Below are 54,976 nucleotides of genomic sequence, written 5' to 3'. Positions count from 1 at the left end.
CGCGTCTACGAGGCGTGCCATCCCCTGGCGACGCAGCGACTGCGCATCGAGGCCGCGACGACGGGAGCGGATGCGATCCTGCACGGCGCCGCCCGCCTCGCGCTCGAGGGCATGGACGTGGCGGCGGGCTGATCCGCCGCCACTCCCCGCCTCACGCCGAGAGTGTCAGCTCGATCACCGGCAGCAGCACGTCGGGGCGCCTGACGGGCAGATGGACGGTGAGCGTCCCCTCGGCCTCTCCTGCCGGGGTCATCAGGTCAGCCTGCTGCTCAGGGTCGGATGCGCTCGTCTTGAGCCACGACCCGTCATGCAGCAGCCGCGCATACGTCACTCGTCCGGCGAGATCCGGCAGGTGGACGAATCCCATCGGCCAGGAGAACAGGCTCAGGTACAGACGATCGCCCTTGCGGGTGTACACGCCTTCACGAGGAGGCGTGAACTCGGCGTGCCCCGCCCCGATCACCGCGCCTCCGTGCAGCCGCATCCATTCGCCGATCTCACCGAGAGTCGCAGCGTCCCGCGGAGCGATGGCCCCGCGCCCGTCCGGACCGATGTTGAGAAGCATGTTGCCGCCCATCGAGACCGAATCGACCAGCATCTGCGTCAACAGCGTCGACGACTTCTGGTCGGTGTTGTCCCTGTCATATCCCCACGACCCGTTGAGCGTCTGGCACGCCTCCCACGTCAGGGCGACACCGTCTCGGACGATCGGCGCGGTGGGCTGATACTGCTCGGGGGTCACGAAGTCGGCGGGGATCCCGAGGCGGTCGTTCACCAGCATGTTCGGCTGGAGCTCGCGGCACAGTGCGAGCAGACCGGTGGCATCCCAGTCGTCGGGGCCCTTGCCGGACCAGCCGTCCTTGGCCTCGGGGTAGGTGAAGTCGAAGAACAGGTAGTCGATCTCGCCGTAGGCGGTCAGCAGTTCACGCACCTGAGCATGCAGGTACTCCCTGTAGATCGACATGTCCCTGCCCACGTTCAGTTCATGCGCGTCGGCATCGTCTCGACGAGGGTGGTTCCAGTCGACCGTGAAGTGGCGATGATGCCAGTCGATCACCGAGTGGTAGAGCCCCACCTTGAGACCCTCGGCGCGGAGTGCGTCGACGTACTCCCGCACCAGATCCCGCCCTGTCGCCGCGACGGAGGTGAAGTCGGTGCGCTGGGAGTCCCACAGGCAGAATCCGTCGTGGTGCTTGGTGGTCAGCACGACATAGCCCATCCCCGTGTCCTTCGCGGTGCGCGCGAGGGCGCGAGCATCGAACAGATCCGGATCGAAGTGCTCGAAGTAGGGGCGGTAGTCCTCGTCGGTCAGGCGTTCGTAGTTCTGCACCCACTCATGCCGGGCGGCGCCGCTGTAGAGGCCGAAGTGCACGAACATGCCGAAGCGGGCGTGATCAAACCATTCCTGTCGCATACCTCCATCCTGGCACAGACATCCGATGTCTAGCGTGATGAACGGTGCGGACGCAGAAGAACGGGCACCCCCTAAGGGATGCCCGTTCTTTCGATGATCGAATCAGTCAGCGCGCAGCGCTGCCGTCGACGTAGTCCTCGTCCTGCTGCTTCCATGCGAAGAGCGAGCGCAGCTCCTTGCCGGTGGCCTCGATGGGGTGCGTCTCCTCTTTGGCCCGCAGCGCGAGGAACTCCTCGCCGCCGTTGTCCTGGTCGTCGATGAAGCGCTTCGCGAACGCACCGCTCTGGATGTCGGCGAGGATCGCCTTCATCGACTCCTTGACCTCGGGGGTCACGACGCGGGGGCCCGACACGTAGTCGCCGTATTCAGCGGTGTCGGAGACCGACCAGCGCTGCTTGGCGATGCCGCCCTCCCACATCAGGTCGACGATGAGCTTCAGCTCGTGCAGCACCTCGAAATAAGCGATCTGCGGCTGGTAGCCAGCCTCGGTGAGCGTCTCGAAGCCGGCCTGGACGAGGTGGCTGACGCCACCGCACAGCACGGCCTGCTCACCGAACAGGTCGGTCTCGGTCTCCTCGGTGAAGGTCGTCTTGATGACGCCGGCACGGGTGCCGCCGATGGCCTTGGCGTACGACAGCGCGGTCGCCCAGGCGTTGCCCGATGCGTCGCGCTCGACGGCGATGATGTCGGGGATACCGCGACCGGCGACGAACTCGCGACGCACGGTGTGGCCCGGTGCCTTCGGTGCGACGAGGATGACGTCGACGCCCTCGGGAGCGTCGATGTAGCCGAAGCGGATGTTGAAGCCGTGCGCGAAGGCGAGCGTCTTGCCCTCGGTGAGGTTCGGGGCGATCGACTCGCTGTAGATCGTGCGCTGGTGCTGGTCCGGCGCCAGGATCATGATGAGGTCGGCCCACTGAGTCGCCTCAGCGACGGTCTTGACCGCGAATCCGGCTTCCTCCGCCTTCGGCGCCGACTTCGAGCCCTCCTTGAGCGCGATCGCGACCTCGACACCGGAGTCGCGAAGGTTCTGCGCGTGCGCGTGACCCTGCGAGCCGTAGCCGACGATGGCGACCTTCTTGCCCTGGATGATCGACAGATCGGCGTCTGCGTCGTAGAAGATCTCGGTGCTCACTGGTTTTCTCCTTGATTGGTGTTCGTGTACGTGTATGAAATCTGGTCAGCCGCGCAGGACGCGCTCGGTGATGCTCTTGCCGCCGCGGCCGATGGCGAGGAGACCCGACTGCGCGATCTCCTTGATGCCGAACGGCTCGAGGGCACGGAGCATGGCGTCGACCTTGCCCCGATCACCGGTGACCTCGATCACCAGCGCGTCGGACGCATAGTCCACGACCGAGGCGCGGAACAGGTTGGCGACCTCGATGACGTTCGACCGGTTCGCGTTGTCGGTGCGGACCTTGACGAGCATGTGCTCGCGCTGCACCGAGGTCGGGAAGTCGAGCTCCACGATCTTGATGACGTTGATCAGCTTGTTGAGCTGCTTGGTGACCTGTTCGAGAGGCAGGTCCTCGAGATCGACGACGACGGTGATGCGCGAGATGCCCGGCACCTCGGTCACGCCGACCGCGAGCGAATCGATGTTGAAACCGCGGCGCGCGAACAGACCCGCGACGCGGGTCAGCAGACCGGGGGTGTTCTCCACAAGGAGGCTCAGCACGTGAGTCGACATGGTCAGTCCTCCTCGTCGAATGCGGGCGCGTGCTCGCGGGCGTACTGGACGTAGCTGTTGCTCACGCCCTGGGGAACCATCGGCCACACCATGGAGTCGGCGCTGACGACGAAGTCGATGACGACGGGGCGGTCGTTGGTCTCGAGAGCGAGCTTGATCGCCGCGTCCACCTCCTCCTCCTTCTCGACACGGATCGCGAGGCAGCCGTACGCCTCGGCGAGCTTCACGAAGTCAGGGATGCGCACGGTGCCGTGGCCGGTGTTCAGGTCGGTGTTCGAGTGGCGGCCGTCGTAGAACAGCGTCTGCCACTGGCGGACCATGCCCAGCGACGAGTTGTTGATGATCGCGACCTTGATCGGGATGTTGTTGATCGTGCAGGTCGCAAGCTCCTGATTGGTCATCTGGAAGCATCCGTCGCCGTCGATCGCCCACACGACACGGTCGGGCTCGGCGACCTTTGCACCCATGGCGGCGGGGACGGAGTAGCCCATCGTTCCCGCTCCCCCGGAGTTCAGCCAGGCGTTGGGTCGCTCGTACTTGATGAACTGCGCAGCCCACATCTGGTGCTGTCCGACGCCGGCGGCGTAGATGCCCTCTGGGCCGGTCAGCTCGCCGATCCGTTGGATCACGTACTGCGGTGCGAGGAGCCCGTCGGTCGTCGGCGCGTATCCGAGGGGGAACTCGGTACGCAGCCCGTCGAGGTACGACCACCACTCCTCCGTGTCGGGAGTCGTCGTGTTGACGGCCGAGCGGAACGCGGATTCGAGATCGACCAGCACGTCGCGAACGTCACCGACGATCGGCACATCGGCCGTGCGGATCTTTGAGATCTCCGCCGGGTCGATGTCGACGTGCACGACCTTGGCGTTCGGCGCGAAGAGCGCAGCCTTGCCGGTCACGCGGTCGTCGAACCTCGCGCCGAGCGACACGATCAGGTCTGCCTCCTGCAGCGCGAGCACCGCAGGGACGGTGCCGTGCATGCCCGGCATGCCCAGGTGCTGCTGATGCGAGTCGGGGAACGCGCCGCGAGCCATGAGCGTCGTCACGACCGGTGCGTTCGTCGTCTCGGCCAGGGTGAGCAGCTCGGCCGACGCACGACCGCGGATCACACCGCCGCCGACGTAGAGCACCGGCTTCTTGGCCTCGGCCAGAAGGGCGGCTGCCGCATGGATCTGCTTGCCGTGGGCCTTCGTCACGGGGCGATACCCCGGCAGGTCGTACTTGGGCGGCCAGACGAACGGCGCCATGGCCTGCTGGGCGTCCTTGGTGATGTCGACGAGCACCGGACCGGGTCGGCCCGTCGATGCGATCTCGTACGCCGCCGCGATGGCACCGGGGATCTCGGATGCATCCTTCACGAGGAACGAGTGCTTCGTCACCGGCATCGTGATTCCCACGATGTCGGCCTCCTGGAACGCGTCGGTGCCCATGAGCGTCGAGAACACCTGGCCGGTGATCGCGAGCAGCGGCACCGAGTCCATGTAGGCGTCAGCGATCGCGGTCACGAGGTTGGTCGCACCGGGGCCAGAGGTCGCGATGCAGACACCGACCTTGCCCGACGACGATGCGTAGCCCTCGGCGGCGTGGCCCGCTCCCTGCTCGTGCCGCACCAGGATGTGCCGAAGGTCGGCCGCATCCATGAGCGGGTCGTAGACGGGGAGGATCGCGCCGCCGGGGAGGCCGAAGACGTCCCTGACGCCGAGGAGCTCGAGCGTGCGGACGACAGCCTCTGCTCCGGAGATCTCCGGTGCGGCGGATTTGGGTGCGGGCGGCCTCGGCACAGCCGAGACGGTGTCAGCAGTCATGACACTCCTTCTGATGGTCTGTAGGCGACGTCGGAGGCTGGATGCCGGATTCGACGCGGATCAGCCGGTCGTCGCGCCCTCGGCGGCTGACCGCACGAGACGCGAGTACTTGGCAAGAACGCCACGGGTATAGCGCGGGGGTAGCGGCTCCCAGCCAGAGCGGCGGGAGGCGAGCTCCGCCTCGTCGACGAGTAGGTCGAGAGAGCGAGCTGCGATATCGACCCGTATCAGATCACCATCGCGCACGAAGGCGATGGGACCTGCGTCCACCGCTTCGGGTGCTATGTGGCCGATGCACAGGCCGGTTGTGCCGCCTGAGAATCGTCCGTCAGTCAAGAGTAGTACATCTTTTCCGAGCCCCGCGCCCTTGATGGCCGCGGTGATGGCCAGCATCTCGCGCATACCCGGTCCGCCCTTCGGACCCTCGTAGCGGATCACGATGACGGTGCCCGCCTCGATCTCGCCGTTGGCCACGGCGTCCATGGCCGCACGCTCGCGCTCGAACACGCGGGCGGGGCCCTCGAACACGGCGGCGTCGAAGCCGGCCGTCTTCACGACCGCACCCTCGGGCGCGAGCGAGCCGTGCAGGATCGTCAGGCCGCCGGTCGCGTGGATCGGGTTGTCGAACGTGTGGATGACCTCGCCGTCGATCGGCTGCGGGTCGAGATCTGCGAGGTTCTCGGCGAGCGTCTTGCCCGTCACGGTGAGCGCGTCGCCGTGCAGCAGCCCCTCGTCGAGCATCGCCTTCATGATCACGGGGATGCCGCCGTGGCGGTCGACATCGTTCATGACGTACTTGCCGAACGGCTTCATGTCCGCCACGTGCGGCACCTTGTCGCCGATGCGGTTGAAGTCGTGCAGGCTCAGCTCGACATCGGCCTCTCGCGCGATGGCGAGCAGGTGCAGCACGACGTTGGTCGAACCGCCGAGGGCCATCGCGAGCGCGATGGCATTCTCGAACGCCTCCTTGGTGAGGATGTCACGGGTCGTGATGCCCTGACGGAGCAGGTTCACGACGGCCTCGCCGGAGCGGTGCGCGAAGTAGTCGCGGCGGCGATCCGCGGCGGGCGGGGCAGCCGAACCGGGAAGGCTCAGGCCGAGAGCCTCGGCCACCGACGCCATGGTGTTGGCCGTGTACATGCCTCCACAGGCACCTTCACCCGGGGCGATCGCGCATTCGATGCGCTTGAGGTCCTCTTCGCTCATGAGACCTGCCCTGCACGCGCCGACGGCCTCGAACGAGTCGATGATCGTGACGTCCTTCTCGGTGCCGTCGGAGAGCTTGACCCATCCGGGGGCGATCGAGCCGGCGTAGAGGAAGACGCTGGAGAGGTCGAGTCGGGCGCTGGCCATGAGCATGCCGGGGATCGACTTGTCGCAGCCGGCGAGCAGCACCGAGCCGTCGAGCCGCTCGGCCATCATCACGGTCTCAACCGAGTCGGCGATGACCTCGCGGGACACCAGCGAGAAGTGCATGCCCTCGTGGCCCATCGAGATGCCGTCGGACACCGAGATCGTGCCGAACTGCAGCGGGTAGCCACCACCCGAATGCACACCCTCTTTCGCCCCCTGCGCGAGACGGTCGAGGCTCAGGTTGCAGGGCGTGATCTCGTTCCAGCTGGACGCGATGCCGATCTGGGGCTTGTCCCAGTCGGCGTCGCCCATGCCGACGGCACGGAGCATGCCTCGGGAGGTCGTCGCCTCGATGCCGTCTGTGACGACGCGGCTGCGGGGCTTGATGTCGATGGGCGCGCTGGTGGAGGGATCATGCGAGGACATGACGGAAGTCTATTCCCGCCGAGAGGTGCGCTCGTCCGCGAGCGCCTCCAGAAGCAGCGCGATCTGTTGTGGGTTCTCCACACGAAGCTCGGCGGCGCTCTCCCCCGGGCCCACACGCACGCCCAGATCATCGCCGGTGAGCACCCGCATCGCGTCCTCGTCCGTGACGTCATCACCGGCGAAGAGGATCGCGGTCGCATCGAAATGCTCGCGAAGGGCGGCCATCGCGGCGTCCTTCCCCTCGTTCCGAGAGGAGAACTCCAGGACTCGGTGTCCTGCGCGTCGCCGCCAGTGGGGGAAGCGCTCCGCCACCAGCGCGTCGATCTCGGCGAACACGGCCTTCTCGACCTCGGGAGTGGCAGTGCGCGTGTGCACGCCCATCCCGAAGGTCTTCGGTTCGAGCTCGGCACCCTCGTAGCGATCGATGATCGGTCGTGCCGCCTCCCACAGCTCCTCACGGGAGCCCTCGGCGGACTCGGCATCGTCGGTCGCGGCATCGCCGACACCCGGGTACCAGTACTGGGCACCGTGCGAACCGGCCAGAGCGATCAGCGAATCATCCGTGTGCTCGGTGATGACTCTCAGGTCATGCATGCTGCGCCCCGACACGTAGGCGACCACCGTGTCCGGCAGAGCTGCGAGCCGCGTGACCTGCGTCGCGACCTCGGGCAGCGCCCTGGCCGCCATCGGGTCGGGGATGAGCGGAGACGCCGTGCCGTCGAAGTCCAGTGCGACGACCAGCCTGGGCGTCGCGGCGATGGCGCTCAGCGCCGGGTCTGCTTCTCCGGGGGTCCAGCTACGGGTCACAGGGTCTCCAATCGAGGCGGTGTCCTCCCAGTATGACCCGGCGGATCAGCGTCGGCGGACCTCCGCGAGTGCGCGGAGGAACGACGACGACCAGGCGTTCACATCGTTCTCCAGCACACGGCGCCGCAACGACCGCATCCGCTTGCCCTGCTCGGCCGGCGTCATGGAGACCGCTGTCATGATCGCGTCCTTCAACCCGGCGATGTCGTGCGGGTTGACCCGCACCGCCTGTCGCAGCTCATCGGCGGCTCCCGTGAACTCGCTGAGCACGAGCACACCGCGGTTGTCGGCTCGGGTCGCCACGTACTCCTTCGCCACAAGGTTCATGCCGTCGCGCAGGGCGGTCACGAGCATGACGTCGGCGGCGAGGTACAGCGCGACCATCTCCTCGCGCGGATAGCCCTGGTGCAGATACCGGATCGCCGTGTGACCCATCGTGTCGTGGTCGCCGTTGATGCGCCCGACCGCGAGCTCGATCTCGTCCCGCAGGTGCACGTAGGCATCGACGCGCTCGCGACTCGGACTCGCGACCTGCACGAAGGTGACGTCGTCGACGCTCAGCTGGCCGTCTTCGAGCAGCTCGCCATACGCCTTGATGCGGTGTCTGATGCCCTTGGTGTAATCGAGCCGGTCGACGCCGAGAAGGATCTTCTTGGGATTGCCGAGGCTCGCTCTGATCTCGGCCGCCCGTGCCCGCACCTCGGGGCGGGCAGCGAGCTCGAGATACGGAGCCGTGTCGATGGAGATCGGGAACGCCCGGGCGACCGCAGTGCGGGTGCGTCCGTCGTCCGTCGGGATCGCCACTGCTGATCCTTTGACCTCGTAGCGCAGGCGACGGCGCACCGCCGTCAGGAAGTACGTGGCGTCCTGCGCGCGCTGGAATCCGATGACATCGGCGCCGAGCAGACCCTTAAGCACCTGATCACGCCAGGGCAGCTGGGCGTAGAGACCGTGCGCCGGGAACGGGATGTGATGGAAATAGCCGATCGTGACGTCGGGCCTCAGCTCCCGGATCATCTGCGGCACCAGCTGCAGCTGGTAGTCGTGCACCCAGACCGTGCCGTCGGGCGCGACGACATCGGCAGCGGCCTCTGCGAACCGGCGGTTGACCTTGACGTACGCCTCCCACCACTCGCGGTGATACTGCGGCGGCGCGATCACGTCGTGGTACAGCGGCCAGATCGTGTCGTTGGCGAAGCCCTCGTAGTAGTCGGCGACCTCTTCGGCACTGAGCGGCACGGGAATCAGGTCGATGCCGTTGATCTCGAATCGGTCCAGCTCGAGGTCGGGCTGTCCCGGCCACCCGACCCAGGCCCCCCGCGCGCTGCGCATCATCGGCTCGAGAGCGGCGACCAGACCGCCCGGGGAGGTCCGCCACTCCTCGTCTCCGTCAGGACCCACGACCCGGTCGACGGGAAGTCGGTTGGCGACGACGACGAAATCTGCGACTGACATGTGTGGATGCTCCTGACGATGCAGTGGGGGTGCTCCTCAGGCTACAGAAGCTCAGACCGAGGCTACGCGAGGTCGAGTGGCACTGAGGGGCCAATTGACAAGGGCGGCCGTGAACGCTACGCCGGCGGCGATGATCGGCAGGACGAGGGCGCTTCCGGTGCCCACGTTCTCGGCGAGCTCCCCTGCCACCGCCGCGCCGAGGGACTGACCGACGACGATGCCCGATCCGAGCATCGTCATCACCGTGGCCGAGCGTCCGAGCGGGCTGCGCGCGGCGCCGAAGCTGTACTGGGTCACCAGCGTCGGTCCGATTCCGATTCCCATGATCGCCAGCGCGACCATCATCATCGCTGGCGAGTCGACGAGCAGCAGCAGCAGGCTGCCTCCGAGCAGGATGCCCGAGAACAGCAGCCAGCGCGCCCGCAGCGAGAACCGCACCGGAAGCCACGCGACACCGAGGGCGAGGATCGCCGAGCCGACGCCCATGACGCCGTAGAGGAGTCCCGCCTGTTCGGGGGCGCCTCGATCGGCCATGAAAGACGTGAGCGCCGTGAGCATCGTGCCGAAGAACATCCCCACACCGAGGATTCCGACGACGACGATCAACAGATGCGGGCTGAAGAGCTCCGACACCTTGGACGGGGCCCTACCGTCTTCATCTCGGTGGACAGACACGGCGCGCGCACTCGGATGCAGGGCGAATGCGCCGACGAACACCACCGTGAGCACGGCCGCTCCGACCAGCGGTGCCCAGGGAGCGAGCGCCGACGCGAGGATGCCCACGATGAAGGGGCCGAACACGAACACGGTCTCATCGGCGGCGGACTCGTACGCCATGGTGCCCGAGACGGTGCGGGTGCGGAGCGCCTCCGGCATCCGGTCGGCGATCATCGTGACGAGCCTGGATCGAGACATGGGGGCGACCTGCGGGGCTGTCGCACCGATGCCGAAGGCGGCGATCAGCACCAGAGCATCCGCTCCGCCGGCGTAGACGACGAGGGTGAAGATCACCAGCATCGCGCCGTTGGCCATCGCCAGGATGAGCAGCACCGTGCGCTGGCCGAAGCGATCAGCCGCGGCGCCCAGCAGAGGCCCGAAGCACGCCGTGCCCAGGCCGACCGCTGCGGAGGTGAGTCCGCCGAGCGAGAGCGAGCCGCGCGCCGAGACGACGACGGTGAGGACTCCGACGACCATCATCGCGAACGGCAGTCGGGCGATGAACGCGATGATGAAGTACGGTAGGCCCGCGATGCGGAGCAGTCCTGGTGCCTCCGGCGTGGGTGTGGGGGCGTGGTGCCGAGGCGTGGGTGTTGCGTGTGTCATGGGCTCTCGCGCGTCCGCAGACGCGGGGTCGGGTGCCGCCGCTGTCCGTCGGAAAGCCGACGGCCGGTAGATACACGGATTGCGGCCGCGGGCGAGCCGCGACTCCCCCATTGTACCGCGCGGGTCAGAACCGTCTCTGGATGCCCTCGGTCGACGAGTCTTCGTACTGACAGAATTCGCGCCGGATTGTCAAGGCTGAGCGCCGTGAGGCGGTCGGAAGGTAGCGTGAAGGCATGAACTACCTCTCGGGAACCGGACTCCTTGGCGCGATCATGACGGGAACCACCCTGCTCCGCGGCTCCCGCGACACGCAGCTCACGTGGCGATCTGCGCTCGCGTGGGTGAGCTGGGGCATCAGCCTGGCCCTCGCGATCGGCGCGGTCGTCGACACCCGGCGGGCGAAGCAGGGACGCCCCGTCTCGCCGGACTCGCCCGTCTACGCGAAGCAGCAGCGGGAGCACGAGAAGCAGGCCAAGAAGGAGTCGAAGGGCATCAAGCCCCTCAAGCGCTGACTTCTCAGCGTGTGAGGATCAGCGCCTCACCCTGACCACCGCCGCCGCACAGCCCGACGGCAGCGGTGCCCGAACCGCGGCGCGCGAGCTCATGAGCGACGTGGACGACGAGCCGCGTGCCGGATGCTCCGATCGGATGGCCGATCGCGATGCCGCCGCCGTGGATGTTGACGACGTCGCTGCTCAGACCGAGTTCGACCTGCGATCGTGCGACCACGGCTCCGAACGCCTCGTTGATCTCGACGACATCCAGATCCGCCGGTGCGATCCCCTGCTTCTCGCAGGCCCGCTCGATCGCTCGGGCGGGCTGGGCCTGCAAGGAGTTGTCCGGGCCGGCGGTCTGACCACTCGCTCCGACGGTGACGAGCACCGGCCATCCCTTGGCCTCCGCGGTGCCGCGAGTGGTGACGACGACCGCAGAGGCCCCGTCGGAGATCTGAGACGAGTTGCCCGCCGTGATCGAGCCGCCGTCGGCGAACGCCGCCCGGAGACCTGCGAGCGACTCGACGGTGGTGTCGGGTCTGATCCCCTCGTCGGCGGTGACGAGCACCGGCTCTCCGCGGCGCTGTGGCACCGCCACCGGCACGATCTCGTCGTCGAACACCGCGGCCGCCTGCGCCGCCGCGGCGCGCTGATGCGACAGTGCGGCAACCTGGTCCTGCGCGTCCCTGGTCAGGTCGTAGCGGGCGTTGTGGCGTTCCGTCGACGCGCCCATGCTCTCTTTGTCGTAGGCGTCTGTGAGGCCGTCGTAAGCCATATGGTCGAGCACCTCGACGCTGCCGTACGTCCATCCGTCGCGCGAACCCATGAGCAGGTGCGGAGCTCTGGTCATCGATTCCATCCCGGCCGCGACGACGACCTCCGCGTCGCCCGTGCGGATCATCCGAGACGCGTCGATGATCGCGGTGAGGCCGGACAGGCACACCTTGTTCACGGAGTGAGCCGGAACCTCCCAGCCGATGCCGGCGCCGATCGCCGCCTGTCGAGCGGCGTTCTGGCCGGACCCGGCCGCCAGGACCTGACCCACGATCACGGCGTCGACGTCCGAGGGATCCATGGATCCCTGTTCGAGCGCGCCTCTGATCGCGAACGCACCGAGCTGCGGGGCGGTGAAGCTCGCCAGCTGGCCTTTGAGCCGCCCCTGCGGGGTGCGCGCGGCGGCGACGATGACGACGTCCTGGTCTTTCGGGTGGTCGTGGGCGCTCATCTCAGCCCCTCCGTTCTCTGGGTTCATCGGTCGAGCATCTCTGCGGGAATGGCGAGCGGCGGCTCGGTCGAGTCGACGACCTGTTCCACTGTCACGCCCGGTGCGAGCTCGACCAGGGCGAGACCATCGGGTGTGACGTCGATGACCGCAAGGTCGGTGATGATCCTGTCGACCACGCCGCGTCCGGTGAGGGGAAGCGAGCAGTCGTGCACGATCTTCGCCGATCCGTCTCTCGCGACATGCTCCATCAGGACGATCACGCGCGCGGCGCCATGCACGAGGTCCATCGCGCCACCCGGGCCCTTCACCATCTTTCCAGGGATCATCCAGTTCGCGAGGTCTCCCGTCGCGGACACCTGCATGGCGCCGAGGATCGCGGCGTCGATCTTTCCGCCTCGGATCATGCCGAAGCTCGTCGCCGAATCGAAGAACGCCGCGCCGGCGAGCACCGTGACCGTCTCCTTGCCCGCATTGATCAGATCAGGGTCCACCGCACCCTCGGACGGGTACGGCCCGACCCCGAGGATGCCGTTCTCGGACTGCAGCACGACAGTCACGCCGTCCGGCACGTGATTGGGCACGAGCGTCGGCAGCCCGATCCCGAGGTTGACGTACGACCCGTCCCGCAGCTCGGCGGCAGCGCGTGCTGCCATCTCATCGCGCGTGAGCGCCATGTCAGACTCCTTCCGCAGCGACGGTGCGTCGCTCGATGCGCTTCGGGATGTCTGTGCCGACCTCGACGACGCGATGCACGAAGACACCGGGCAGATGGATGCGGTCCGGGTCCAGCTCGCCCGGTTCCACGAGCTGCTCGACCTGCGCGATGCAGACTCGTCCGGCCATCGCCGCGAGCGGATTGAAGTTACGGGCCGCCTTGTTGAAGATCAGATTGCCGTGCCTGTCCCCCGCCAGCGCGTGCACCAGTGCGAAGTCGGTTGTGATGGCCTCCTCGAGCACATGGTCACGTGGCCCTGTCGGCGTGTCGAAGGTGCGCACATCCTTGGGCGGGGACCCCACCGCAACGCTGCCGTCGGGGTTGTAGCGCCGAGGAAGCCCGCCCTCGGCGACCTGCGTGCCGACACCGGTCTGCGTGAAGAACGCTGCGATCCCCGATCCTCCCGCACGAAGCTTCTCGGCCAGCGTTCCCTGCGGCGTCAGCTCGAGTTCGAGCTCGCCCGAGAGGAACTGCCGCTCGAACTCCTTGTTCTCGCCGACGTACGAGGACGTCATCTTGCGGATTCGTCCGGCAGCGAGCAGGATGCCGAGACCCCAGTCGTCGACTCCGCAGTTGTTGCTGACGACACTGAGTCCGGCCGTGCCCTGGGCGAGCAGCGCCTCGATCAGTGAGATCGGGTTGCCGCAGAGTCCGAACCCTCCGACGGCGAGGGAAGCACCGTCTCCGATGTCTGCGACCGCCTCCGCGGCATTCGCCCACTGCTTGTCGATCACGCATTCTCCTTCGAAAGACGTACCTGTTCAGCATCCGCTTCTCGGGCCCCGGAAGATAGGCGGCTCTTGCGATGTGGACGCATCAGGGCTTAGCGTCCACATTATGGAATCCGTCGTCGTCGTTCCGGGAACGCAAGCGATCGCCCGCGCCGCGAAGCTCCTCCGACTGGTCACCTCCAGCGGGCACGACGGCGCGACGCTGCAAGATCTCGCACGAGCCGCTGAGCTGTCTCGCTCCACCGCCCATCGGCTCCTGTCCGCGCTGCGCTCGGAAGGCCTGGTCGACCGTGATGAGTCCACCGCTCGCTGGATGCCGGGCCCGGAGCTGTTCCTCATGGGATCGGTCGCGGCCGCACGCTACGACGTGACTGCCCTCGCTCGGGACATCGTTCGATCACTCGCGGTCAAGACGGAGGAGAGCGCCTTCCTCTCCGTGCGCAGGGCAGACGAGACGGTATGCCTGCTCCGCGAGGAAGGGTCCTTCCCGATCCGGTCGTTCGTGTTGAGCGAGGGCGTCCGATTCCCTCTCGGCGTGGCAAGCGCCGGCCTCGCCATCCTGGCCTTCCTGCCTGACCACGATGTGGACGCCTATCTCGAACGGCATCCCGACCTGGAGACCGCGTGGGGCCGCTCACACGGCGCTCGCCCCCTGCGTACACGCCTCGCGGAGACGAAGGAGCGGGGCTACGCGGTGAACCCCGGGCTCATCGTCGAGGGAAGCTGGGGCATCGGCGCAGCGGTCTTCGATCGGTCGGGGCGGCCTGAGTGGGCCCTCAGCCTGACCGGCGTCGGGTTCCGCTTCGGACCCGATCGGATCGGCGACCTCGGCAGGACGCTCCTCGCCCACGCGCACCAGCTCTCCGCGCGGATCGCCGGGGCACGGCGCTGACCTGACCCGATCTCAGTACATACCAACCGGTATATACTCGGTGGTATGAATCGTCAGGATGTCATTCCCTCACTCGTGCTCTCGGGGTACGCGCTCGGCCGCATCGCCGCGCAGGACGCCGGCAACGACGCACCTGCCGCACAGTGGCGGGTGCTGAGCCTGCTCGAGCAGGCCGGGCCGAAGAGGGTCGGAGAGCTCGCGGCCGCGGCGCGCACGACCCAACCCGGTATGACCCGGCTGATAGGGAATCTGGAGCGCGACGGACTCGTGCTCCGCTCCCCCGACGCCGAGGACTCGCGCGCGATCGCCGTCGCCATCACCGGGGCAGGGTCACGTGCGCTGCAGGCATGGCGCGAAGAGTTCCGCGACACTCTCGCTCCGCGCTTCGCCGACCTCAAGGCCGACGAATGGGGCGTCCTGACCCGCGCTGCCGAGATCCTTGCAGCGCACACCACCACAGAGTCGACAGGAGCTACAGAGTGAACACCCCCGCCACCTCAGTGTGGAAGCAGCCAGCCCAGGTGTGGGCCGTCGCATTCGCGTGCGTCGTCGCCTTCATGGGCATCGGACTGGTCGATCCGATCCTCCCCGCGATCGCAGAATCGCTCCAGGCGAGCCCGTTCCAGACCGAGCTGCTGTTCACGAGCTACCTCGCGGTGACCGGACTGGCCATGCTCGTCACCAGCTGGATCTCGAGCCGCATCGGCGCGAAGAAGACACTGCTGATCGGACTGGCGCTGATCGTCGTGTTCGCCCTCTTCTGCGCGCTCAGCGGCAGTGTCGACGCGATCATCGGCTTCCGCGCGGGGTGGGGTCTCGGCAACGCCCTGTTCATCTCCACCGCGCTGGCGACGATCGTCGGATCAGCGACCGGAGGCAGCTCCGCGGCCATCATCCTGTATGAGGCGGCTCTCGGCCTCGGCATCGCGATCGGCCCGCTCCTGGGCGGCCTCCTCGGCGAGCAGAGCTGGCGCGCACCGTTCTTCGGCGTCGTGGTGCTGATGGCGATCGCGTTCCTCGCGGTCCTCGTCCTTCTGCGCGGCCCCGCTGAGAAGCGCACGCCGGTGCCGTTCTCGGCGCCTTTCAAGGCCCTCGGCAAGCCTGCCCTCGCCGTGCTCGCCACGGCGGCGTTCTTCTACAACATCGGGTTCTTCATCCTGCTCGCCTTCTCGCCGTTCCCCCTCGGCTTCGGAGCGATGGGGATCGGCTTCACCTTCTTCGGCTGGGGCATCGCGCTCGCGGTCACGAGCGTGTGGGTCGCGCCGCTGCTCATGCGCCGGATGTCCCGCACCCGTGTGATCCTCACGGTTCTCCCGCTTCTCGCCGTCGATCTGATCGTCGCCGGGTTCCTGGTGGAGTCGTCCACGTCACTCGTCGTCTGCATCGTCGTCGGCGGACTGCTGCTCGGAGTGATGAACACCGTGCTCACCGAGGCTGTCATGGAGGCGACGGACCTGCCCCGATCGGTGGCCTCCTCGGCGTACTCCTCGGTACGATTCCTCGGCGGAGCGATCGCTCCGCCGCTCGCGGCAGCCCTGTGGCACGCGCTCGACGCGACGGTCCCCTATCTCGTCGCAGCCGCCGCAGTGCTGGTCGCCGCGCTGACGATCTTCCTCGGACGCAGGATCCTCGCGCACATCGACGACGAGCCGGATGACGCCGCCGTCGAAGACGCCGAAGCGATCCTGCTGGGCGACGCCGCGTGAGACTCGAGCCTGCTGCGTTCGATACCTTGGGGTCATGAACGACCTCCCCGAGCGCAGCAGGCTCGTGCAGCAGCAGCTCGTCGATGCCGGTGTCCCGGCAGAGATCCGCATCCTGCCGGATTCCGCGCGGACTGCCCCCGAGGCTGCCGCCGCGATCGGATGCGATGTGTCCGCGATCGCGAACAGTCTCGTATTCGTCGCCGACGGGACGCCGGTTCTCGTGATGACGAGCGGCGGTCACCGGGTCGACCTCGACGTCCTGGCGCGCAGCACCGGCGCCGCCACTATCGCGATGGCACCGGCATCCGTCGTGCGCGAGGCCACCGGCCAGGCGATCGGCGGAGTCGCACCGGTCGGGCATCCGACGCGGCTGCGCACCTACATCGACGAGGATCTTCGCGAGCACGGAGAGATCTGGGCCGCAGCCGGGCACCCGCATACGGTGATGCCGCTGACCTTCGAGACCCTTCAGCACCTCACCGACGGAGACGTCATAGCGGTCGACTGAGCGACCACTACTTCACGGTCACCGTGATCTCGGCGGTCTGCTGATCGTCTGCGTCTTCGGGAACCGCCCCGCGGAACTCGTATTCGAACTGAATCACCGTCGTGCCGTCACCGACCGGCGCGAACCGATACGAGACCTCGCTCGGAGCACCGGTCTCCCCGTCCTGGCCGAGGTAGCGGGATCGCTCATCGCCAGGTCCGAGCACGGCCGGGTCTGGCTCGCGAGTGATCACCCACGCATCGCCGACTGTCGGATTGATCTCACCGAATTCGACCACGAGGGCTTCTCCGGGCGCGAGTGTGACCGACGAGGTCGTGTAGGCGACCGTCTTCTCGGCCGCAGAACAGCCCGTCAGTCCCAGACCGAGAGATGTTGCGACCGCCACGACGGCGCAGGCCTTCACCAGTCTGCCCATGGCCATCCCCCTAGCGTTTGCATCACGCTAGCGCACCGAGTGCATGATTCCCGGCATCTCCGTGGGTGCAGAAAAGCCCCGATGACTGGCGAGAGTCATCGAGGCTGATCCGTGCACCCCCTCGGACTTGAACCGAGAACCCACTGATTAAGAGTCAGTTGCTCTGCCGATTGAGCTAGAGGTGCGTGGCCCGGGAATTCCCCGGCCGAGGAATTACATTACCAGCGGATCGCCGCCGGACGAAATCGAGCCGGGTCGTCCGCGTCAGCCGCGCGTGTCGCCCCATGTCAAGCCCTCTCAGACTCCCTTGTTCAGGCGGTTATCCTGGATTCGTGACCGCCTCCCCCCGCGTCGACGACTTCTCTCGCGACCTCGCACTCGCCCTCCGACTCGCCGATGCCGCCGACGCGCAATCCCTCCCCCGGTTCGACAGTCCCGACCTCGAGGTCTCGACCAAGGCCGACAACTCGCATGTCACAGACGCCGACCTCGCGACCGAGCGGGCGATCCGCTCGCTCCTGGCGACCGAGCGGCCGGACGACGGCATCTTCGGCGAGGAGTTCGGCGCCGAGGGCAGCACCCACCGGCAGTGGATCATCGACCCGATCGACGGCACCGCCAACTTCCTCCGCGGAGTGCCGCTGTGGGGCACCATGATCGCCCTCGCGGTCGACGGAATCCCGCAGGTCGGCGTCGTCAGCATGCCTGCCATCGGACGCCGCTGGTGGGCCGCCGCAGGTTCGGGAGCGTGGACCGCCACGGACGCCGAGCCGCGCCGCATCCGAGCGTCCGCCGTGTCGTCTCTCGACGACGCCAGCGTCAGCTTCCAGAGCATCGCCCAGTGGGCTGAGTCCGGGCACATCGACCAGTTGCTGACGCTCGCCGATCGCGTGTGGCGCGATCGTGCGTACGGTGACATCTACGCATACATGCTCCTTGCCGAGGGGCGAATCGACATGGTCGCAGAGTTCGGCGTCAAGGAGTACGACGTCGCCGCCGCTGTGCCGATCGTGCGGGAAGCCGGCGGTCGGATGACCGGGTTCGACGGTGCGGAGACGATCTCGGATCTCTCCACACTCGCCACCAACGGCATCCTCCACGAGGCCTTCCTCGATCTCCTGCACGACTGACCCCCGGATGAAGGCTCGCGCGATGAACCGCTTCACCTCCGCCGCACTGGGCGCTCTGCTGCTCGCTGTCGCGCTCACCTCCTGTGCCGGGACGCCGGACGGATCCGCCTCGCCCACTCCGGACGCGCCGAAACCCTCCCCCTCGGCCACAGCCGAGCCCGTGGCGTCTCCGACCCCCACATCCGCGGCGGAGCCCACCTGCGACACGATCGTGTCGGCCGGCACGGTGAAGGTGCTCACCGATCAGGGGTGGACGTTCGAGGAGAAGGAATTCGTGGTCGGCGGCGTGACGCTCGCCGATGGCCTCCTCTGCTTCTGGGCCGACTACAGCGTCGCCTCCGACCATGGCCAGCTCTACGGATGGTCGACGATCAGCGCAGAGGATGCCGCCTCCGCGCAGTCCTCCCTGCTGGCAGAAGGCTGGACCCGAGAAGACGGCCCCGACGGCATCTACATCACCGAGAACCCGCAGTTCGCCATGGGCACCGACGAAGACGGATACGGCATGACCTACCTGTTCGGCGACGGATGGGTCAAGTTCGCGGATACCCGCCAGGGTCTGATCCTGATCGAATGGGCCGGCTGACGGCACTCCAGTCCGCCCGTTTCGGTGCGCTCATCGCACCGGCGCGTCGATCACCTCGTCCACCAGGAGAATGCCGCCGGTGGAGTTCACCGACTGCATGAGATCGTCGATCCAGCGTGGGTTCAGCTGCGGCTGCTCCGGCTCGTCGAAGGTGAAGCGCAGCGGGATCGACGGGTGGATCCAGATGGTGGACCGCCCGCCCGGCTCTCCCTCGGGGTGGCGCCACGACAGCGTGAAGCTCTCCTGTCGGCGGAGCTTGGTCGCGATGACGATCTTCAGATGCGCGAGTGCTCGATCCTCGATGTGGATCGGAACGTCGGACGCGCCATAGAACAGCGTTGCCATGCAAACCAGAATACTGATCGGACGGCGATTGGTGCGCACGCGCCGCGGCCCCGAAGAGCCGATCATGAGCGGTGTATCGTCGCTCGCATGGATTCGGAGCTCGCTGACATCGCGGTGACGCTCTACACAGGTTCGCCGACCGAGTTCATCACCGCACGAAACGCCCACGCCGCCGGCACCGAGGACCCCGCTCTCGCGGCCCGAATCCGGGCCTTGAAGAAGCCGTCGGTCGCGGCCTGGGTGGTGAACGTCTTCGCGCACGAACGCAGCTCGCAACTCGGAGAGGCGTTGCTACTCGCCGAAGAACTGCGCGAAGCGCAGGCGGATCTGGACGCTCGCGCTCTCGCACAGCTCGGACGCGACCGGCGCGCCCTCACCAACAGGCTCGCCGCGGACGCCGCCGAACTCGCCGAAGCGCGCGGACAGCGCATCACGGCTTCGACGAGAGAGGCGGTGCAGCAGACCATCAGCGCCGCCTTCTTCGATCCGACCGCTGCGGCCGCCGTCGCGTCCGCTCGGTTGGTGCGGGAATTGGAACCGGCCGGCACGTTCGCAGACATCGCCGACAGCATCGTCGGCGGGGGCGCTCCTGCCGCCCCCGCGGTCGCCGCCAAGCCTCTCGATGAGGTCAAGGCTCGCCGAGAGCGGCGGGATGCGGAACGGGCCGTCCGAGAGGCGGAGAGGACGCACGATCGCGTGGTCCGCGAGGCGGCCACAACGGACCGGGCGCTCAGGGATGCATCCGTGCGCGTCGACGAGCTCACACATCGCGAGCAGGAACTCGAGGCAGAACTGGCGAAGGTGCGGCGCGATGCGAAACGTGCACGAGGTCAGGCCGAGAAGGCGGAGACCGAGCAGGAAGCACTCGCGCAGCGCGTACGAGACGCGGAGGACGATCTCCGCGCCGCGCAGAGTGCCCTCGCCCGACTCGCCGGCGATTGAAAAAGGCCCGCCTCCCTGGTTGATCACCAGGGAGGCGGGCCTTCTTGCTTGTGACAGCGACGTGGTGGAGCTGGGGGGAATCGAACCCCCGTCCAACGCTGAGTCTCCACGCCTTCTCCGGGCGCAGTCTGTGAAGACGTTCTGCTCGGCTCCGACCTTTGTCACAGACACCTAAGTCGACGAGCCCAGCCTGGGAAGAGTCCCACGTGACGTCCAGACGCCATCACGCAGCAAGATTCCTAGATGACGCCAGGATCCGTATCGGAATCACATACGGCCTGACGGACTATCGGGCTCGCTTATGCAGCGAGGGCGAAGTCGTTGCGCTTGGTTTCGGCAACTATTGTTTTGCAGAGAGCGTTTACGAGATAACTCTGCATCCTCGGCCCGCTTCTCGTGGATTCACAGGCGCTGTCGAAACCGATCAGCCCCGTGGTCCTTCTCTCGAAGGAGCCGCTGTCACACTGTTGATTTTTCACCTCGGGAACGCGAGTCCCCGAGCGTCATAGACTACAACGTTCGCGGCGGCTGCGCCATTCCTGGGCTCCTCAGTGCGCTGGCGTAGAGTCGCGACATGAGCGAAGTCACCGTCACCGTCCGGGGCGAGCATGAGGCGCGGATCGCGCCCGAGCGCGCCACCATCCGCGTCAGCGTCCGCGCCGAAGGCGCCGAGCGAGCAGCAGTCGTCGACCGCGTCATGCGTCTCACCGAGCCTGTGCGCGAGAGCATCGTCGCACGATATGACACCGGTGTCGTCGTCGACTGGTCGAGCAAGCGACTGTCCGTGCGCGCCGAACGTCCGTGGAACAACGAAGGCAAGCGTCTCGCCCCCGTGCACTACGCCAGCATCGATCTGACTGCGACCTTCGCCGAGGCGTCCGAGCTCTCGCTCTGGGTATCGGACGTCTCGCCGTGGGACGGAGTCGAGGTCGGATGGGTCGACTGGCATCTCACGACCGAGACGCGCTCGCGGATCGAGCGCGAGGTCGCGGCGGCGGCAGTCGGAGTGGCTGTCACACGCGCGCAGGCGTACGCGACGGCGCTCGGACTCGGCACCGTCGTGCCTGTGGAGATCGCCGATGTCGGGCTGATCGCGCCGACACCCGTCCAGCCGTTCTCCGGCATGGCGAAGGTGCGCGGCGCCATGATGCAGGAATCCGACACAGGCGGTGCGTCGATGGAGTACGAGCCTGACGAGATCGTCATCTCGGCCACCGTGGAGGCGCGCTTCCTCGCTCGCTGATCCGGGCCGTCAGGCGCTCACGGCGAAGGGTGCGAGATCGGCCGCGAGCCGCTCCGACACACGCGCATGCACGACCGTGCCCTGCTCGCTGTGATCCACCGACAGGAGCATCCCCGTCTCGTGGATCGCCGCGACCAGATCGCCGCGGTCATACGGAACCACCGCGTGAACCTCGACGGCGGGCTTCGGAAGCGCCTCTTCGATGGCTGCTCGAAGCTCCTCGATGCCCTCACCCGAACGCGACGAGACGAAATGCGCTTTGGGCTCGAGGCCCTGCAGCACGAGACGCTCATCGTCGGCGATGAGATCCGCCTTGTTGAAGACGACGATCTCCGGCATGTCACGCACGCCGACGTCGCCCATCACGTCACGCACGGTCTGCAGCTGACCGGCGGGATCGGGGTGCGATCCGTCGACCACGTGCAGCACGACATCCGCCTCGCCGACCTCTTCGAGCGTCGAACGGAACGCCTCCACGAGCTGGTGCGGAAGGTTGCGAACGAACCCGACCGTGTCGGTCAGCGTGTACACACGTCCGTCTGAGGTCTCCGACCGGCGCACCGTCGCGTCCAGCGTCGCGAACAGCGCGTTCTCCACGAGCACCCCGGCGCTCGTCAGGGCGTTGAGCAGGCTCGACTTGCCGGCGTTGGTGTAGCCCGCGATCGCGACGGACGGAATCGTGTTGCGCTTGCGCTCGGCCCGCTTCGCCTCTCGCGCCGGGCCGTAGTCGCGGATCTGTCGGCGCAGCAGCGCCATCTTGGTGCGGATCCGGCGACGGTCGAGCTCGATCTTCGTCTCACCGGGGCCGCGCGAGCCCATACCGGCGCCGCCGGCACCGACCTGGCCACCCGCCTGGCGGCTCATCGAGTCACCCCAGCCGCGCAGACGCGGCAGCAGGTATTCGAGCTGCGCCAGTTCGACCTGCGCCTTGCCCTCGCGGCTCTTGGCGTGCTGACTGAAGATGTCGAGGATCACGGTGGTGCGATCGATGACCTTGACCTTGACGACGTCCTCGAGGGCGCGTCGCTGGCTGGGGGCGAGTTCGGTGTCGGCGATCACGGTGTCGGCGCCGGTGGCTGCGACGATGCCCTTCAGCTCCTGCGCCTTGCCTCGGCCGATGTAGGTCGCGGCATCCGGGTGCGGCCGTCGCTGCAGAACGCCGTCGAGCACGACCGCGCCTGCGGTCTCAGCAAGGGCCGCCAGTTCACGAAGCGAGTTCTCCGCATCGTCCTGGGCCCCCTGCGGGTACACGCCGACCAGCACCACGTTCTCAAGGCGCAGCTGCCGGTACTCGACCTCTGTGACATCTTCTAGTTCGGTGGAGAGACCGCCGACGCGCCGCAGCGCATGACGATCCTCGAGGTCCCACTGGTCGCCGTCCGACGAGGCATGCGAGGCCGTCGACTGGTCCTGCAGCGCCTGCGCGGCGCCGAAGACACGAGCCTCCGTCCGCTTCTCCGCATTCGCGAGTACGCGATCGACTGCTTCGTCACCTGTGGAGTGTGTGGTGGTCTCCGTCATCCGTCCCTAATCTCTGGGTTTTGTTGCGAGCCTTAACCTTAGCCCGCGCTGTCCGCTACGCTCACGGTATGGGGTCCGACCATTACTTCACCGCGGCCCCGGCAAGCCCCGAGAACCTGCGATCGATCCGTGTGACGCTCGCAGGCCGAGAGCTGGACGTCACCACTGCTGGCGGCGTCTTCAGCCCGGATCGGCTGGATGCCGGTACAGCCGTCCTTCTCGCAAACATGCCCCCGGTTCCGCCGGGAGGCCATCTTCTCGACCTCGGAAGCGGGTGGGGGCCCATCACGCTGTCGATGGCGCTGGCTGCGCCCCATGCGACCGTGTGGGCCGTCGACGTGAATGAGCGAGCTCTCGATCTCGTGCGGCGCAACGCCGCGGCTCATGGTCTCAAGAACATCAACGCCTCCTTGCCCGAAGATGTTCCCGCCGACGTCACATTCCGCTCGATCCGTTCGAACCCGCCGATCAGAGTGGGCAAGAACGAGCTTCACGGACTGCTCGAGAAGTGGATCCCCCGGCTCGACGAGCGCAGCGACGCCTGGCTCGTCGTGCAGCGCAACCTCGGCGCGGATTCACTGCAACGGTGGATCGGCTCGACGTTCCACCCTGGTTTCAGCGTCCACCGGACCGCCACGTCCAAGGGGTACCGCATCCTGAAGGTGCGCAAGCACGGAACCCCTCCGACCGAGCCGATCACGCTCGTCTGAGCCTTCGCAGCGACGACGTCACCGACCCGCGAGTTCGGGAAGATCGCGCATGTCCGTGAACACGATGGCGCCCTCGCGCTCCAGCCAGACAGCTGGGGTGAGTCCGCCGGCATAGCCGAGAACACGCATGCCCGCGGCGCGGGCGGCCTGGACTCCGAATCGACTGTCCTCGACCACCACGCAGCGTTCAGGGCTGACGCCGAGCTGCTCAGCCGCGTGCAGGAAGAGATCAGGGGCAGGCTTGCCGTTCGCGACGTCGTCTGCGCTGAAGATCCGCCCGTCGAATCGCGGCAGGAGCCCCGTCTGGCCGAGCGTCCGCCGGATCTTCGCATGGGCGCCACTCGATGCGACGCACGTCGCTGTCGTGATCTCGTCCAGCGCTGCCTCTACCCCGTCCACCGCCGTCAGCTCGCGCGCGAATGCGTCGAGGTACCACGGCTGGTAGGGCGCCTCCCAGTCGTCGGGAAGCGGTCGACCCCGGTGTGCTTCGACCTCAGCGCGGAAGTGCGCGGAGGAGCGTCCGACGAACCGGTGCAGGATCTCGTCGTGGGAGAGAGACCATCCGAGGTCTGCGAGAACCCTGCGATCCACCTCGATCGAGAGCTTCTCGCTGTCTACGAGCACCCCGTCACAGTCGAAGATGACCAGGTCGATCTGGCCGGTCGTCGACATCAGATCAGGTCGACCTCGCCGCTGAAGACGAGCTGGGCCGGCCCGGAGAGGGCGACGTGCTCACCGTCCTCTGCAGGGAACATGCGCACACCGAGAGTGCCGCCCGGGACCTCCACGCGCCAGTTGTCGGGTGCCTTCGAGCCGGCCCAGTAGCGCACGGCCAGAGCCGTGGCCGCGACACCCGTGCCGCAGCTCAGGGTCTCCCCCACGCCGCGCTCTGAGACGCGCATCGAGACGTGTCCGATGCCGTCCCTCACCAGCGGCTCCCCCGGGACGACGAACTCGACGTTCGCCCCCGCGGGAGGGGCGGGATCGAGCACGGGAGCGCGGTGCAGCTCGAGAGACGACAGCTCCACCTCGGAGGCGAGTGCGACCACGACATGCGGATTTCCGACGTCGATGCCCAGACCGGGTCTCGTGACAGGGAGCCCGTCGGCAGTGACGAGCGGGTCATCGCCGGAGAGCTTCCACAGGCCGAGATCCACCTGGTACCCCGTCTCGCTGCGCGTCACGTCGCGGACACCCGCACGCGTTCCGATCGGGAGTGTGGAACCGGGCTCGATCGTGGCGAGGCCGGAGCGCACGAGGTAATGCACGAAGACGCGGATGCCGTTGCCGCACATCTCAGCGATGGACCCGTCTGCATTGCGGTAGTCCATGAACCACTCGGCGGCGGGCTCCTCCGCGAGAGCAGCCTGCCCGTCGGCGATCGCCGCAGAGCGCACCACACGAAGGATGCCGTCGGCGCCGATGCCTCGGTGTCGATCGCAGAGGACGGCGACCTGCTCGGCGCTCAATTCGAGAGCGCCGTCGGGGTCGGCGATGATGACGAAGTCGTTGCCGGTGCCGTGTCCTTTGGTGAATGCGACCATCCACCCAGTCTAGAGATCGCGGCTATGCGTCGACGATCAGACGCCTGCCCGTGTTCGATACCGAGAATCGCTCGTATCCGAGGTCGTCGTAGAAGCCCAGCACTTCCTCGTTGCCCTCTCTGACCATGAGCTGCACCTTCGGGCAGCCCATTTCCAGAAGAAGTCGCTCGGCTTCGCGCACGAGAGAGCGCGCGATCCCCTGATGACGGTGCGACCGGGCGGTGGCCAGGTAGTACAGCCATCCCCTGTGCCCGTCGTAACCCGCCATCACGGTGCCGATGATCCGCGCTGATGTCGACCGTTCCTCGTCCTCGACGACCAGGAACAGCTCGGGCTGCACCGTGAGCTTGCGCTCGATGTCGAGCCGGGGGTCGTTCCACGGCCGCGTGAGGCCAGCCTCGGTCCAGAGAGCCACCACAGACTCCGTATCCGCACGATCGAATGCGCGGACCTCCCAGGTCTCGCCCGAGCTCACGGGAGTCGACGGCTCAGCCATGCAGCACACGGTAACGGCCGCACATGAAGTTGCGGTTGCGTGCGACCTCGAGAAGCTGGAGGTCCAGTGCTCTCGGCAGCAACGGCGCCCCCGAGCCGAGTGTCACAGGCGCGTACTGCACCCACACCTCGTCGAGAAGACCGGCATCGGCGAACTGCCCGGCCAGGTCGCCACCGCCGACGACCCACAGATCCTTGCCCCCGGCGGCGGCGACCATCTCGGAGTGCACGGCGGCGACGTCACCCTGCGCCGCGCGAATGTCAGCGCCGGCCGGAAGCTCGAGCGGTCGGTGGGCGAAGACCCATGTCGGCTGCTCGTACCCCCATCGCCCTTCCTCGTGGCGCATGACCCATTCGTATGTCGATGCTCCCATCGCCAGAGCACCGATCGTCTTCTCGAAGCCGGCGTACGACATGGGTCCTTCTTCGTCGATGTCCTGCTTCAGCAGCCAGTCGAGGGAGTGCTGATCAGTCGCGATGAAACCGTCGATGCTGCTCGCGGTGTAGAAGTGGGTGGCCATTGATCAACCATCTCACCAGGCACCGACATCCAGCCACCGAGATCGGTGAGTCTGCGGGCTCAGGGGGCGACGAGCGAAGCGGCGTCCACCGGTGGTTCGTGCCACGTGAGGCCGGGATAGCGCTTGAACCACGACACCTGGCGGCGGGCGTAGCGGCGGGTGAGCGCCTGCGTCTCGGCGATCGCCTCGGCCTGAGTGAGCCGGCCATCGATCTGCGCGAGCGCCTGGCTGTAGCCGATGGCGCGCTGAGCTGTCGCGCCGTTCTCGAGCCCCTCGCGACGGAGCCCCTGCACCTCGTCGACCAGGCCCGCTTGCCACATGCCCTCGACGCGGGCGTCCAGCCTCTCGACCAAGGCTCCGCGGTCGACGTGCAGGCCGATGAGACGCGTGTCGGCCTGCCAGAGCGCTGGCTGTTCCGGCAGAGACGCGCCGTGCGTGACGCTGCCCTGCTCGAGGACTTCGAGCGCACGGATCACCCGTCTGGCATTCTTGGGGTCGACGCGGGAGGCCGTCGCGGGATCGAGCTTTCGCAGCCGGTCGAGCATGCCACCGACACCCTCGCTTTCGAGCTCGCGTTCGAGCCGCTCCCGGATCACCGGATCACGCGGCGGGAAGGCGAAGTCGAACACGACGCTGGACACGTACAGACCCGATCCGCCCACGAGGATGGCGTCGGCCCCGCGTCGCTGGATGTCGGTGATCACGGACCGCGCCAGCGGCTGGTACCAGGCGACGGCGGCTTCCTCCTGCACCTCCCGCACGTCGAACAGATGGTGGGGAATCCCCCGGCGATCGTGCGGGGCGAGTTTCGCCGTGCCGATGTCCATTCCGCGGTAGAGCTGCATGGCGTCGGCATTCACGATCTCGGCGGCGTTGCCTCGGCTGCGCAGCACCTCAGCGAGATCGAGGGCGAGATCGCTCTTGCCCGTTCCTGTCGCGCCCACGATCGCCCAGAGCCACGGAACCCTGTCCGCGGCGCTCGACGCCGGATCGGTCATTCCTCGAGCAGTGGTCACCTGCCGACGCGGAGCGTCGGCAGACCGAGGGATACGGCACGGGTGCCCTCGCCGGACGTCGGTGCTGGCACAGCACAGGACTCCGCCTGTCCTCGGTCCCAGGCGTCCCCGCCACGCGTGCGACGGATCCGCAACGGGAGGCCTGTCGGGTCGTCTGCGAGCAGGTGGAAGGGCGCCGCATGGGTGATCGTCACCGAGACGACATCACCGGGCCGTGGGACAGCGGATCCGGGAGTGACCTCGAAGTGGACGAGTCGGTTGTCCTCGGCGCGTCCGGTCAGACGGTGGGTCTCGGCATCCTTCTTGCCTTCGCCCGTCGACACCAGGACATCGACCTGGCGTCCGACCTGCTTCTGGTTCTCCTCGAGGGAGATACGCTCCTGAAGCGCCATGAGCCGGTTGTAGCGCTCCTGCACCACAGCCTTGGGAATCTGGTCCTCCATGGTCGCGGCGGGTGTGCCCTCACGGATCGAGTACTGGAACGTGAACGCACTCGAGAACCGGGCCTGTTCGACCACCCGCATCGTGTCTTCGAAGTCCTCCTCCGTCTCACCGGGGAATCCGACGATGATGTCGGTGGTGATCGCGGCGTGCGGAATACGATCACGGACGCGATCGAGGATCCCGAGGAACTTCTCGCTGCGGTACGACCGTCTCATGGCCTTCAGGATGCGGTCGCTGCCGGACTGGAGCGGCATGTGAAGCTGCGGCATCACGTTGGGAGTCTCTGCCATCGCGTCGATCACATCGTCGGTGAAGGCAGCGGGGTGAGGACTCGTGAAGCGGATCCGCTCGAGCCCGTCGATCTCGCCTGCGGCGCGGAGCAGCTTGCCGAAAGCCTGTCGATCCCCGAACTCCACGCCGTAGGAGTTGACGTTCTGTCCGAGCAGAGTGACTTCGATGGCGCCGTCTTCGACGAGCAGGCGGATCTCATTGAGGATGTCGCCCGGGCGGCGGTCCTTCTCCTTGCCCCGAAGACTCGGAACGATGCAGAAGGTGCACGTGTTGTTGCACCCGACCGAGATCGACACCCAACCGCTGTGCGCAGAATCGCGCTTCGTCGGAAGCGTCGAGGGGAACACCTCGAGCGACTCCAGGATCTCGAGCTCGGCGTCACCGTTGTGGCGCGCGCGCTCGAGAAGGCCGGGAAGCGAACCCATGTTGTGCGTGCCGAAGACGACGTCGACCCACGGCGCTTTCTCCAGCACGGCCTGCTTGTCCATCTGCGCCAGGCAGCCGCCCACGGCGATCTGCATCCCGTCCTTGCGTCGCTTCACCGAGGCGAGCTGGCCCAGCGTGCCGTAGAGCTTGCCTGCGGCATTGTCGCGCACCGCGCACGTGTTGATGATCACCACGTCGGCCTCGGCACCGTCAGTCGCGCGGACATATCCTGCGCTCTCGAGCGAGCCAGAAAGTCGCTCGGAATCGTGGACGTTCATCTGGCAGCCGAAGGTGCGGACCTCGTAGGAACGCTGGCGTCCATCAAGATCGATTGCTGCGGACGATGACGCGATGATCGTCGGCTCACTGCGAGGGATATTCATGATCCCCCCATTCTACGAGCGGTTGCGCGACACCGCCGCTGAGGCGAGGGGCTCGAGCCCCTCGCCTCAGTCAGTCCGAGTCGACGAACCGAACCCCGGATGAAGACGAGCCGAAAGAGGCCTCAGCAAGGGCAGACTTGGCGGCTGTCATCGCGACCGAGCCGTTGTAGCCACGGCGGGACAGCTGACCGACCAGACGTCGCAGCGCTGTGTCGCCGTCGAGACGAGACATGGCTCGTGCTTTCGAGCGTGCGTACTCGAGTGCGCGCTCGGCGTCATCGTCGGGAATGTCGTCAAGCGCCGCATCGATCACATCGCGAGGGATGCCCCGTTGCGAGAGCGCCCTCGACAGCGCAACTCGCCCCTGCCCCTTGCGCTCGATCCCGGATGTCACCAGCTGGCCGGCGAGTAGCGTGTCGTCGAGGTACCCTCGTCGACAGAAATCATCGATCACATCATCGATCGCACCAGCATCGAGCCGCACGGCGTTCTTCTCATAGCCCCTCAGAACCATCCGCGCTTCCGACAGAGAGAGCGAACGAGTCCGCAGCTTGCGGACGAGGAGCTCTTCTGCGTCGGCACGCAATTGGGAGGGGTCGACGCCCTGGACATCGTCGGATCCCAGATCCTGCGACTGCAACGCGCGCAGACGCGGTGCGGACCGAGCCGCTGCGCCGCGAGCAGGATGTCGCTCACTGGGCCCATGAGAGTCGATGGGCGCGACGGGATTCGAATCGCGGCTCGAGACGCCCCCTGTCGACTGCCACACCCCGGCGTCGGGCGCCGAACGAGCTGTCGCGCTTTCGACCTCCGGACCTTCCCGGTCGACCGACTTCGCGCGTGTGTCGTCACGACCGAAAAGGGGGATGATGGGGGCGAGCTGCTCAGGCCCGCCCCCGCCATCACTCATGGTTCACTCCGGGTGTTCCCCAACCGCGAACCATCACGCTCATGCCGGACGACGCTCGGCGAGCTCGTCAGCAGGCGCCTCGGTGGCTCCTCCGATGCCGAGCTTCTGCTTGATCTGCGTCTCGATCGCAAGCGCGACATCGGGGTTCTTGAGGAGGAACGTCCGCGCGTTCTCCTTGCCCTGGCCCAGCTGGTCGCCGTCGTAGGTGTACCACGATCCGGACTTCTTCACGATGGCGTGCTCGACACCGAAGTCGATCAGGCTGCCCTCGCGCGAGATGCCGACGCCATACAGGATGTCGAACTCCGCCTGCTTGAACGGCGGTGCCATCTTGTTCTTCACCACCTTGACCCTGGTGCGGTTTCCGACTGCATCGGTGCCGTCCTTCAGCGTCTCGATGCGGCGGATGTCCATGCGAACCGACGCGTAGAACTTCAGCGCCTTTCCACCCGCGGTGGTCTCGGGCGATCCGAAGAAGACGCCGATCTTCTCGCGCAGCTGGTTGATGAAGATCATCGTGGTGTTCGTCTGGTTGAGTCCACCCGTGAGCTTTCGCAGTGCCTGCGACATCAGTCGAGCCTGCAGACCCACGTGGGAGTCACCCATCTCGCCCTCGATCTCAGCCCGAGGCACGAGAGCCGCGACGGAGTCGATGACGATCAGATCGATGGCGCCGGAGCGGACGAGCATGTCCGCGATCTCGAGCGCCTGCTCACCCGTATCGGGCTGCGAGACGAGAAGAGCGTCGATGTCGACACCGAGCTTCGCGGCGTAGTCGGGGTCGAGCGCATGCTCGGCATCGATGAAGGCGGCGATCCCGCCGGCACGCTGGGCGTTTGCAATCGCGTGCAACGTGAGCGTCGTCTTACCCGAGGACTCGGGGCCGTAGATCTCGACGATTCGTCCACGCGGGAGCCCTCCGACGCCGAGGGCGACATCGAGAGCGATCGAACCGGTCGGAATGACGGCGACGGGTGCGCGCTCGTCGCTGCCCAGTCGCATGACCGAGCCCTTTCCGAACTGACGGTCGATCTGGGCGAGTGCTGTCTCGAGGGACTTCTCGCGGTCAGCGGGTGATGGCATGACGTGCTCCTTATGCTCGCGTGGTGCCGCCTGTAGGCTGTCGCGGTCCTCCCGGCTGGGCGGAACTCTCCGACAAGGCGTATGGCTCTTCGGCTTGCTGTTCACCGTACGAGGGGCCTCGGACATTGCGTCGTCAGCTCCGCGAATCAGGGAGAACACCGTCTCCGAACCACTTGTGCAGAAGACTACGCCCGTTTCGAACACATATTCGACGACACGCCGTCACGGCATGTCGTTAGTCGAACGCTCGTCGTATGGGTCGGAGGGTCATCGCTTGCGCGGCTCGAGGAGCCCTGCGCCGTGCCGCCGCTCCTGAGGCACATCGGTCTCGGCGCACAGCGCCAGCCAGATGTCACGCGGGGGAACGCCCGCGTCCAGAGCCTGGTCCGCAGTGCGTCCGGCGAGCTGGGTCAGAATGAGGTCACTAACGAGGGACGACCCTCGACCACCGAATTCCGCGTCGACTGCGCGGAGGAACTCACTGCGACGCATCAGAGAACGAAGAGAATCCGACGCTCAGTGAAGCGAAAGCTCTGGCTCGACGGAAGCCACGAGGTCATCGGGAACGACATCCGGGAAGACCTGGATGCCCTCGAGGACGGAGATGCGGTCGCCGACCTCTCGCATGATGATCGAGATGGGAACATCCAGAGCATCGGCCACCGAGGCGAGAATCTCGCTCGACGCCTCTTTCTGGCCCCGCTCGACCTCACTGAGATAGCCCAGGGCCACGGATGCCTTGCTTGCAACCTGCCGGAGCGTACGCCCCTTCTGCAGGCGGAAGTCCCTCAGCACATCGCCGATTTCCTGTCGTACAAGAATCATCGGAACCTCCTCCCAGATCGCCTTCTCGAGGTCTCCCTCGAGGAGACCGCCAGTCTAGTCCTACCGACCTTCACAAAATCTACCTTCGCACGCTGTGCTTTCGGTGTGAGCACATAGGACATAACGGAACCCGCGCATCAGCTATTCCCGCAGGATCCGCGCGAGCATGGCCACGGCCGCATCGACCGTCTGAGCGCGGACCTGGGCGCGATCGCCGTCGAACCTGAATGCCTCGCTCACGGACGTGTACGGGGTCACCACGGCGATGTGCACCGTGCCGACGGGCTGACCGTCGGGTGGATCCGGTCCCGCGATCCCCGTGGTCGAGACGCCGACGTCAGCAGGGACTCCGGAGACCTGCAGCGCGCGACGCGCCCCAGCCGCCATCTGCAGCGCCACATCGGGGTGCACGGGCCCGTGCGCATCGAGCAGGCCGTCGTCGACCCCCAGAAGCGTGTGCTTCACAGGGGTGGCGTAGGCGACGATCGCTCCGCGCAGCGACGCCGACGCGCCTGGCACCGAGACGAACTCCGCAGCGAGAGCTCCGCCCGACAGCGACTCCGCGATACCGAGGGTCCAGCCACGCTCGATCAGCGCGGCGAGCACCTCCGACGCCGACGCCGACGTCACGACGGCTGCCGTGCCCCTCGCACCTGCGCCACGATGTAGTCGATGCCACTCGCGACGGTGAGGATCAGCGCCAGGATCATCAGGATCGCCGTTCCGACCACCCACAGCTGGGGTCCTATCACCACGTGCAGCGGGAGCAACGCCCAGGAAAGAGCCACGGCCTGAACCGCAGTCTTGATCTTGCCCATCCACGCGGCCGCCACGACGTGCTCCTTCGCGACCATGAGGCGGTGGATCGTGATGCCCCACTCGCGGATCAGGATCACGATCACGACCCACCAGTTGAGCTCCCCGAGCACGGCGAGTCCGATGAAGCCCGCTCCCGTGAGCAGCTTGTCAGCGATCGGATCCCACAGCTTGCCGAAGTCGGTGACGATGTTGTGGCGACGCGCGAGGTAGCCGTCGACCCAGTCGGTGGAGATGCCCACGACGAACAGGATCGCCGCAACCCAACGGATGACGATGTCATCGAGCCCGTAGGTACCGCCCATCAGGAGCAGGATGAAGAAGATCACCGCAAGCGGTATACGCGCGATGGTGATCGCGTTGGGGAGCTGCCGTGGAATAGCCATCAGTCTCGTCCTGTCAGTCCCCAGGCGTCTTCGTCGCCGTCGTCTTCAGCTTCGACCACCGGCAGCCCCTGGAACTGGGCCTCGACCGGGTCGTGCGGTGCTCCGGCCGCGGTTGCGGCAGAAGTGGGAGCGGCCGGCTTCGGTGGAGCGTCGTCGCCGCGCAGTTTCGCCATGACCTGGGGCAGCTGCTCGGCCGTCGCCAGCACGTCACGCGCCTTGGAGCCCTCAGACGGGCCGACGATCTCTCGCGACTCGAGGAGGTCCATCAGGCGACCCGCCTTGGCGAATCCGACGCGCAGCTTGCGCTGCAGCATGGATGTCGATCCGAACTGCGACGACACGATGAGTTCGGCGGCCGCGAGGAGAAGCTCGAGATCGTCCCCGATGTCCTCGTCGACCTCCTTCTTCTTCGTGGGCTCGAGTGCTTCCTGCACGTCCGCGCGGTAGTCGGGACGAGCCTGACGGGTGACGTGCTTGACGACCGCGTCGATCTCCTTCTCGTCGACCCACGCTCCCTGCAGACGGAACGGCTTGGATGATCCCATCGGCGAGAACAGCGCGTCGCCCTGGCCGATGAGCTTGTCGGCACCGGGGCTGTCGAGGATCACTCGGCTGTCTGTGACGCTCGTCACCGCGAACGCGAGGCGCGACGGGACGTTGGCCTTGATCAGACCGGTCACGACGTCGACGCTGGGGCGCTGGGTGGCGAGCACCAGGTGGATTCCGGATGCTCGCGCGAGCTGGGTGATGCGGACGATCGAATCCTCCACATCACGCGGGGCGACCATCATCAGGTCTGCGAGCTCGTCGACGACCACCAGCAGGTACGGGTACGGCTTGAGCACGCGTTCGCTGCCGACGGGGAGCTCGACCTCACCGGCGCGCACCGCCCGGTTGAAGTCGTCGATGTGGCGGAATCCGAACGACGCGAGGTCGTCGTACCGCATGTCCATCTCCTTCACGACCCACTGCAGCGCCTCGGCGGCCTTCTTGGGATTCGTGATGATGGGAGTGATCAGGTGCGGAACACCCGCATAGCTCGTCAGCTCCACCCGCTTCGGGTCGATCAGGACCATCCGCACGTCCGTGGGCCGAGCGCGCATGAGCAGGCTCGTGATCATCGAGTTGACGAAGCTGGACTTACCCGACCCTGTGGAACCGGCGACCAGGAGGTGCGGCATCTTCGCGAGGTTCGCGATGACGATGTTGCCGCCGACGTCCTTTCCGACGCCGATCGTCATCGGATGCGTGCTCTTGTGCGCCGCGGGCGACCGCAGCACATCGCCGAGAGCGACCATCTCCTTGTCGGCGTTGGGAATTTCGATGCCGATCGCGCTCTTGCCCGGGATCGGCGAGAGGATACGCACATCGTTGGACGCGACCGCATAAGCAAAGTTGTTGCTCAGCTGGAGGATCTTCTCGACCTTCACGCCGTGGCCGACCTCCACCTCGTACTGGGTGACTGTCGGACCACGAGAGAATCCGGTGACCTTCGCGTCGACCTTGAACTGCGTCAGCACGCTCGTGATCTGCTCGATCACCTTGTCGGTCGCTTCAGAACGCATGACCGGCGGCGGTCCTTCGACCAGCAGCCCCGGCGAGGGAAGCACGTAGGGAGTCACGGGCGCCTGCGGCCCCTTCTCCCCCGGCCCCGGGGTTCCGAAGCCGTCGAGTCCCGGCAGCTCGGGCATCTCGCCCGTGTCGGACTCATCGTCGAGGAGCGCGGTGGTCTGCTGCCCGGCCAACGACTCGGTCACCGAGCGCACGTCGGACAGCACCTCCGTCGCGGCATCCGAGGCGTTCTCCACGACGACGGCCTGGTCGTATGCAGGAGTCGGCTCCGAGGTGGTGAGCAGAGCGGTGATGTCGTCGGATCCGAGAGTGCCCTCGTCGGGGTCCTCCTCGCGGCCGGTCTTGTTGCGTCGCCACCATGGCAGGACATCAGGATCGTCGACCTTGTCTGCCTCGTCGATCGCGGTGGCATCCTTCGCGGGCTTCTCCGGCCGCTCGGCGTCGAACATCCACGCATAGAGATCCCCGAGCCGCTGACCGATGCGGTTCGGCGGAGTCTTGGTCAGGATCAGGACGCTGAGAGCAGCGACCACCGACAGCACGATGTACGCGCCCACCGGGGTGAGGTACGACAGCGGCTCCCCGAGCATCCACCCGAACAGCCCGCCTGCCTCGCTGAGTGCGGGCATGCCGTCCTTGGGCTGCGGTCGCACGAGCAGGCCCGCGGAATCGATGCGGCCGGCCGCGGTATGGCAGAACCCCGCGAGGGCGAGGATGAAAAGCCCGAACCCGATGCCGATTCGTCCGTTGTCGTGCACCGACGAGGGATGCCGGAACAGCCAGCCGGCGAGCAGCAGGAGCAGGACCGGCATGATGAAGGCCACGCGTCCGACGAGAAGCCCTACCGAGTAGGCGCTGATGTTGGCAGCGACCTCGTTGCCGATGAAGAACCATTCGTTGACCGCACCGGCGATCGCCAGCAGCACGAGCAGGAACGGGAAGCCGTCGCGCCGATCGTCCTTCTCGAGGGTCTCGGGTCCGAAGGCTCGGAACAGTCCGCCGACACCGTGGGCGAGCCCGTTCCAGGCCCGCACCGCCACCGGGGGCTTGTCGATCTCGTCGATGTACTTCTTGGGCGCTGCCTGAGCCTTCGGAGCAGCCTGCCTCTTCGGGCGAGGCGTGGCGCTCTCGGACGCGCGCGCTGACTTCGTGGTACTCCTGGCCATACTCTCACGTTACGTCCAGGGGGCGACATAGGCCCGTAATGACGCGGCATTCCGCGGTCTTCCGCCGGCGGGCGGCGATGGTTCAGGACGTGCGGTACACCATCGTGTCGCGGACGCTCCCTGCGTCGGTGACCACGAAGCCCTCCGATCGGTACAGGGTCCGCGCGAAGTTGTCCCGTTCCACGCTGAGGCTGAGCCGAGGGTGCCCCTGCTCGCGAGCGTGGACCACGAGACGTCGGAGCAACGTGCGCCCGACGCCGTGAGCACGCCAGATCGGCTGCACGCCGATGATGAGCTCCGGCACGGCGGTCCCGACGAATCCGAAACCCGCGTCATCCGGCGACAGCATGCGATACCACGCGGCGCCGATCGGGCGCCCGTCGGCATCGACGGCGAGGAAGCCGGCATCCGCCGGCCGCATCCATCCGGCCACATAGCGCCGGTGCTCGACCGCGGTGAGGATCTCGTGGCGTGGTCGTGCTCCGCCCGAACGCCAGTTCGCCGCCTCGACGACCATGTCGCCGAGGAAGCTCCCGTCCGCCTGTACGGCGGGTCGGATCGAGAAGACGTCCGGCATGAGGAGAGCGTACGCCGTCGGCGTTACAGCCGAGTGTCGGTCGACTGTGAACCCGCGAGCGCAGCTCCGATCACGCCTCGATGACGAGTGGGACGATCATCGGACGACGACGCAGCTTCTGGTTGACCCAGCGCCCGATCGTGCGGCGGATGACCTGAGAAAGCGCATGGGTGTCGCGCACGCCGTTGCCGGAGGCTTCCTTCAGCGCTGCGATGATCTTCGGCGTCACGTCGTCGAAGACGGAATCGTCTTCAGCGATGCCGCGCGCATGGATCTCGGGTCCCGAGATGATGCGCCCCGTCGCGGCGTCGACGACGACGATCACGGAGACGAAGCCCTCTTCGGCCAGGATCCGGCGGTCCTTGAGGTCGGCGTCGGTGATCGCGCCGACAGTCGAGCCGTCGACATAGACGAACCCGAGGTCGAGCTGACCTACGACGCGAGCGTCGCCGTCCTTCAGATCGATGACGGTGCCGTTCGAGGCGATGATCGTGCGCTCGGCGTCGATCCCCGTGTCCTGAGCCAGTTTCGCGTTCGCGATCAGGTGACGGTACTCGCCGTGGACGGGAAGCACGTTCTTGGGCTTGAGGATGTTGTAGCAGTAGATCAGCTCGCCGGCTGCGGCGTGCCCCGAGACGTGCACCTTGGCGTTGGCCTTGTGCACGACGTTCGCGCCGAGCTTGGTCAGTCCGTCGATCACGCGATACACGGCGTTCTCGTTCCCGGGAATCAGGCTCGAGGCCAGGATCACGGTGTCGCCCTCACCGGGCTCGATCGCGTGGTCGAGGTTGGCCATCCGGCTGAGGACGGCCATGGGCTCGCCCTGCGAGCCGGTGGACATGTAGACGATCTTGTCGTCGGGAAGGTCTCGCGCCTTCTTGTAGTCGATCAGCAGGCCGCTCGGCACCTTCAGGTAGCCCAGGTCCTCGGCGATCGTCATGTTGCGCAGCATGCTGCGCCCCAGCAGTGCCACCCGGCGCCCGTGCGCCGCTGCGGCGTCGAGGACCTGCTGCACCCGGTGCACATGGCTGGAGAAGCTCGCGACGATGACGCGCCTCGGAGCCTTGCCGATGACCTGGTCGAGCACGGGTCCGATCGAGCGCTCGGTGGGCGTGAACCCCGGCACGTCGGCGTTTGTCGAGTCGACGAGGAAGAGGTCGACTCCCTCCTCGCCCAGGCGGGCGAAGGCACGGAGGTCGGTGATGCGTCCGTCGAGCGGCAGCTGATCCATCTTGAAGTCGCCGGTCGCCAGCACGAGGCCGGCGGGGGTGCGGATCGCGACGGCGAGGGCATCGGGGATCGAGTGGTTGACCGCGACGAACTCGAGGTCGAACGGTCCGACCTTCTCGCGCTGCCCCTCTTTCACGGTGAGCGTGTACGCCTTGATGCGGTGTTCCTTGAGCTTCGCCTCGACGAGCGCGAGGGTGAGGCCGGAACCGATCACGGGGATGTCGCTCTTCAGACGGAGCAGATACGGGACCGCGCCGATGTGGTCTTCGTGCCCGTGGGTGAGGACGACGCCGACGATGTCGTCGAGGCGGCCCTTGATCGGCTCGAAGTCGGGCAGGATCAGGTCGACGCCCGGCTGGTGCTCCTCGGGGAAGAGCACGCCGCAGTCGACGATCAAGATCTTGCCGTCGAACTCGAAGATGGTCATGTTGCGACCGATCTCGCCGAGGCCGCCGAGTGGGGTGACCCGCAGCGTCCCCTCGTCGAGTGCTGCGGGTTCTGCGATCGGGGTGGACATGCTGTCTCCTCAGTCGGACACTCGACGCGTCCGTTCGTTCGTTGTGACGCGGCTCGCCGCGCCCGGTGTCAGCGGGTCGTGCCGTGCACCTTCGGCAGGGCACCGCCCGCGGCCGCGTTGCGGTCGGGGCGGAAGTTGGAGAAGTCTGCGCCGGGGACGTCCTTCACGAGATCGAGCTCGTCCTCGATGAGAGCGGCCTCCCACTCTTCGGGACCGACGAGCGGCAGACGGACGCGAGGGCTCGAGATACGGCCGAGCCCGTGCAGGATGTACTTCGCCGCGACGGTGCCCGGCACGTGCGTCATGACGGCGCGCACGAGCGGCTCGAGCCGCTTGTGCTCAGCGGTCGCGGTCGTGAGGTCGCCGCGGTTTACGGCATCGATGATGGTCCGGTACGGCGCTGCCGCGACATTCGCGGTCACCCCGATCAGACCGGTCGCGCCGATCGCGAGGTGCGGCAGCACGTTGGCGTCGTCACCCGAGAAGTACATGAGGTCGGTCTGATTCAAGACGCGGCTCACCTCGGAGAAGTCGCCCTTGGCGTCCTTCACGGCGAGGATGTTCGGGTGCTTCGCGAGCCGGAGGATGGTCTCGTACTTGATCGGCACGCCCGTGCGACCGGGGATGTCGTAGAGGATCACCGGGAGGTCGGTGGCATCGGCCACGAGCCGGAAGTGGGTCAGGATGCCGGCCTGCGTCGGCTTGTTGTAATACGGCGTGACGATCATGATGCCGTCTGCGCCGGCCTTCTCACTCGCCTTGTACAGCTCGATCGCGTGCGCGGTCTCGTTGGATCCGCCGCCCGTGATGATCTTGGCGCGGCCGGCGGATACCGACTTCCCGACCTCGACGAGCTTGAGCTTCTCGGGGTCCGTCAGGGTCGAGGTCTCGCCGGTCGTTCCCGTCACAACGATCCCGTCAGCACCGGCGGTGATGACGTCATCGATGTGCTTCTCGACGGCGGGCCAATCGACTTCGCCGTCGGCCGTCATCGGAGTGACGAGCGCGACGAGAACCTGTCCGAAAGGGTTGCCCGAGTGCGTCATGCCCCCAGCGTATCGGTTCGCGTGCCGCTCACCCAGACGGGGCCGGGCGGATGACGTCTCCGCGGGCGATCTCGATCTTCTCGCGGAGCACCAGACCGGACAGCTCTCCCACCGTCACCTCTTTCACGTGCTTCCGGAACATCTCGATGCCGGTGATCCGCGTCTGCGCCTGCAGAGCTCCGTCGCGCACCACCACGATGTCGTCATCCACTCGCAGCACGCCAGACGTGACCGTGCCCGTCGCCACTGTTCCGCGTCCGGTGATGGTGAAGACGTCCTCGACCAGGAACTCGGTCGACCCCGAGGGCACCGACAGCGAAGCGGGCGCCGGAACGCGAGTGCTGTCGCCCGTCGCCGTCTCCCCCGCGACGCCGGAGGTCATCGCAGCGAGTCGCGCGGCCTCCGCTTCGTTGTATCGGCGCAGCATCTCGTTGGCATCCTCAGAGTCGCGCTTGCGCCCGAACAACCATCCCATGCAGTCGATACTAGGGATCCGAATAGGCTCGACTCCATGGCATGGGTCACACGCGAGTCGTCGACGGTGTACGAGAACCGGTGGATCGAGGTGCGCGAGGACCAGGTCACCGGCCCCGCGGGCGACGGGATCTACGGTGTGGTGACAATGCGGCATCCGGCGGTCTTCGTGGTCGCGCTCGATGACGAGGACCGTGTCTGCCTCGTCTCCCTCGAGCGCTACACGACAGGCATCTCGGTCGAGGTGCCCGCCGGGGGAAGCGACGGCGAAGATCCGCTCGTGGCCGCGCAGCGAGAACTGCTCGAGGAGACGGGGTTCGTCGCCGACGAGTGGACGTCGCTCGGGACGATGAACGCGCTCAACGGGATCGCCCACGCACCCGAGCATGTGTTCCTCGCCCGCGCCATGACGCGGGCGGATGACTCGACGCACACCCGAGCGGAGGAGGGCATCGACGCCGTCACCTGGGTGCCTTTCTCCGAGGCGCTCAGCATGATCGCGGACGGCCGGATCACCGATGGAGAGACCGTGGCCGCGATCGCATACGCCGGCATCCGCCTCGGTAGATTCCGCTGATCCGCGCAGCGATCGCTCGCGCCGGAGTGCCGTCGGCGTTCAGATCAGACGCGGCCTCGTCGCGCGACACCGGCGGTCAGCGAGCTCGGCAGCAGACTCGCGATCGCCACGATCGCCTTGTAGCGCAGCGAGGGAATCGAGACCGCCTTGCCCCGTGCCGCATCCCGGAGCCCCTCACGCACCACGTCACGTGCGTCGAGCCACATGAACGCCGGAACACCCTCGTGCCCGGGTGCGAGCCCCATCCGCTCGTGGAACGACGTATGCGTGAAACCGGGGCACACCGCGGTCACGCTGACCCTGTCGGAGGCGTACTCGACGTTCGCCCAGCGGCTGAAGCCGATGAGCCAGCTCTTGCAGGCCGAGTAGGTCGAGCGGGAGATGAACCCGGCGACGGACGCGACGTTGATGATGCGGCCCCCGCGGCCGCGCATCGACCCGAGTGCCGCATGCATGAGACGCATCGACGCCTCGACGTGGACGCGGAGATGACGCACCTCGTCGTCGATGTCGTTGTCGGCGAACTGCAGCGGCAGGCCGAATCCGGCGTTGTTGATCAGCAGATCCACCGGATCGGAGGCGTCGCGGAGACGGTCGGCCACGCGGTCCACATCGGCGACCTCGGCGAGATCCGCGACGAGTACCTCGACTGCGATGCCGTATTCGCTGCGCAGCTCGGCGGCGACACTCTCGAGAGCGTCCGCCGACCGCGCGACGAGCACGAGGTCGGCGCGCCGACGGGCGAGCTGACGTGCGAACTCGACACCGAGTCCGGCGCTGGCACCTGTGATCAGTGCGGTGGGCATCAGCGCTCGTATCCGAGGAAGCGGTAGCGGATGCCGGAGCGGGACGTCTGCCACTCCCCCTCGTCGACGAGCCGCCACCCGGCCTTGGACGGCGCGTAGGCGTCACCCGTGACATCGATGTCGAGCTCTGTGACCTCGAGGCGGTCGGCGTCGCCGATCACGAGTCGGAAGATCTCGGCTCCGCCGATGATCCAGACCTTGTCATGGCCTCGCACCGCATCGGTCACGGCCGCCGCACGACGGGCACCTTCCGAGGACCAGTCCTGCTGGCGGGTGATGACGATGTTCTCGCGTCCGGGGAGCGGACGGAAACGCTCCGGAAGCGAGTCCCAGGTCTTCCGTCCCATGATCACGGGCGCGCCGAGCGTGATCTCCTTGAAATGCGCGAGATCCTCGGGGACGTTCCAGGGCATGCCACCCTCGGCTCCGATGACGCCGCCGTGGGCCTCCGCCCAGATCAGTCCGACCCACGTCATACCGCCACCGCCGCCCGGATCGGAGCGTGGTGCTGGTAGTCCTCGACAATGAAGTCGTCGTAGCCGTAGTCGAGGATCGACTCCGGCTTTCGAGCGAACCGCAGCGTCGGGTACGGGTATGCCTCGCGAGTCAGCTGCTCGTTCACCTGCTCGAGGTGGTTGTCGTAGATGTGGCAGTCGCCGCCCGTCCAGACGAAGTCGCCGGGCTCGAGTCCGACCTGCTGCGCCACCATGAGTGTGAGCAGGGCGTAGGACGCGATGTTGAAGGGGACGCCGAGGAAGAGATCGGCGCTGCGCTGATAGAGCTGGCAGGAGAGCTTGCCGTCTGCGACGTAGAACTGGAAGAGCGCATGGCAGGGAGCGAGCGCCATGTCAGGGATGTCCGCCGGGTTCCAGGCAGACACGATGAGTCGACGCGAGTCCGGAGTCTGACGGATCTGCTCGATCACCTGCGCGAGCTGATCGATGCTCTCGCCGTCGGGAGTCGGCCAGCTTCGCCACTGGACTCCGTAGACGGGGCCCAGATCTCCCGAGGCATCGGCCCACTCGTCCCAGATCGTGACGCCGTGGTCCTGCAGCCATTTCACGTTCGAGTCGCCCCTGAGGAACCACAGGAGTTCGTACGCGATCGACTTGAAGTGCACGCGCTTCGTCGTGATCAGGGGGAACCCCTGTGAGAGGTCGAAGCGGATCTGCCTGCCGAAGACACTGGTGGTCCCGGTGCCGGTTCGATCCGACTTGTGGGTGCCCGACTCCAGTACGTCTCGGAGAAGGTCTTCGTACGGCGTCGGGACGGCTGCGCTCATGTGTGCCAGACTACCCGCCCCGAGGACGGAAGAGTCGGATCGTCACGATGCGACACATCGTCCTCGACGCTCTCAGATCGCCGTATTGTCGAGCCATGTCTCCCGTGCTCGCCCTCGGTATCGCCGCAGCGCTGCTCGTGCTCGCCGTCGCCATCGGCGTCGTGCTGCGTCTGCTCGACGGACGGCGTCGCCGCGGCGGTCACCTGCGTTTCGATCCGGTCGATGCCGGTGACTCGCAGCTGGGCGCCCGAGCGACCTTCGTGCAGTTCAGCACGGAGATGTGCACTCGCTGTCCTCAGGTGCGGCGGATGCTGAGCGGCTACGCCGCCGAGACGGACGGGCTGAACCATGTCGAGGTCGATCTGACGCATCGGCCGGATCTGTCGGCCCGCTACAGGGTCCTGCAGACACCGACGACATTCGTCGTCGACGGTTCAGGCGCCGTCCGCGCACGATTCCACGGCGTGCCGCACCGTCACGCACTGAGCGAAGCGCTGGCCGCCGTATGAGACAGACGAGGACGGAACGCAGATGACCACACCCGCAGGCATCGACCCGCGCGGGCCGCGCTTCGCAGCGACGATCACGACGGTGCTGCTGCTCGTCGCGACGTTCCTCGGGCTCATCGGCATCTCGACCGCCAGGACGTTCGGCTGGTTCGCCTATCAACCGCTGGCGTCAGCCGACCTGGACTCGGACACCTGGGCTGTCAGCTCGGCGACGCTCACACAGCGCGCGCTGGACCCGGCGTTCCTCCTCACCGTCGTGATCGCCTTGCTGTTCCTGTGGGGTGTGCTGTCGCCGAGGACCGCGCCCTGGGGTGTGCTCTTCCGAAGGCTGGTGCGTCCGAGACTGGCACCTCCGAGCGAGCTCGAGGACCCGCGCCCTCCCCGCTTCGCTCAGGGGGTCGGTCTCTTCGTCGTGACGATCGGTCTCCTGCTGCATCTCGCCGGCGTGCCCTGGGCGCTGCCCATCTCGACCGCTGCCGCCTTCATCGCGGCGTTCCTCAACGCCGCGTTCTCGTTCTGCCTCGGCTGCCAGATCTATCTGCTGCTGCAACGAGCAGGCGTCATCGGCCGCGCTGCCTCCGCCTGAGGCTGCGGTTCCGCCGCGAGCGACCGGTCGATAGGCTGGCCGAACACGCGATCCGCACATCGAGCAGCGCGCGAGACAACGGAGGAATCATGCCCGTCACCAGCGAAGCCACCACCACCTGGACCGGATCCCTCGCAGAGGGCTCGGGCACAGTCGCGTTCTCCTCGTCGAAGCTCGGCACCTTCCCGATCAACTGGAAGGCTCGCAGCGAGGGCAGCGACACCACCACCACCCCTGAAGAGCTGATCGCCGCGGCTCACGCCTCGTGCTTCAGCATGGCGCTGTCTCACGCGCTCTCGGAGAACGGCACTCCGCCGGAGCGCGTCAACACGAGCGCGTCGGTCACCTTCAAGCCCGGGGTCGGAATCAGCGGGAGCCACCTGAACGTCAACGCCGTCGTTCCGGGGCTCTCCCCCGAGGACTTCCAGAGGATCGCCGCTGAGGCGAAGGTCGGCTGCCCGGTCTCCCAGGCGCTGGCCGGCATCGAGATCACGCTCGAAGCCACGCTCGCCTGAATCGGATCAGCCGCGAGCGACGCGAATAGCCTCGCGGATGCTGGCGCGGGCGTCCTTGCGGCGCCCCGCCGCATCCTGAACCACACCGAGTCGGTACCGCGCGCGCCAGTCAGCCGGCGCGGCGTCCGCTTCCTCCGCATACCTCGCGATGAGCGGGTCGGCATCGGCTCGGGCGATCCGACCGCTGGGGGTGAGTTCGGACTCCGCCTCAGGCATTCCCCCTTCGGCATCGAGCGCGCGCCCCAGCCGATCGGCCGCGAACCCGAACTGCATCTCGCGGACGAGCGCCCAGGCGCCGATCGGAGCGAGCACGATCAACGCCACACCCATGCCGATCGACACCGGTGTCGCGACGGCGAAGAACATCACGGCCAGCCACACGGAGACCGCCAGATAGACCAGAAGCGCCGCGGCCATCAGACCGACGCCGATGCGCGACATCACGAGCGGATGCCGATATCGATCATGCTCTCCAGCCCGACGAAGACCCCGTTCGCCTGAGCCGCGAACGGGACCGCCAGACGGATGCCCGGAGCGTACGCGAGCGCCGGCTCTACCGTGTCGTGAGTGAACGTCAGGGATTCGCCCGGCCCTGAGAGGATGACCTCCTGCTTGGCGATGACGCCGGGGCGCCGGAGCGAATGGATCGGCACGCTGCCCACCTGCTGCCCCCTCGCACGCTGGTCGGCATGCGGAGCACTGACGGGACCCTGCTCGGCACGAGCCGCGGCGATGAGTTCCGCGGTGCGCACCGCGGTGCCGCTCGGAGAGTCGACTTTCGCCGCGTGATGAGCCTCGACGATCTCCGCCGATCCGAAGAACGGCGCAGCTGCCGCAGCCAGCGCTGAGCCCAGCACCGATCCCAGCGAGAAGTTCGGGATGAAGACAGCCCCGGTTCCGGCGTTCTCGACCAGCGGACGCACCAGAGCGATGCGCTCCGTGGACCACCCGGAGGTCGCGACCAGGACGTTGATCTGGCGTTCCACCGCAGCGCGCACGACATCGACGCTCACCTGAGGCGTGGTGGCGTCGATCACGAGATCCGCCCCGTCGAGTTCAGCGAGGTCGCTCCGAGAGGTGAGCACGCGACTCACCTCGAAGCCCTCGAGCCCGTCGATCACCGCACCGATGATCGATCCGAGCTTCCCGGTTCCGCCGACGAGTGCTACCTGCGTGGTCATGCGTTCAGTCTATTTCTCGGGGGCACCACGACCGACGCGGCGGGCCGGGGTATCGGGAATCAGACCGACATCGCGTCAGGGATGCCGGTGCGCAGCTCGAACGGAAGATGCCCGGTGTCGTTGTGGGTGAGCAGCGTCCACGGACGCCCCTGCTTCTGCGCGATCACGGTCAGCCCGCAATGCGCCTGATTGAGAGTCATCCATCGCCACTCCGGTGCGCCGAGGACCTCCCGCACGAACCAAGAGATCACGAAGTTGTGGGTGATGAGCACCTCGTGCACGTCGCCCGGCTTGCGCACCAGGAACTCGTTGACCGCGTCGAACATCTGTGCACGGCCGGCGTCGAGCTCAGCCTCGGTGACCGAGCCGAAGAACGGCTCGTACGCGGCAGGCGTCTCGTCGGTCATTCCCGTGGGTACGCAGTCGAAGAGGAGCGCGGTCGGTTCGGGGTCGACCGACGGGAGTCGGTGCGCGATCGCCCGTGCCGTCTCGTTCGCGCGCAGGAGAGGCGAATGCCACACGGCATCGAGCGGAAGTCCGGAGAGCCGGTCGGCGATGAGTTCGGCCTGACGCTGCCCGCGTGGCGACAGGGGGCCGTCGGCGAGACCGTGTTCGGCGTCCTGATGTTCACCGTGTCTGACCAGATATATGTAATGCGTCACAAACTCGCTCGCTTCATCGACAGCATCCGCCGGGATTCACTCCACCCTATGCCAGGTCTGTGACAGAGGCGTTACGACGCTCAGTTGCCGGCGCGGGTGAGTTCGGCGACCTGTGCGCGCGAGAGCGTGACGCCGGCGCCCTGCATCAGCTCGTCGACATGGTCGGTCGCGAAGGTGTTGACGATCGGTGCCGCGATCGTGCGCTGCGCGAGCAGCCAAGCGATCGACACGGCTGCCACCGGAACCTCGAGTTCGATCGCCACCTGGTCGAGAGCGCGCAGGATCTTCGTGCCACGACGGTTGAGGTGACCACGCAGCTGCTCCCCGCGCACGCCCTGCGAGGTGAGCGCCTTGCTGCGGTGCCTGCCGGACAGGAAGCCGTGCTCGAGAGCGTGCGACGGCGTGACTGCGAGGCTCTGCGCGCCGGCGACGAGACGCAGATCGCCCTCGAACGGCTGACGACGGATGAGGTTGTACGGGGAATCGATCACCTCGATGCGCGGGTACCCCGCGGATGCGAGGATGCGCGCCTCGACGAGCCGCTCGGGTGCGAATCCATACGCCCCGAGGGCGCCGATCTTGCCTGCGTCGATCATCCACTCGACGGTCGCGAGGGTGTCTTCGAGGTTCGTCGTCCGGTCGAGCGTCGCGTCGAGATACAGCACGTCGATACGGTCGACGCCCAGACGCGTCAGCGAGCCTTCGACCGCGCGCACGAGGTTCACCGAGCCGAGACCCGGGTTGTCTGCGTGGGCGCCGATCCGCACACTCAACAGGGCGCGATCACGTCGCCCCCTGGACTGCAGCCACTGGCCGATGATGTGCTCGCTGCGTCCGCCGGAGAACCCGTCTGCCGTGTGGATCGCGTTGCCGCCGAACTCGACGTAGCGGTCGAGGATCCCGTGGCTCGTCTCGAGATCGACGTTCCAGCCGAACTCGGCCGCGCCGAGCATCAGCGGGAAGGTCTCGAGTCCGGTCTCGCCGAGAGGTACGCGGATGCTCTCTCCTATTCCCGGGCCGACGATGGGTATGGGCGCGGAGGGGTGCTCTGCCGCGCCCTGCTGCGCACGCTCCACCGACGCTCCTGCGCCTACGCCGAACAACCGCATATCCTCACCCCCGTCGATCGGTGCGTACCGACCTACGTCACTGCCTCGAATGCACCCCCCGGTGCGTACTTTCGAGAGTAAGCGAGATCCGCGAACGCGCTGACCAATCCAGGGAACGGCGCGAGAACTTCCGATAACGGTTTGGTCACATCGGATACGACGAAGCCCGAGCCGTCCGCGAGGACGACCCGGGCTTCGTCAAGAAGCGCCGTCGATTACTCGGCTGCGGCCTCTTCGCCTGAAGCTGCGTCCGCTGCGGGAGCGTCATCGAGCACGGGCTCGAGCGACAGCTTGCCGCGGTCGTCGATCTTCGTGATCTTCACGAGGATCTTCTGGCCGACCGAGAGCACGTCGTCGACGTTCTCGACGCGCTTGCCACCGGCGAGCTTGCGCACCTCGGTGACGTGCAGCAGGCCGTCCTTGCCAGGAAGCAGCGAGACGAATGCACCGAACGTCGCGATCTTGACGACGGTTCCGAGGAACTGCTCGCCCACCTCGGGGTTGGTCGGGTTGGCGATCGCGTTGACCTGGGCACGGGCGGCCTCGGCCGAGGGGCCGTCGGTCGCGCCGATGTAGACGGTGCCGTCCTCCTCGATGGAGATCTGCGCACCGGTCTCGTCCTGGATCGCGTTGATCGTCTTGCCCTTCGGGCCGATCAGCTCGCCGATCTTGTCGACCGGGATCTGCACGCTGATGACGCGAGGCGCGGTCGGCGCCATCTCGTCGGGAGCGTCGATCGCGGCGTTCAGGACGTTGAGGATCGTCAGACGAGCGTCGCGGGCCTGCGTGAGCGCACCCGCGAGGACCGACGTCGGGATGCCGTCGAGCTTCGTGTCGAGCTGGATGGCGGTGATGAACTCACCGGTGCCCGCGACCTTGAAGTCCATGTCACCCAGAGCGTCTTCCGCACCGAGGATGTCGGTCAGCGCCGCGTAGCGGGTCTCACCGTCGACCTCATCGGAGACGAGACCCATGGCGATGCCGGCGACGGGTGCGCGCAGCGGCACGCCCGCGTTCAGCAGCGACAGGGTCGACGCGCAGACAGAACCCATCGAGGTCGAGCCGTTGGAGCTCAGCGCCTCGGAGACCTGACGGATCGCGTAGGGGAACTCCTCGCGGCTCGGCAGAACCGGCACGAGGGCGCGCTCGGCGAGGAAGCCGTGCCCGATCTCGCGACGCTTCGGCGAGCCGACACGGCCGGTCTCACCGGTCGAGTACGGCGGGAAGTTGTAGTGGTGCATGTAGCGCTTGCTCGTGACGGGCGACAGCGAGTCGATCTGCTGCTCCATCTTGAGCATGTTCAGCGTGGTGACACCCAGGATCTGGGTCTCGCCGCGCTGGAAGATCGCGGAACCGTGCACGCGCGGGATGACCTGCACCTCGGCGTCGAGCGGACGGATGTCCGCCAGGCCACGACCGTCGATGCGCGCGCCCTCGGTGAGGATGCGGCCGCGGACGATCTTCTTCGTGACGGACTTGTACGCCGCGGAGAACTCGAGCGGGGCGGCGGCAGGAAGGTTGCCCGCCTCGGTCGCCTCGATGAGCTCGGCCCGGACGCGGTCCTTGATCGCGTCGTCCGACGTCTGACGCTCGACCTTGTCGGCGATCTGGTAGACGCCGACGAGGTCGTCGTAGGAACGGCCTGCGACGAAGTCGTAGACCTCCTGGCTGTATGCCGGGAAGACCGGGTAGACGCCCGGCTCCTTGGACGAGGTCGCTGCCAGCTCTGCCTGAGCCTTCACGAGCTGAGCGATGAACGGCTTCGCTGCCTCGAGTCCCTGCGCGACGATGGTCTCGTCGGGCTTCGTGGCGCCGGCCTTGATCAGGTTCCAGCTGCCCTCGGTGGCCTCAGCCTCGACCATCATGATCGCGACGTCTTCGGTGCCATCGGACTTGGTGACGACGCGGCCGGCGACGATCAGGTCGAACACGGCCTCCGACACCTGCTCGGCGTTCGGGAACGCGACCCACTGGTCGGCGTGCTCGCCGTGACCGGGGATGAACGCGAGGCGCACGCCGGCGACGGGACCAGAGAACGGAAGGCCCGAGATCTGGGTCGACGCCGAAGCGGCGTTGATCGCGAGAGCGTCGTAGAACTCTCCCGGAGCGATCGACATCACGGTGATGACGACCTGGACCTCGTTGCGCAGACCGTCGACGAACGACGGGCGCAGCGGACGGTCGATCAGACGGCAGACGAGGATCGCCTCGGTGGAGGGGCGACCTTCACGACGGAAGAACGAACCGGGGATCTTGCCTGCGGCGTACGAGCGCTCTTCGACATCGACCGTCAGCGGGAAGAAGTCGAAGCCCTCGCGGGGGTGCTTGCCCGCGCTGGTGGCCGAGAGGAGCATGGTCTCGCCGTCGAGGTACGCGGCGACTGCGCCCTGAGCCTGCTGCGCGAGGCGGCCGGTCTCGAAGCGGATGGTGCGGGTGCCGAAGCGGCCGTTGTCGAGAACGGCCTCGGTGGCGGTGATTTCAGGACCTTCCAAGAGGTCTCTCCTTCTTTGTTTAGACTCGCGAGTCCGTGTGACGCGCGAGCGCATTCATGAAGGAGCGGGTTCTGACGGATATGGGCGCGCGGGCATTCCCGCGAATCTCACCTGCGCTGGCCACCAGTAGAAAGCCACCCGACGTCGCGCCGAGGAACCCACCACAGGGGACCAGCTCTCCGCCGATCGCTCCATGAGTCGATATGAAATTGTCCGGTCGACATACGCCGACCGCGTCCAGCCTATCAGCGGGGCATTGAAAGTCCTCGCTCCGGCTGTCTTTCCACGCCGCGACAGCCCGGAAGTCAGCCGACCGTGACATCGCTCGGGGCGCTCGATCGCCCGAGATAGACGTAGTCGTCGTGCTTCGCGACCCGCCCGTCTCCCGCCGTGCGTCCGTGCAGTCGTCGCCATACCCATGGCAACGCGTGCCGACGCCACCAGAGCCCCGCCCCGATCGGCTCGTTCTCGTGCAGAGCCGCGTCCAGGGCTCCGAGGGCGTCGGCATGCGGCACGGCGAGCATCTCCCCCGCCCGGTACGCGAGGAATCTATGTCCTCGGCTGCTCAGGTGCACGAGGTCCTCACCCCAGTTCGGGCGGTCGGGGAGCGAGGGGTGCAGGTCCGTGTCGATCAGGATCGCGCCGGTGCGTGCCGCGACGCCCGTGAGTGCCGTGGCGAACGCCGCGAACCGCTTCGTGTACATCGCGGCCGCGCGCCGACGGGGAAGGAACGGTGTGACGAGGAGGACATCCGCTCCGGTGCTCCGGAGGCGCGTGACCGCACCCTCGAGCTCTGCGGCGAGCGCCGCCACGTCGACGTGGGGCTTCACGAGGTCATTGGCCCCGATGAGGATCGACACGAGATCCGGTTCGAGTTCGAGTGCCCGGGGAAGCTGCGTGGCGCACACGTCGCGCACGCGCTTGGACCTGATGGCGAGGTTCGCGTAGTGGAGCCCCCCTCGTGCGGCGAGCAGAAGCGCGAGTCGGTCAGCCCATCCGCGCAGCGCTCCGTCCGGTGCAGGGTCGCACAGTCCCTCGGTGAGCGAGTCTCCCAACGCCACGTATCGCTGCCAGCGACGCGCGTCGACGGGCACACTGGGCTCCGGGCGCGCCAGACGGCGAGCGCGCAGTCCGGCATCCACAGCACGGAGCTCTCGTGCCTCGTCGAAATGTCCCAGCAGCTGATCGCAGATGCTCGACCAGCTGCGCCCCTGCACCGCCGCGAGTCCTGCTTCGCCGAAAGCCCGGCGTTTGCGCGCGTCTCCGGTGAGATCGGCGACGCGCATGCGCAGGTCGTCGAGATCGCCCGGCCGATAGAGCCATCCGTCGATCCCCATGCGCACGAGGCCGAGGGGACCGCCGCGTCCGGTGGCGATGACGGGCACCCCGCTCGCGTGCGCCTCCTGCAGGGTCTGGCCGAAGGTCTCGCTCTCCCCCGGGTGCACGAACACGTCGAACGATGCCATCGCTTCCGCGAGTGCATCGCCCTCGAGGTGCCCGAGGAAGAGAGCGCCAGGCAGCAGCGCTTCGAGCCTGGGCCTGCTCGGGCCGTCACCGACGATGACGAGACGCGTCCCCGGGATCGTCTGCAGCACACCCAGGTCCTCGACCTGCTTCTCCGGGGCGAGTCGGCCCACATAGCCGATCACGACCTCCGACCCCCACTCCGCGCGCAGTGTCACGCTGCGTCGGTCGGGTCGGAAACGCTCAGCATCGACGCCTCTGCCCCACCGGCGGATGCGATCGACACCGAGTTCGGCGAGCTGCTGCGCCGAATCAGCCGATGGTGCGAGCGTCAGGGTCGCCCGCCGGTGGAGCCGAGCGATGTGCGACTGCGCGACGCCCGTCGCCGCGGGGATGCGGTACCTCTGCGTGTACGCCGCCACATCGGTCTGGTACGCGGCGACCGATGCCACGCCGAGGTGTTCCGCGGCGAGCGCGCCTCGCCAGCCGAGGGCGAAGGGCGAGGCCAGATGAACGACATCCGGACCGAAACGGCGCAGCGATGCCGCGACCTGGCGTGCCGGCGAGGTGCCCACCCGCACGTTGCGGTAGCCGGGGAGCGCGAGGCTGGGCATGGACTCGACCTCGGCGCCGTGGACCCGAGCGGGCATGCCGACCGCATCGGGTGCGATCACGTGCGCATCATGGCCTGCGCGTTCGAGGTGGCCGAGGATCTGCAGCACGGATCCGGTGACACCGTTCATGTGCGGAAGGAAGGACTCTGTCACGATCGCGACTCTCACAACCTCAGGATGCTGCCAGCGTCAGCCGCGAGACGCGGGAAACGACTCCTGGCACCAGAAGTTCACCGGATGCTGGAGCGCTGGTCACCGGCTATGCGGACGTTGGTTCCCGTTCACCTGCGCCGAGCACTGTGGAGGCGTGCCGTCCGATCTGCTCAGCAGCCCGTGGGCCCTCGTGATCATGGGCCTCCTCGTGCTCGGCGACTCGTTCTTCGTCGTCGTCCCCGGAGAGATCGCTGTGACCGCCCTCGGGGCCATCGCGTCGAGCACCGGCGCTCCCCCGCTCTGGGCGGTGATCGTGTGCGCGGCAGCGGCGGCCGCAGTCGGTGACACCGCCTGCTATCTCATCGGCCGCACCGTCGGCACCGAGCGCTGGCGATGGATGCGTGCGCCGCGTGTGCGCCAGGCCCTCGACTGGGCCCGACGCCGCCTCGATGGCGGGACAGCGACGGTGCTCTTCACCGCTCGGTTCGTGCCGTTCGCCCGATTGGCGATCAATCTCGTCGCCGGCGCCTCGCATATCGCCCCGGGTCGATACCTGCTGCTCGTCGCAGTGGCGGCTCTCGGATGGGCTGCGTACCAGGCGTCCGTCGGTGCCGTCGTCGCCGCGCTGGTGCCGGGCGGCCCTATCGTGGCGATCGCGGTGTCGGTCGCCATCGCGGTGGGTCTCGGTGCTGTGCTCGACGTGGTGTCCCGCCGGGCCCGGAAGTGATCCACCCACCGGTCAGGAGCGTGCCCTAGGCTGGCGAACATGAGCACCGAAGAAGGCGCCTCCTCCAGCGAGGAGATGAAGCGCAAGTTCAAGGAAGCGCTCGAGAAGAAGAACGCGCACCACCGGCAGGGCGAAGCCCACCTGGATGGCGACTCCGCCGTCCACGGCGCGCCCGCCCCGCAGACGCGGCGCGAGTTCCGACGCAAGAGCGGTTGACCACACGGATGCGGGAGCCGACCATCGTCGACTCCCGCATCCCTCTTACCTGCTCAGTTCTGCGCTGCTCGAGCCCGCGCTCGCTCCTCCTTCGCGGCCATCTCATCGAGCGCCGACTCCTTGAGACCCTGGATGTCGACGGCCTTGCTCTCATCTGCCATCCCGTGGTCGTCCACACCGTCGAGCGACGACTCTTCGAACGGCAGTGCGCCGCTCAGCACCCGCTGCACCCGCTCGCGATCGATCTCGCGGGTCCAGGTGCCGATGAGCAGGGTCGCGACCGCGTTGCCGGTGAAGTTTGTCAGAGCGCGCCCCTCCGACATGAACCGGTCGATGCCGACGATCACGCCGACGCCGTCGACGAGATCAGGGCGGTACGCCTGCAGGCCGCCTGCGAGCGTGGCGAGTCCTGCCCCGGTGACACCGGCGGCTCCCTTGCTCGCGATGATCATGAACACCAGCAGCCCGATCTGCTCGCCGATCGTCATCGGCTGGCCCATACCGGTGGCGATGAAGAGCGAGGCCATGGTCAGGTAGATCGCCGTGCCGTCGAGGTTGAACGAGTATCCGGTGGGCACCGTGATCCCGACGACCGGCTTCGAGACGCCGATGTGCTCCATCTTCGCGATGAGACGCGGAAGAGCGGACTCCGACGACGAGGTGCCCACGATCAGCAGGTACTCGCGGGCGAGGTACTTCACAAGGCTGAAGATGTTCACCCGGGTCACCGCATAGAGCAGCGTCCCCAGAACGACCACGATGAACAGGATGCATGTGATGTAGAACGCGACCATCAGCACCCCGAGGCTCCAGATGGCGGCGATGCCCGTCTTCCCGACGACCGCCGCGATCGCTCCGAACGCGCCGAGCGGCGCCAGCCACAGGATCATGCCGAGGATGCGGAACACCAGCTTCTGCAGGTTCTTGACCGCATCCATGATCGGGGCGCCCTTGTCGCCGAGCCCCTGGAGGGCGAAGCCGACCAGCAACGCGATGAAGAGCACCTGCAGCACGCTCTCGCCGGTGAAGGCGGAGAAGAAGGTCGTCGGGATGATGCCGAGGATGAACTCCGTGGTGGTCTTCGCCTCGGTCTCGGTCGCGTCGTAGCTGGAGTTCGCCATGTCGAGGCCCGCACCCGGGTGGATGATGTTGCCGACCACGAGTCCGATCGCCAGCGCGAACGTCGACATCACCATGAAGTAGAGCAGCGCGAGTCCGCCGATCTTGCCCACGGTCGCGGCCTTCGCGATCGAGCCGACGCCCACGACGATCGTGCAGAAGATGATCGGCGCGATCATCATCTTGATGAGCGATACGAAGCCCTTGCCGATCGGTTCGAGACTCTGACCGACCTCGGGCCAGATGAGTCCGACCGCCGCTCCGAGCACGACCGCGATGATCACCGAGACATACAGCCATGTGTGCCTGTCCCACGCCTGCTTGCCGCGCCGCCAGTGGAATCCGGGAAGCGAGAACCCTGTCGTGATGGCCATGTTTTCCTCCTTGATCATGAACGTCTTCGTCTCATGCCCTCTGGCGCCCTCGCCTTCGGTAAGCTCACCGTCGCGGACTTCACACGGCAGCGCCATTTGTGGTCGTATTGGTCACCACCGATATGCCGGCTCCGCGATCACCGACGATCGGAAGGACGCGATGAGACCCGCCCGCGACTCCAGGAGCATCGCTTCCCGGGTCTTCCTGGTGCTCCTCGCGTCCGCCGTCGTGGTCGGCGCACTGGTTGCCGTGTTCCTCGTCGTCGATGCGCAGCGCAGTGCACACGCGGAAGCGGAGCGTGTGACGGCGGCCACATCGGTGTCGCTCGCCTCGTCACCCCTCGTCATCGATGCACTCGCGACCCAGGAGCCGGACGCAGCGACCCGGGTGCTCGAGCCCTACGCACTCGACGTGATCGCGAACGCCGATCTGGACTTCGTGACGATAATGGCGCCCGATGGCCTCCGACTCACCCACCCTGATCTCGACCAGATAGGCGGTGACTACCTCGGCACCATCCCGGATTCGCCACGGACGCTCACCGAGGTCTTCACCGGCACGCTCGGCCCGTCTGTGAGAACCATCGTGCCGGTGGTCGACGAGGACGACGACCTGGTCGGATGGGTGTCGTCCGGAGTGACGATCGAGTCGATCTCCGAGACCCTGATCCGCCGCCTGCCCCTCTCGATCGGCATCACGGCCGGGCTGGTCGCCCTGGGCGGCCTCGGCGCCTGGATCGCACGTCGATTCACCCGAGGCATCGCCGGCGATCTGCCACCGGGAAAGGTGCGCGACGCCGTCTCGTCGTACGAATCGCTGCGCACACTCGGAGACGCTCTGCGCGCCCAGACGCATGAGCACGGGAATCGGATGCACACCGCCGTCGCGCTTCTCGAGCTCGGACGCAGCGACGAGGCGATCGAGATCCTGACCGAGACCTCACGCCAGAGCCAGTCGCTCGTCGACCAGGTGACCGCACGGCAGGCGGGCGATCCTGCCGTGGGCGCCCTGCTGCTCGGCAAGGCGTCGCAGGCCAGGGAGCGCGGGATCGACTGGCGGGTCCACATCGACCCGAACACCCCCGCGTCGCCCCTCTCGCCCGTCGACAGCGTCGCCGTGCTCGGAAACCTGATCGACAACGCCATGGATGCCGCAGCGGCGGGCGCCGAGCGCTGGGTCGAGGTCGTGCTGCGGCCGTCGGCGGAGGGGGGAATCGTCCTCGAGGTGTCGGACGGCGGTGACGGCATCCCCTCGGCGCTGCACGAGCGGGTCTTCACCCACGGGTACTCGACGAAACCGGCGGGCGCGCAGGGACGGGGCGTCGGGCTCGCCCTCGTGGAGGCGGTCGTCGTCGGGGCCGGCGGCTCCGTGGATCTCACCTCTCATCCGACCACTTTCACCGTCGTCCTTCCGCCGGTACGAGGACGGAGG

The 54,976-nt window shown here is 67.1% G+C and carries 59 protein-coding genes, 1 tRNA gene and 1 other RNA gene (2 of these 61 cut by a window edge); 18 read left to right on the top strand and 43 right to left on the bottom strand.

All coding sequences use genetic code 11. The annotated features are described in order from the left end of the window. A protein-coding gene (locus tag ASF87_RS13780; RefSeq protein WP_056376645.1) for an ROK family transcriptional regulator crosses the window boundary here: on the top strand, positions 1-132 show its end. It extends 1,014 nt beyond the left edge of the window; 132 of the gene's 1,146 nt are visible here — the last part of the coding sequence; its start codon lies beyond the left edge, outside the window; the stop codon is at positions 130-132. A 19-nt stretch (positions 133-151) separates the two neighbouring features. On the opposite strand, the gene ASF87_RS13775 is transcribed toward ASF87_RS13780, so the two are convergent. The 8 genes from ASF87_RS13775 to ASF87_RS13740 form a co-directional block, all read right to left on the bottom strand. Further along, positions 152-1,414, bottom strand: coding sequence for an alpha-L-fucosidase (locus tag ASF87_RS13775; protein ID WP_056376644.1), 1,263 nt, complete (start codon positions 1,412-1,414; stop codon positions 152-154). A gap of 106 nt (positions 1,415-1,520) precedes the next feature. After that, positions 1,521-2,549: a ketol-acid reductoisomerase gene (gene ilvC, locus ASF87_RS13770; protein WP_042541742.1), complete on the bottom strand. Its 1,029-nt coding sequence runs from the start codon at positions 2,547-2,549 to the stop codon at positions 1,521-1,523. A gap of 45 nt (positions 2,550-2,594) precedes the next feature. Continuing rightward, positions 2,595-3,104 carry an acetolactate synthase small subunit gene (gene ilvN, locus ASF87_RS13765; protein ID WP_042541743.1) on the bottom strand — a complete coding sequence of 170 codons (510 nt, stop codon included), beginning with the start codon at positions 3,102-3,104 and terminating at the stop codon, positions 2,595-2,597. Positions 3,105-3,106: 2 nt separating this feature from the next. Next, the gene (locus ASF87_RS13760; protein ID WP_056376643.1) at positions 3,107-4,909 is read right to left on the bottom strand and encodes an acetolactate synthase large subunit; all 1,803 of its coding nucleotides are present in this window, start codon (positions 4,907-4,909) and stop codon (positions 3,107-3,109) included. 60 nt (positions 4,910-4,969) lie between these two features. Then, complete coding sequence (gene ilvD, locus ASF87_RS13755) at positions 4,970-6,688, bottom strand: dihydroxy-acid dehydratase (protein WP_042541745.1); 1,719 nt, start codon at positions 6,686-6,688, stop codon at positions 4,970-4,972. A 9-nt stretch (positions 6,689-6,697) separates the two neighbouring features. Next, positions 6,698-7,495 carry a trehalose-phosphatase gene (otsB, locus tag ASF87_RS13750; RefSeq protein ID WP_082508927.1) on the bottom strand — a complete coding sequence of 266 codons (798 nt, stop codon included), beginning with the start codon at positions 7,493-7,495 and terminating at the stop codon, positions 6,698-6,700. 45 nt (positions 7,496-7,540) lie between these two features. Beyond that, entirely contained in the window at positions 7,541-8,950 is a 1,410-nt protein-coding gene (locus ASF87_RS13745; protein ID WP_056376642.1) for an alpha,alpha-trehalose-phosphate synthase (UDP-forming), read from the bottom strand. A gap of 51 nt (positions 8,951-9,001) precedes the next feature. Continuing rightward, positions 9,002-10,273, bottom strand: coding sequence for an MFS transporter (locus tag ASF87_RS13740; RefSeq protein ID WP_056376641.1), 1,272 nt, complete (start codon positions 10,271-10,273; stop codon positions 9,002-9,004). Positions 10,274-10,506: 233 nt separating this feature from the next. Between ASF87_RS13740 and ASF87_RS13735 the strand changes: the two genes are divergently transcribed. Further along, positions 10,507-10,785, top strand: coding sequence for a hypothetical protein (locus ASF87_RS13735; protein ID WP_042541749.1), 279 nt, complete (start codon positions 10,507-10,509; stop codon positions 10,783-10,785). Between the two features lie 4 nt (positions 10,786-10,789). Here the strand turns inward: ASF87_RS13735 and ASF87_RS13730 are convergent, their stop codons facing one another. The 3 genes from ASF87_RS13730 to ASF87_RS13720 are packed head-to-tail and all read right to left on the bottom strand — an operon-like array spanning position 10,790 to position 13,441. Further along, entirely contained in the window at positions 10,790-11,992 is a 1,203-nt protein-coding gene (locus ASF87_RS13730; protein WP_056376640.1) for an acetyl-CoA C-acetyltransferase, read from the bottom strand. Between the two features lie 23 nt (positions 11,993-12,015). Beyond that, on the bottom strand, positions 12,016-12,666 hold the full coding sequence (locus ASF87_RS13725; protein WP_200933761.1) for a CoA transferase subunit B: 651 nt from the start codon (positions 12,664-12,666) through the stop codon (positions 12,016-12,018). A 1-nt stretch (position 12,667) separates the two neighbouring features. After that, a complete protein-coding gene (locus tag ASF87_RS13720; RefSeq protein ID WP_056376639.1) occupies positions 12,668-13,441 on the bottom strand; it encodes a CoA transferase subunit A in 774 nt (257 codons plus the stop codon). A 103-nt stretch (positions 13,442-13,544) separates the two neighbouring features. Between ASF87_RS13720 and ASF87_RS13715 the strand changes: the two genes are divergently transcribed. From ASF87_RS13715 to ASF87_RS13700, 4 genes are read left to right on the top strand one after another with little or no spacing between them, the layout of a single operon-like run. Then, positions 13,545-14,330 carry an IclR family transcriptional regulator gene (locus ASF87_RS13715; RefSeq protein ID WP_056376638.1) on the top strand — a complete coding sequence of 262 codons (786 nt, stop codon included), beginning with the start codon at positions 13,545-13,547 and terminating at the stop codon, positions 14,328-14,330. A gap of 45 nt (positions 14,331-14,375) precedes the next feature. Then, the gene (locus tag ASF87_RS13710; RefSeq protein WP_056376637.1) at positions 14,376-14,813 is read left to right on the top strand and encodes a MarR family winged helix-turn-helix transcriptional regulator; all 438 of its coding nucleotides are present in this window, start codon (positions 14,376-14,378) and stop codon (positions 14,811-14,813) included. Then, positions 14,810-16,036, top strand: coding sequence for an MFS transporter (locus tag ASF87_RS13705; protein ID WP_056376636.1), 1,227 nt, complete (start codon positions 14,810-14,812; stop codon positions 16,034-16,036). Before ASF87_RS13710 ends, ASF87_RS13705 begins: the two co-directional genes overlap by 4 nt. A 34-nt stretch (positions 16,037-16,070) precedes the next feature. Then, positions 16,071-16,544 carry a YbaK/EbsC family protein gene (locus tag ASF87_RS13700; protein WP_056376635.1) on the top strand — a complete coding sequence of 158 codons (474 nt, stop codon included), beginning with the start codon at positions 16,071-16,073 and terminating at the stop codon, positions 16,542-16,544. A gap of 7 nt (positions 16,545-16,551) precedes the next feature. On the opposite strand, the gene ASF87_RS13695 is transcribed toward ASF87_RS13700, so the two are convergent. Then, entirely contained in the window at positions 16,552-16,965 is a 414-nt protein-coding gene (locus ASF87_RS13695) for a protease inhibitor I42 family protein (protein WP_157550115.1), read from the bottom strand. A gap of 106 nt (positions 16,966-17,071) precedes the next feature. Then, a tRNA-Lys gene (locus ASF87_RS13690) sits at positions 17,072-17,144 on the bottom strand. 147 nt (positions 17,145-17,291) lie between these two features. Here ASF87_RS13690 and ASF87_RS13685 point away from each other — a divergent pair. Beyond that, positions 17,292-18,089: an inositol monophosphatase family protein gene (locus ASF87_RS13685; RefSeq protein ID WP_056376633.1), complete on the top strand. Its 798-nt coding sequence runs from the start codon at positions 17,292-17,294 to the stop codon at positions 18,087-18,089. A gap of 22 nt (positions 18,090-18,111) precedes the next feature. After that, positions 18,112-18,675: a hypothetical protein gene (locus ASF87_RS13680; RefSeq protein WP_056377033.1), complete on the top strand. Its 564-nt coding sequence runs from the start codon at positions 18,112-18,114 to the stop codon at positions 18,673-18,675. A gap of 30 nt (positions 18,676-18,705) precedes the next feature. Here the strand turns inward: ASF87_RS13680 and ASF87_RS13675 are convergent, their stop codons facing one another. Beyond that, positions 18,706-19,020, bottom strand: coding sequence for a DUF7882 family protein (locus tag ASF87_RS13675; RefSeq protein ID WP_056376632.1), 315 nt, complete (start codon positions 19,018-19,020; stop codon positions 18,706-18,708). A gap of 87 nt (positions 19,021-19,107) precedes the next feature. Here ASF87_RS13675 and ASF87_RS13670 point away from each other — a divergent pair, with 87 nt between their 5' ends. Continuing rightward, complete coding sequence (locus ASF87_RS13670) at positions 19,108-19,962, top strand: hypothetical protein (protein WP_056376631.1); 855 nt, start codon at positions 19,108-19,110, stop codon at positions 19,960-19,962. 62 nt (positions 19,963-20,024) lie between these two features. On the opposite strand, the gene ssrA is transcribed toward ASF87_RS13670, so the two are convergent. Then, positions 20,025-20,394, bottom strand: a transfer-messenger RNA (tmRNA) gene (gene ssrA, locus ASF87_RS17540). Positions 20,395-20,536: 142 nt separating this feature from the next. Here ssrA and ASF87_RS13665 point away from each other — a divergent pair. After that, on the top strand, positions 20,537-21,205 hold the full coding sequence (locus ASF87_RS13665; protein WP_056376630.1) for an SIMPL domain-containing protein: 669 nt from the start codon (positions 20,537-20,539) through the stop codon (positions 21,203-21,205). A 9-nt stretch (positions 21,206-21,214) separates the two neighbouring features. On the opposite strand, the gene hflX is transcribed toward ASF87_RS13665, so the two are convergent. Next, the gene (hflX, locus tag ASF87_RS13660; protein WP_042541761.1) at positions 21,215-22,726 is read right to left on the bottom strand and encodes a GTPase HflX; all 1,512 of its coding nucleotides are present in this window, start codon (positions 22,724-22,726) and stop codon (positions 21,215-21,217) included. 68 nt (positions 22,727-22,794) lie between these two features. Between hflX and ASF87_RS13655 the strand changes: the two genes are divergently transcribed. Continuing rightward, complete coding sequence (locus ASF87_RS13655) at positions 22,795-23,436, top strand: class I SAM-dependent methyltransferase (protein WP_042541762.1); 642 nt, start codon at positions 22,795-22,797, stop codon at positions 23,434-23,436. A gap of 18 nt (positions 23,437-23,454) precedes the next feature. Here ASF87_RS13655 and ASF87_RS13650 read toward each other — a convergent pair whose 3' ends face one another. The 17 genes from ASF87_RS13650 to ASF87_RS17535 form a co-directional block, all read right to left on the bottom strand. Continuing rightward, positions 23,455-24,108: an HAD family hydrolase gene (locus ASF87_RS13650; protein ID WP_056376629.1), complete on the bottom strand. Its 654-nt coding sequence runs from the start codon at positions 24,106-24,108 to the stop codon at positions 23,455-23,457. Next, a complete protein-coding gene (gene dapF / locus ASF87_RS13645) occupies positions 24,108-24,980 on the bottom strand; it encodes a diaminopimelate epimerase (protein WP_056376628.1) in 873 nt (290 codons plus the stop codon). Before dapF ends, ASF87_RS13650 begins: the two co-directional genes overlap by 1 nt. 22 nt (positions 24,981-25,002) lie before the next feature. Next, complete coding sequence (locus tag ASF87_RS13640) at positions 25,003-25,476, bottom strand: GNAT family acetyltransferase (RefSeq protein ID WP_082508925.1); 474 nt, start codon at positions 25,474-25,476, stop codon at positions 25,003-25,005. After that, positions 25,469-25,996, bottom strand: a complete 528-nt coding sequence (locus ASF87_RS13635; RefSeq protein WP_056376627.1) for a dihydrofolate reductase family protein — start codon at positions 25,994-25,996, stop codon at positions 25,469-25,471. Before ASF87_RS13635 ends, ASF87_RS13640 begins: the two co-directional genes overlap by 8 nt. A 59-nt stretch (positions 25,997-26,055) precedes the next feature. Continuing rightward, positions 26,056-26,994: a tRNA (adenosine(37)-N6)-dimethylallyltransferase MiaA gene (gene miaA / locus ASF87_RS13630; RefSeq protein ID WP_056376626.1), complete on the bottom strand. Its 939-nt coding sequence runs from the start codon at positions 26,992-26,994 to the stop codon at positions 26,056-26,058. 14 nt (positions 26,995-27,008) lie between these two features. Next, positions 27,009-28,556 (bottom strand): tRNA (N6-isopentenyl adenosine(37)-C2)-methylthiotransferase MiaB, encoded by a 1,548-nt coding sequence (gene miaB / locus ASF87_RS13625; protein WP_056376625.1) that lies wholly within the window; start codon positions 28,554-28,556, stop codon positions 27,009-27,011. A gap of 70 nt (positions 28,557-28,626) precedes the next feature. Further along, positions 28,627-29,040, bottom strand: a complete 414-nt coding sequence (locus tag ASF87_RS18070) for a regulatory protein RecX (protein WP_235558966.1) — start codon at positions 29,038-29,040, stop codon at positions 28,627-28,629. 465 nt (positions 29,041-29,505) lie between these two features. After that, positions 29,506-30,549 (bottom strand): recombinase RecA, encoded by a 1,044-nt coding sequence (recA, locus tag ASF87_RS13615; protein ID WP_042541770.1) that lies wholly within the window; start codon positions 30,547-30,549, stop codon positions 29,506-29,508. A gap of 267 nt (positions 30,550-30,816) precedes the next feature. Continuing rightward, a complete protein-coding gene (locus ASF87_RS13610; RefSeq protein WP_056376623.1) occupies positions 30,817-31,041 on the bottom strand; it encodes a DUF3046 domain-containing protein in 225 nt (74 codons plus the stop codon). A gap of 24 nt (positions 31,042-31,065) precedes the next feature. Next, the gene (locus ASF87_RS13605) at positions 31,066-31,374 is read right to left on the bottom strand and encodes a helix-turn-helix domain-containing protein (protein WP_042541772.1); all 309 of its coding nucleotides are present in this window, start codon (positions 31,372-31,374) and stop codon (positions 31,066-31,068) included. A gap of 141 nt (positions 31,375-31,515) precedes the next feature. Continuing rightward, complete coding sequence (locus ASF87_RS13600) at positions 31,516-32,004, bottom strand: CinA family protein (RefSeq protein WP_056376622.1); 489 nt, start codon at positions 32,002-32,004, stop codon at positions 31,516-31,518. After that, complete coding sequence (gene pgsA, locus ASF87_RS13595; protein WP_056376621.1) at positions 32,001-32,576, bottom strand: CDP-diacylglycerol--glycerol-3-phosphate 3-phosphatidyltransferase; 576 nt, start codon at positions 32,574-32,576, stop codon at positions 32,001-32,003. Before pgsA ends, ASF87_RS13600 begins: the two co-directional genes overlap by 4 nt. Then, the gene (locus ASF87_RS13590) at positions 32,576-35,314 is read right to left on the bottom strand and encodes an FtsK/SpoIIIE family DNA translocase (RefSeq protein WP_056376620.1); all 2,739 of its coding nucleotides are present in this window, start codon (positions 35,312-35,314) and stop codon (positions 32,576-32,578) included. Before ASF87_RS13590 ends, pgsA begins: the two co-directional genes overlap by 1 nt. A gap of 82 nt (positions 35,315-35,396) precedes the next feature. Then, the gene (locus tag ASF87_RS13585) at positions 35,397-35,891 is read right to left on the bottom strand and encodes a GNAT family N-acetyltransferase (protein WP_056376619.1); all 495 of its coding nucleotides are present in this window, start codon (positions 35,889-35,891) and stop codon (positions 35,397-35,399) included. Between the two features lie 70 nt (positions 35,892-35,961). Then, positions 35,962-37,638 carry a ribonuclease J gene (locus ASF87_RS13580; protein WP_042541777.1) on the bottom strand — a complete coding sequence of 559 codons (1,677 nt, stop codon included), beginning with the start codon at positions 37,636-37,638 and terminating at the stop codon, positions 35,962-35,964. Between the two features lie 68 nt (positions 37,639-37,706). After that, the gene (gene dapA, locus ASF87_RS13575; protein ID WP_042541778.1) at positions 37,707-38,684 is read right to left on the bottom strand and encodes a 4-hydroxy-tetrahydrodipicolinate synthase; all 978 of its coding nucleotides are present in this window, start codon (positions 38,682-38,684) and stop codon (positions 37,707-37,709) included. Between the two features lie 28 nt (positions 38,685-38,712). Further along, positions 38,713-39,159: an EF-Tu/IF-2/RF-3 family GTPase gene (locus ASF87_RS17535; protein ID WP_082508924.1), complete on the bottom strand. Its 447-nt coding sequence runs from the start codon at positions 39,157-39,159 to the stop codon at positions 38,713-38,715. A 36-nt stretch (positions 39,160-39,195) separates the two neighbouring features. Between ASF87_RS17535 and ASF87_RS13565 the strand changes: the two genes are divergently transcribed. After that, positions 39,196-39,735 carry an NUDIX domain-containing protein gene (locus ASF87_RS13565; protein ID WP_056376618.1) on the top strand — a complete coding sequence of 180 codons (540 nt, stop codon included), beginning with the start codon at positions 39,196-39,198 and terminating at the stop codon, positions 39,733-39,735. Between the two features lie 44 nt (positions 39,736-39,779). Here the strand turns inward: ASF87_RS13565 and ASF87_RS13560 are convergent, their stop codons facing one another. From ASF87_RS13560 to ASF87_RS13550, 3 genes are read right to left on the bottom strand one after another with little or no spacing between them, the layout of a single operon-like run. After that, complete coding sequence (locus ASF87_RS13560) at positions 39,780-40,541, bottom strand: SDR family NAD(P)-dependent oxidoreductase (RefSeq protein ID WP_056376617.1); 762 nt, start codon at positions 40,539-40,541, stop codon at positions 39,780-39,782. Next, positions 40,541-41,017, bottom strand: a complete 477-nt coding sequence (locus tag ASF87_RS13555; protein WP_056376616.1) for a dihydrofolate reductase — start codon at positions 41,015-41,017, stop codon at positions 40,541-40,543. The genes ASF87_RS13560 and ASF87_RS13555 overlap by 1 nt, the downstream gene beginning before the upstream one ends. Next, positions 41,014-41,823, bottom strand: a complete 810-nt coding sequence (locus ASF87_RS13550) for a thymidylate synthase (protein WP_042541782.1) — start codon at positions 41,821-41,823, stop codon at positions 41,014-41,016. The genes ASF87_RS13555 and ASF87_RS13550 overlap by 4 nt, the downstream gene beginning before the upstream one ends. Before the next feature lie 95 nt (positions 41,824-41,918). On the opposite strand from ASF87_RS13550, the gene ASF87_RS13545 reads away from it, so the two are divergent. From ASF87_RS13545 to ASF87_RS13535, 3 genes are all read left to right on the top strand, one after another. Next, complete coding sequence (locus ASF87_RS13545) at positions 41,919-42,332, top strand: thioredoxin family protein (RefSeq protein WP_042541783.1); 414 nt, start codon at positions 41,919-41,921, stop codon at positions 42,330-42,332. Between the two features lie 22 nt (positions 42,333-42,354). Then, positions 42,355-42,918 carry a DUF4395 domain-containing protein gene (locus ASF87_RS13540; protein ID WP_056376615.1) on the top strand — a complete coding sequence of 188 codons (564 nt, stop codon included), beginning with the start codon at positions 42,355-42,357 and terminating at the stop codon, positions 42,916-42,918. 89 nt (positions 42,919-43,007) lie between these two features. Further along, entirely contained in the window at positions 43,008-43,433 is a 426-nt protein-coding gene (locus ASF87_RS13535) for an OsmC family peroxiredoxin (protein WP_042541785.1), read from the top strand. 6 nt (positions 43,434-43,439) lie between these two features. On the opposite strand, the gene ASF87_RS13530 is transcribed toward ASF87_RS13535, so the two are convergent. The 6 genes from ASF87_RS13530 to ASF87_RS13505 form a co-directional block, all read right to left on the bottom strand. Beyond that, a complete protein-coding gene (locus ASF87_RS13530; protein ID WP_056376614.1) occupies positions 43,440-43,874 on the bottom strand; it encodes a hypothetical protein in 435 nt (144 codons plus the stop codon). After that, a complete protein-coding gene (gene dapB, locus ASF87_RS13525) occupies positions 43,874-44,614 on the bottom strand; it encodes a 4-hydroxy-tetrahydrodipicolinate reductase (RefSeq protein WP_042541787.1) in 741 nt (246 codons plus the stop codon). The genes ASF87_RS13530 and dapB overlap by 1 nt, the downstream gene beginning before the upstream one ends. 59 nt (positions 44,615-44,673) lie before the next feature. After that, entirely contained in the window at positions 44,674-45,276 is a 603-nt protein-coding gene (locus ASF87_RS13520; RefSeq protein WP_042541788.1) for a histidine phosphatase family protein, read from the bottom strand. 80 nt (positions 45,277-45,356) lie between these two features. Beyond that, positions 45,357-46,385 (bottom strand): aldo/keto reductase, encoded by a 1,029-nt coding sequence (locus tag ASF87_RS13515; protein ID WP_056376613.1) that lies wholly within the window; start codon positions 46,383-46,385, stop codon positions 45,357-45,359. Positions 46,386-46,600: 215 nt separating this feature from the next. Beyond that, complete coding sequence (locus ASF87_RS13510) at positions 46,601-48,877, bottom strand: polyribonucleotide nucleotidyltransferase (protein ID WP_042541790.1); 2,277 nt, start codon at positions 48,875-48,877, stop codon at positions 46,601-46,603. Between the two features lie 305 nt (positions 48,878-49,182). Beyond that, positions 49,183-51,108: a GDSL-type esterase/lipase family protein gene (locus ASF87_RS13505; RefSeq protein ID WP_235558965.1), complete on the bottom strand. Its 1,926-nt coding sequence runs from the start codon at positions 51,106-51,108 to the stop codon at positions 49,183-49,185. Positions 51,109-51,262: 154 nt separating this feature from the next. Here ASF87_RS13505 and ASF87_RS13500 point away from each other — a divergent pair, with 154 nt between their 5' ends. Together ASF87_RS13500 and ASF87_RS17795 are read left to right on the top strand one after the other, a co-directional pair. Further along, positions 51,263-51,835 (top strand): DedA family protein, encoded by a 573-nt coding sequence (locus tag ASF87_RS13500; protein WP_235558964.1) that lies wholly within the window; start codon positions 51,263-51,265, stop codon positions 51,833-51,835. A 39-nt stretch (positions 51,836-51,874) separates the two neighbouring features. Beyond that, positions 51,875-52,051, top strand: a complete 177-nt coding sequence (locus ASF87_RS17795; RefSeq protein ID WP_091232420.1) for a DUF5302 domain-containing protein — start codon at positions 51,875-51,877, stop codon at positions 52,049-52,051. A gap of 53 nt (positions 52,052-52,104) precedes the next feature. Here ASF87_RS17795 and ASF87_RS13495 read toward each other — a convergent pair whose 3' ends face one another. Further along, on the bottom strand, positions 52,105-53,544 hold the full coding sequence (locus ASF87_RS13495; RefSeq protein WP_056377026.1) for a cation:dicarboxylate symporter family transporter: 1,440 nt from the start codon (positions 53,542-53,544) through the stop codon (positions 52,105-52,107). A gap of 160 nt (positions 53,545-53,704) precedes the next feature. Between ASF87_RS13495 and ASF87_RS13490 the strand changes: the two genes are divergently transcribed. After that, on the top strand, positions 53,705-54,976 hold the 5' portion of the coding sequence (locus ASF87_RS13490; RefSeq protein WP_056376611.1) for a sensor histidine kinase. 9 nt of this gene lie beyond the right edge of the window; the window shows 1,272 of its 1,281 coding nt (coding positions 1-1,272); its start codon is at positions 53,705-53,707; the stop codon falls past the right edge of the window.

The organism is Microbacterium sp. Leaf161, from assembly GCF_001423645.1.
GTDB lineage: Bacteria > Actinomycetota > Actinomycetes > Actinomycetales > Microbacteriaceae > Microbacterium > Microbacterium forte.
Note: the sequence above shows the minus strand (reverse complement) of the source record. Positions and strands in the feature narration are given on the sequence as shown.

What these genes read in the sequence shown, in the direction of transcription:
- ASF87_RS17535 (WP_082508924.1), bottom strand. Translation starts at nt 39,159, where the DNA reads ATGGGATGGTTGTTCGGGCGCAAGCGCGACTCTGAGGATGCCAACGAG.
- ASF87_RS13565 (WP_056376618.1), top strand. Translation starts at nt 39,196, where the DNA reads ATGGCATGGGTCACACGCGAGTCGTCGACGGTGTACGAGAACCGGTGG.
- ASF87_RS13560 (WP_056376617.1), bottom strand. Translation starts at nt 40,541, where the DNA reads ATGCCCACCGCACTGATCACAGGTGCCAGCGCCGGACTCGGTGTCGAG.
- ASF87_RS13760 (WP_056376643.1), bottom strand. Translation starts at nt 4,909, where the DNA reads ATGACTGCTGACACCGTCTCGGCTGTGCCGAGGCCGCCCGCACCCAAA.
- ilvD (WP_042541745.1), bottom strand. Translation starts at nt 6,688, where the DNA reads ATGTCCTCGCATGATCCCTCCACCAGCGCGCCCATCGACATCAAGCCC.
- ASF87_RS13585 (WP_056376619.1), bottom strand. Translation starts at nt 35,891, where the DNA reads ATGCCGGACGTCTTCTCGATCCGACCCGCCGTACAGGCGGACGGGAGC.
- ASF87_RS13650 (WP_056376629.1), bottom strand. Translation starts at nt 24,108, where the DNA reads ATGTCGACGACCGGCCAGATCGACCTGGTCATCTTCGACTGTGACGGG.
- ASF87_RS13745 (WP_056376642.1), bottom strand. Translation starts at nt 8,950, where the DNA reads ATGTCAGTCGCAGATTTCGTCGTCGTCGCCAACCGACTTCCCGTCGAC.
- ASF87_RS13535 (WP_042541785.1), top strand. Translation starts at nt 43,008, where the DNA reads ATGCCCGTCACCAGCGAAGCCACCACCACCTGGACCGGATCCCTCGCA.
- ASF87_RS13730 (WP_056376640.1), bottom strand. Translation starts at nt 11,992, where the DNA reads ATGAGCGCCCACGACCACCCGAAAGACCAGGACGTCGTCATCGTCGCC.
- ASF87_RS13695 (WP_157550115.1), bottom strand. Translation starts at nt 16,965, where the DNA reads ATGGCCATGGGCAGACTGGTGAAGGCCTGCGCCGTCGTGGCGGTCGCA.
- ASF87_RS13655 (WP_042541762.1), top strand. Translation starts at nt 22,795, where the DNA reads ATGGGGTCCGACCATTACTTCACCGCGGCCCCGGCAAGCCCCGAGAAC.
- ASF87_RS13555 (WP_056376616.1), bottom strand. Translation starts at nt 41,017, where the DNA reads ATGACGTGGGTCGGACTGATCTGGGCGGAGGCCCACGGCGGCGTCATC.
- ASF87_RS13665 (WP_056376630.1), top strand. Translation starts at nt 20,537, where the DNA reads ATGAGCGAAGTCACCGTCACCGTCCGGGGCGAGCATGAGGCGCGGATC.
- ASF87_RS13590 (WP_056376620.1), bottom strand. Translation starts at nt 35,314, where the DNA reads ATGGCCAGGAGTACCACGAAGTCAGCGCGCGCGTCCGAGAGCGCCACG.
- ASF87_RS13605 (WP_042541772.1), bottom strand. Translation starts at nt 31,374, where the DNA reads ATGATTCTTGTACGACAGGAAATCGGCGATGTGCTGAGGGACTTCCGC.
- ASF87_RS13680 (WP_056377033.1), top strand. Translation starts at nt 18,112, where the DNA reads ATGAACCGCTTCACCTCCGCCGCACTGGGCGCTCTGCTGCTCGCTGTC.
- ASF87_RS13640 (WP_082508925.1), bottom strand. Translation starts at nt 25,476, where the DNA reads ATGGCTGAGCCGTCGACTCCCGTGAGCTCGGGCGAGACCTGGGAGGTC.
- ASF87_RS13540 (WP_056376615.1), top strand. Translation starts at nt 42,355, where the DNA reads ATGACCACACCCGCAGGCATCGACCCGCGCGGGCCGCGCTTCGCAGCG.
- ASF87_RS13710 (WP_056376637.1), top strand. Translation starts at nt 14,376, where the DNA reads ATGAATCGTCAGGATGTCATTCCCTCACTCGTGCTCTCGGGGTACGCG.
- ASF87_RS13530 (WP_056376614.1), bottom strand. Translation starts at nt 43,874, where the DNA reads ATGTCGCGCATCGGCGTCGGTCTGATGGCCGCGGCGCTTCTGGTCTAT.
- miaA (WP_056376626.1), bottom strand. Translation starts at nt 26,994, where the DNA reads ATGACCGATCCGGCGTCGAGCGCCGCGGACAGGGTTCCGTGGCTCTGG.
- ASF87_RS13670 (WP_056376631.1), top strand. Translation starts at nt 19,108, where the DNA reads ATGGATTCGGAGCTCGCTGACATCGCGGTGACGCTCTACACAGGTTCG.
- ASF87_RS13725 (WP_200933761.1), bottom strand. Translation starts at nt 12,666, where the DNA reads ATGGCGCTCACGCGCGATGAGATGGCAGCACGCGCTGCCGCCGAGCTG.
- miaB (WP_056376625.1), bottom strand. Translation starts at nt 28,556, where the DNA reads ATGAATATCCCTCGCAGTGAGCCGACGATCATCGCGTCATCGTCCGCA.
- dapA (WP_042541778.1), bottom strand. Translation starts at nt 38,684, where the DNA reads ATGACGCACTCGGGCAACCCTTTCGGACAGGTTCTCGTCGCGCTCGTC.
- ASF87_RS13735 (WP_042541749.1), top strand. Translation starts at nt 10,507, where the DNA reads ATGAACTACCTCTCGGGAACCGGACTCCTTGGCGCGATCATGACGGGA.
- ASF87_RS13775 (WP_056376644.1), bottom strand. Translation starts at nt 1,414, where the DNA reads ATGCGACAGGAATGGTTTGATCACGCCCGCTTCGGCATGTTCGTGCAC.
- ilvN (WP_042541743.1), bottom strand. Translation starts at nt 3,104, where the DNA reads ATGTCGACTCACGTGCTGAGCCTCCTTGTGGAGAACACCCCCGGTCTG.
- recA (WP_042541770.1), bottom strand. Translation starts at nt 30,549, where the DNA reads ATGCCATCACCCGCTGACCGCGAGAAGTCCCTCGAGACAGCACTCGCC.
- ASF87_RS13545 (WP_042541783.1), top strand. Translation starts at nt 41,919, where the DNA reads ATGTCTCCCGTGCTCGCCCTCGGTATCGCCGCAGCGCTGCTCGTGCTC.
- ASF87_RS13740 (WP_056376641.1), bottom strand. Translation starts at nt 10,273, where the DNA reads ATGACACACGCAACACCCACGCCTCGGCACCACGCCCCCACACCCACG.
- ASF87_RS17795 (WP_091232420.1), top strand. Translation starts at nt 51,875, where the DNA reads ATGAGCACCGAAGAAGGCGCCTCCTCCAGCGAGGAGATGAAGCGCAAG.
- dapB (WP_042541787.1), bottom strand. Translation starts at nt 44,614, where the DNA reads ATGACCACGCAGGTAGCACTCGTCGGCGGAACCGGGAAGCTCGGATCG.
- ASF87_RS13675 (WP_056376632.1), bottom strand. Translation starts at nt 19,020, where the DNA reads ATGGCAACGCTGTTCTATGGCGCGTCCGACGTTCCGATCCACATCGAG.
- ASF87_RS13700 (WP_056376635.1), top strand. Translation starts at nt 16,071, where the DNA reads ATGAACGACCTCCCCGAGCGCAGCAGGCTCGTGCAGCAGCAGCTCGTC.
- pgsA (WP_056376621.1), bottom strand. Translation starts at nt 32,576, where the DNA reads ATGGCTATTCCACGGCAGCTCCCCAACGCGATCACCATCGCGCGTATA.
- ASF87_RS13495 (WP_056377026.1), bottom strand. Translation starts at nt 53,544, where the DNA reads ATGGCCATCACGACAGGGTTCTCGCTTCCCGGATTCCACTGGCGGCGC.
- ASF87_RS13635 (WP_056376627.1), bottom strand. Translation starts at nt 25,996, where the DNA reads ATGGCCACCCACTTCTACACCGCGAGCAGCATCGACGGTTTCATCGCG.
- ASF87_RS13715 (WP_056376638.1), top strand. Translation starts at nt 13,545, where the DNA reads ATGGAATCCGTCGTCGTCGTTCCGGGAACGCAAGCGATCGCCCGCGCC.
- ASF87_RS13515 (WP_056376613.1), bottom strand. Translation starts at nt 46,385, where the DNA reads ATGCGGTTGTTCGGCGTAGGCGCAGGAGCGTCGGTGGAGCGTGCGCAG.
- ASF87_RS13580 (WP_042541777.1), bottom strand. Translation starts at nt 37,638, where the DNA reads ATGTCCACCCCGATCGCAGAACCCGCAGCACTCGACGAGGGGACGCTG.
- hflX (WP_042541761.1), bottom strand. Translation starts at nt 22,726, where the DNA reads ATGACGGAGACCACCACACACTCCACAGGTGACGAAGCAGTCGATCGC.
- ASF87_RS13610 (WP_056376623.1), bottom strand. Translation starts at nt 31,041, where the DNA reads ATGCGTCGCAGTGAGTTCCTCCGCGCAGTCGACGCGGAATTCGGTGGT.
- ASF87_RS13550 (WP_042541782.1), bottom strand. Translation starts at nt 41,823, where the DNA reads ATGAGCGCAGCCGTCCCGACGCCGTACGAAGACCTTCTCCGAGACGTA.
- dapF (WP_056376628.1), bottom strand. Translation starts at nt 24,980, where the DNA reads ATGGTCGCATTCACCAAAGGACACGGCACCGGCAACGACTTCGTCATC.